This is a genomic window from Mucilaginibacter sp. P1_A3, assembly GCF_056406855.1.
In genome coordinates this window covers 345,363-403,033 of record NZ_JBFTZJ010000003.1, presented here as the reverse complement: position 1 = coordinate 403,033, position 57,671 = coordinate 345,363, and the positions used below count along the sequence as shown (strand labels likewise).

At 42.6% G+C, this 57,671-nt stretch carries 41 protein-coding genes and 1 tRNA gene (2 of these 42 cut by a window edge); 16 read left to right on the top strand and 26 right to left on the bottom strand.

The features are described 5' to 3' along the window. Positions 1–2,589: the 3' portion of a translocation/assembly module TamB domain-containing protein gene (locus tag AC1D0K_RS08345; protein ID WP_477393240.1), read on the top strand. 1,800 nt of this gene lie to the left of the window's left edge; 2,589 of the gene's 4,389 nt are visible here — the last part of the coding sequence; the start codon falls outside the window, past its left edge; it ends in the stop codon at positions 2,587–2,589. A gap of 188 nt (positions 2,590–2,777) precedes the next feature. Here AC1D0K_RS08345 and AC1D0K_RS08340 read toward each other — a convergent pair whose 3' ends face one another. The 3 genes from AC1D0K_RS08340 to AC1D0K_RS08330 all read right to left on the bottom strand — a co-directional run bounded on the left by AC1D0K_RS08340 (position 2,778) and on the right by AC1D0K_RS08330 (position 6,113). Further along, positions 2,778–3,983, bottom strand: a complete 1,206-nt coding sequence (locus AC1D0K_RS08340) for a bifunctional 3,4-dihydroxy-2-butanone-4-phosphate synthase/GTP cyclohydrolase II (protein ID WP_295720989.1) — start codon at positions 3,981–3,983, stop codon at positions 2,778–2,780. 214 nt (positions 3,984–4,197) lie between these two features. Continuing rightward, positions 4,198–5,622: an LptF/LptG family permease gene (locus AC1D0K_RS08335; RefSeq protein ID WP_295720990.1), complete on the bottom strand. Its 1,425-nt coding sequence runs from the start codon at positions 5,620–5,622 to the stop codon at positions 4,198–4,200. Between the two features lie 110 nt (positions 5,623–5,732). Continuing rightward, the gene (locus AC1D0K_RS08330) at positions 5,733–6,113 is read right to left on the bottom strand and encodes an START-like domain-containing protein (protein ID WP_295720991.1); all 381 of its coding nucleotides are present in this window, start codon (positions 6,111–6,113) and stop codon (positions 5,733–5,735) included. A 239-nt stretch (positions 6,114–6,352) separates the two neighbouring features. On the opposite strand from AC1D0K_RS08330, the gene AC1D0K_RS08325 reads away from it, so the two are divergent. Further along, positions 6,353–6,426 (top strand) — tRNA-Met (locus AC1D0K_RS08325). 688 nt (positions 6,427–7,114) lie between these two features. Beyond that, entirely contained in the window at positions 7,115–7,324 is a 210-nt protein-coding gene (locus tag AC1D0K_RS08320) for a hypothetical protein (RefSeq protein ID WP_477393237.1), read from the top strand. On the opposite strand, the gene AC1D0K_RS08315 is transcribed toward AC1D0K_RS08320, so the two are convergent. The 7 genes from AC1D0K_RS08315 to AC1D0K_RS08285 form a co-directional block, all read right to left on the bottom strand. Next, positions 7,301–10,108 carry a M16 family metallopeptidase gene (locus tag AC1D0K_RS08315; RefSeq protein WP_477393235.1) on the bottom strand — a complete coding sequence of 936 codons (2,808 nt, stop codon included), beginning with the start codon at positions 10,106–10,108 and terminating at the stop codon, positions 7,301–7,303. The genes AC1D0K_RS08320 and AC1D0K_RS08315 overlap by 24 nt on opposite strands. Positions 10,109–10,126: 18 nt before the next feature. Continuing rightward, entirely contained in the window at positions 10,127–10,639 is a 513-nt protein-coding gene (locus AC1D0K_RS08310) for a DUF1735 domain-containing protein (RefSeq protein ID WP_477393234.1), read from the bottom strand. Positions 10,640–10,655: 16 nt separating this feature from the next. Beyond that, positions 10,656–12,269 carry a SusD/RagB family nutrient-binding outer membrane lipoprotein gene (locus AC1D0K_RS08305; RefSeq protein WP_477393232.1) on the bottom strand — a complete coding sequence of 538 codons (1,614 nt, stop codon included), beginning with the start codon at positions 12,267–12,269 and terminating at the stop codon, positions 10,656–10,658. A gap of 8 nt (positions 12,270–12,277) precedes the next feature. Continuing rightward, positions 12,278–15,712, bottom strand: coding sequence for a SusC/RagA family TonB-linked outer membrane protein (locus AC1D0K_RS08300; protein ID WP_477393230.1), 3,435 nt, complete (start codon positions 15,710–15,712; stop codon positions 12,278–12,280). Between the two features lie 225 nt (positions 15,713–15,937). Further along, positions 15,938–17,083, bottom strand: a complete 1,146-nt coding sequence (locus AC1D0K_RS08295; protein ID WP_477393228.1) for a FecR family protein — start codon at positions 17,081–17,083, stop codon at positions 15,938–15,940. Between the two features lie 193 nt (positions 17,084–17,276). After that, positions 17,277–17,867 carry an RNA polymerase sigma factor gene (locus AC1D0K_RS08290; protein WP_477393225.1) on the bottom strand — a complete coding sequence of 197 codons (591 nt, stop codon included), beginning with the start codon at positions 17,865–17,867 and terminating at the stop codon, positions 17,277–17,279. 1,239 nt (positions 17,868–19,106) lie between these two features. Beyond that, positions 19,107–19,706: a hypothetical protein gene (locus tag AC1D0K_RS08285; protein ID WP_477393223.1), complete on the bottom strand. Its 600-nt coding sequence runs from the start codon at positions 19,704–19,706 to the stop codon at positions 19,107–19,109. Between the two features lie 304 nt (positions 19,707–20,010). Between AC1D0K_RS08285 and AC1D0K_RS08280 the strand changes: the two genes are divergently transcribed. The 4 genes from AC1D0K_RS08280 to AC1D0K_RS08265 all read left to right on the top strand — a co-directional run bounded on the left by AC1D0K_RS08280 (position 20,011) and on the right by AC1D0K_RS08265 (position 22,115). Beyond that, the gene (locus AC1D0K_RS08280; RefSeq protein ID WP_477393221.1) at positions 20,011–20,421 is read left to right on the top strand and encodes an alpha/beta fold hydrolase; all 411 of its coding nucleotides are present in this window, start codon (positions 20,011–20,013) and stop codon (positions 20,419–20,421) included. Further along, on the top strand, positions 20,422–20,808 hold the full coding sequence (locus tag AC1D0K_RS08275) for a hypothetical protein (protein ID WP_477393219.1): 387 nt from the start codon (positions 20,422–20,424) through the stop codon (positions 20,806–20,808). A 179-nt stretch (positions 20,809–20,987) separates the two neighbouring features. Next, a complete protein-coding gene (locus tag AC1D0K_RS08270; protein ID WP_477393217.1) occupies positions 20,988–21,419 on the top strand; it encodes a Crp/Fnr family transcriptional regulator in 432 nt (143 codons plus the stop codon). 222 nt (positions 21,420–21,641) lie between these two features. Then, positions 21,642–22,115 carry a hypothetical protein gene (locus AC1D0K_RS08265; protein ID WP_477393215.1) on the top strand — a complete coding sequence of 158 codons (474 nt, stop codon included), beginning with the start codon at positions 21,642–21,644 and terminating at the stop codon, positions 22,113–22,115. A 457-nt stretch (positions 22,116–22,572) separates the two neighbouring features. Here AC1D0K_RS08265 and AC1D0K_RS08260 read toward each other — a convergent pair whose 3' ends face one another. After that, positions 22,573–24,204, bottom strand: a complete 1,632-nt coding sequence (locus tag AC1D0K_RS08260) for a hypothetical protein (protein ID WP_477393213.1) — start codon at positions 24,202–24,204, stop codon at positions 22,573–22,575. Between the two features lie 447 nt (positions 24,205–24,651). Then, on the bottom strand, positions 24,652–25,224 hold the full coding sequence (locus AC1D0K_RS08255; RefSeq protein ID WP_477393211.1) for an RNA polymerase sigma-70 factor: 573 nt from the start codon (positions 25,222–25,224) through the stop codon (positions 24,652–24,654). Positions 25,225–25,512: 288 nt separating this feature from the next. On the opposite strand from AC1D0K_RS08255, the gene AC1D0K_RS08250 reads away from it, so the two are divergent. From AC1D0K_RS08250 to AC1D0K_RS08240, 3 genes are all read left to right on the top strand, one after another. Then, on the top strand, positions 25,513–26,712 hold the full coding sequence (locus AC1D0K_RS08250; RefSeq protein ID WP_477393209.1) for a FecR family protein: 1,200 nt from the start codon (positions 25,513–25,515) through the stop codon (positions 26,710–26,712). Between the two features lie 447 nt (positions 26,713–27,159). After that, entirely contained in the window at positions 27,160–30,252 is a 3,093-nt protein-coding gene (locus tag AC1D0K_RS08245; protein ID WP_477441301.1) for a SusC/RagA family TonB-linked outer membrane protein, read from the top strand. Positions 30,253–30,263: 11 nt separating this feature from the next. Continuing rightward, positions 30,264–31,715 carry a RagB/SusD family nutrient uptake outer membrane protein gene (locus AC1D0K_RS08240; RefSeq protein WP_477393205.1) on the top strand — a complete coding sequence of 484 codons (1,452 nt, stop codon included), beginning with the start codon at positions 30,264–30,266 and terminating at the stop codon, positions 31,713–31,715. A gap of 47 nt (positions 31,716–31,762) precedes the next feature. Here the strand turns inward: AC1D0K_RS08240 and AC1D0K_RS08235 are convergent, their stop codons facing one another. Further along, the gene (locus AC1D0K_RS08235; protein WP_477393203.1) at positions 31,763–32,173 is read right to left on the bottom strand and encodes a response regulator; all 411 of its coding nucleotides are present in this window, start codon (positions 32,171–32,173) and stop codon (positions 31,763–31,765) included. Between the two features lie 387 nt (positions 32,174–32,560). Here AC1D0K_RS08235 and AC1D0K_RS08230 point away from each other — a divergent pair, with 387 nt between their 5' ends. Both AC1D0K_RS08230 and AC1D0K_RS08225 read left to right on the top strand, forming a co-directional pair. Next, positions 32,561–33,307, top strand: coding sequence for an SDR family NAD(P)-dependent oxidoreductase (locus AC1D0K_RS08230; RefSeq protein WP_477393201.1), 747 nt, complete (start codon positions 32,561–32,563; stop codon positions 33,305–33,307). Between the two features lie 20 nt (positions 33,308–33,327). Further along, positions 33,328–34,203, top strand: a complete 876-nt coding sequence (locus tag AC1D0K_RS08225; protein WP_477393199.1) for an NmrA family NAD(P)-binding protein — start codon at positions 33,328–33,330, stop codon at positions 34,201–34,203. A gap of 180 nt (positions 34,204–34,383) precedes the next feature. Here AC1D0K_RS08225 and AC1D0K_RS08220 read toward each other — a convergent pair whose 3' ends face one another. Beyond that, positions 34,384–35,763: an aldehyde dehydrogenase family protein gene (locus tag AC1D0K_RS08220; RefSeq protein WP_477393197.1), complete on the bottom strand. Its 1,380-nt coding sequence runs from the start codon at positions 35,761–35,763 to the stop codon at positions 34,384–34,386. 200 nt (positions 35,764–35,963) lie between these two features. Then, the gene (locus AC1D0K_RS08215; RefSeq protein ID WP_477393195.1) at positions 35,964–36,821 is read right to left on the bottom strand and encodes an oxidoreductase; all 858 of its coding nucleotides are present in this window, start codon (positions 36,819–36,821) and stop codon (positions 35,964–35,966) included. Between the two features lie 189 nt (positions 36,822–37,010). Between AC1D0K_RS08215 and AC1D0K_RS08210 the strand changes: the two genes are divergently transcribed. Further along, positions 37,011–37,379 carry a sensor histidine kinase gene (locus tag AC1D0K_RS08210; protein ID WP_477393193.1) on the top strand — a complete coding sequence of 123 codons (369 nt, stop codon included), beginning with the start codon at positions 37,011–37,013 and terminating at the stop codon, positions 37,377–37,379. A gap of 611 nt (positions 37,380–37,990) precedes the next feature. On the opposite strand, the gene AC1D0K_RS08205 is transcribed toward AC1D0K_RS08210, so the two are convergent. Next, positions 37,991–38,914 (bottom strand): peroxiredoxin family protein, encoded by a 924-nt coding sequence (locus AC1D0K_RS08205; RefSeq protein ID WP_477393191.1) that lies wholly within the window; start codon positions 38,912–38,914, stop codon positions 37,991–37,993. A 317-nt stretch (positions 38,915–39,231) separates the two neighbouring features. On the opposite strand from AC1D0K_RS08205, the gene AC1D0K_RS08200 reads away from it, so the two are divergent. After that, entirely contained in the window at positions 39,232–39,414 is a 183-nt protein-coding gene (locus AC1D0K_RS08200) for a histone H1 (RefSeq protein ID WP_477393189.1), read from the top strand. A 145-nt stretch (positions 39,415–39,559) separates the two neighbouring features. Here AC1D0K_RS08200 and AC1D0K_RS08195 read toward each other — a convergent pair whose 3' ends face one another. The 10 genes from AC1D0K_RS08195 to AC1D0K_RS08150 all read right to left on the bottom strand — a co-directional run bounded on the left by AC1D0K_RS08195 (position 39,560) and on the right by AC1D0K_RS08150 (position 54,516). After that, positions 39,560–40,978, bottom strand: a complete 1,419-nt coding sequence (locus AC1D0K_RS08195) for an efflux transporter outer membrane subunit (RefSeq protein ID WP_477393187.1) — start codon at positions 40,976–40,978, stop codon at positions 39,560–39,562. Positions 40,979–40,980: 2 nt separating this feature from the next. Further along, a complete protein-coding gene (locus tag AC1D0K_RS08190) occupies positions 40,981–44,151 on the bottom strand; it encodes an efflux RND transporter permease subunit (RefSeq protein ID WP_477441303.1) in 3,171 nt (1,056 codons plus the stop codon). Between the two features lie 12 nt (positions 44,152–44,163). Next, positions 44,164–45,294, bottom strand: a complete 1,131-nt coding sequence (locus AC1D0K_RS08185) for an efflux RND transporter periplasmic adaptor subunit (protein ID WP_477394599.1) — start codon at positions 45,292–45,294, stop codon at positions 44,164–44,166. Positions 45,295–46,568: 1,274 nt separating this feature from the next. After that, positions 46,569–47,642 carry a sensor histidine kinase gene (locus tag AC1D0K_RS08180; protein WP_477394601.1) on the bottom strand — a complete coding sequence of 358 codons (1,074 nt, stop codon included), beginning with the start codon at positions 47,640–47,642 and terminating at the stop codon, positions 46,569–46,571. Positions 47,643–47,792: 150 nt separating this feature from the next. Beyond that, the gene (locus AC1D0K_RS08175; protein ID WP_477394603.1) at positions 47,793–50,204 is read right to left on the bottom strand and encodes a histidine kinase dimerization/phosphoacceptor domain -containing protein; all 2,412 of its coding nucleotides are present in this window, start codon (positions 50,202–50,204) and stop codon (positions 47,793–47,795) included. Between the two features lie 8 nt (positions 50,205–50,212). Further along, complete coding sequence (locus AC1D0K_RS08170) at positions 50,213–51,775, bottom strand: sensor histidine kinase (protein WP_477394605.1); 1,563 nt, start codon at positions 51,773–51,775, stop codon at positions 50,213–50,215. A gap of 251 nt (positions 51,776–52,026) precedes the next feature. After that, positions 52,027–52,773: an SDR family oxidoreductase gene (locus AC1D0K_RS08165; RefSeq protein ID WP_477394607.1), complete on the bottom strand. Its 747-nt coding sequence runs from the start codon at positions 52,771–52,773 to the stop codon at positions 52,027–52,029. Positions 52,774–53,035: 262 nt separating this feature from the next. Next, the gene (locus AC1D0K_RS08160) at positions 53,036–53,509 is read right to left on the bottom strand and encodes a DinB family protein (protein ID WP_477463036.1); all 474 of its coding nucleotides are present in this window, start codon (positions 53,507–53,509) and stop codon (positions 53,036–53,038) included. 77 nt (positions 53,510–53,586) lie between these two features. After that, positions 53,587–53,970, bottom strand: a complete 384-nt coding sequence (locus AC1D0K_RS08155) for a tautomerase family protein (protein ID WP_477394611.1) — start codon at positions 53,968–53,970, stop codon at positions 53,587–53,589. A 48-nt stretch (positions 53,971–54,018) separates the two neighbouring features. Then, on the bottom strand, positions 54,019–54,516 hold the full coding sequence (locus tag AC1D0K_RS08150; protein WP_477394613.1) for a hypothetical protein: 498 nt from the start codon (positions 54,514–54,516) through the stop codon (positions 54,019–54,021). 723 nt (positions 54,517–55,239) lie between these two features. Between AC1D0K_RS08150 and AC1D0K_RS08145 the strand changes: the two genes are divergently transcribed. Continuing rightward, positions 55,240–56,979, top strand: coding sequence for a thiamine pyrophosphate-dependent enzyme (locus tag AC1D0K_RS08145; protein ID WP_477394615.1), 1,740 nt, complete (start codon positions 55,240–55,242; stop codon positions 56,977–56,979). A 34-nt stretch (positions 56,980–57,013) separates the two neighbouring features. After that, positions 57,014–57,671, top strand: partial view of an MFS transporter gene (locus AC1D0K_RS08140; protein WP_477394617.1) — the 5' portion only. The gene runs 611 nt beyond the window's last position; only the first 658 of its 1,269 coding nucleotides appear in the window; its start codon is at positions 57,014–57,016; its stop codon lies off the right edge, out of view.

Genomic DNA, 57,671 nt, shown 5'->3' with positions numbered 1-57,671 from the left:
TATATCCCATCTTTAAAAACCACTATTGTACCCCCAAAGCCCGAGCAATTTGATTTTAACCTCACCATTAAAAACCTCGATCCGCTTACGGCAATATTTGTACCCGATTTAAAAATACCAGACCGGGGAACAATTACCGGCAAGTTTGATTCAAGGAATAAAACAGCTACGCTATCGGGCTATATTAAAACCATAAAATACGGTAAAACAATTTTCCACGATTTTATTATTGACGAAAGCACATCAGATAATTTGCTTGGCCTCAACCTTTCCTTAAGCCGGATTGATCTTACAGACAGCCTGTTTATAAAAGACATCAACATTACCAACTTCCTTAAAAATGATAGCCTCAACTTTAACATTAAGCTATCTGACAAAAACGCGGTAAATCAGCTGGATCTTTATGGCCTTGTTGAATTTGGCCGCGATGCCACCGCCAAACTCAAACTGCTGCCATCAGATGTGATATTGGAGAAAGAAAAATGGAAGATACAGGAGCAGGTAAGCATTCGCATCCTTGATGGCAAAACACAGGTATCGGGTTTCGAGCTATCGAATGGCATACAAAAGGTACGTATAAACGGGTTTATATCAGATAACCCAGCGGATGAGCTTAAGCTATCGTTTGAGAAATTCAACATGCGTACGCTTAACCAGCTTACCAAAACCTCGGGGATATTTTTAAAAGGCGCACTTAATGGGGACGTTAAACTTACCGGCATCACCAAGTCGCCGGGGGTTGATGCGCATTTAACTATCGATTCGCTTACCATGAACAAAACCCTTATTGGTGATGTAAAACTGGTATCAACGCTGGGTAATGACCGCAAACAGGCGGATATGAAACTTAATATCGTAAATCGCGGACTTGAAACCATGAACCTGAGCGGAATTTACGCCTTTGGGAAGGACACGGAAGATAACCTTGATTTTGACGTAAAAATGAACCAAACAGAAGCCATCATTTTTGAGCCTTTTATCAAAGACCTGGTTTCAGATATTAAAGGAAACGTATCTACCAATTTAAAACTTACCGGAAGTCCCTTAAAACCACAACTAAATGGCGATGTAACTTTAATAAATACCGGGGTTAAGGTTAACTATTTAAAAACCGCGTACACCGTAAACACAAAATTAAACGTTGAAAACAGTGTTATTAAAATTGATAACATGGTATTAAAGGATAGGCGCGGCGGTACAGGTACAGCTAACGGAACTGTTGATTTAAACAATATATCAAACCCCGATATTGAAGTTGAACTTATTGCTAAAAACCTGATGGCGCTGAGCACTACTTTTAAAGATAATCACCTTTATTACGGTACTGCTTACGGTACGGGTAAATTTAGTTTCAGGGGGCCGGTGGATAATATGAAAATAGATATTACCGCCAGTACCGAAGCAGGCACGGTTTTCAACATCCCGCTTAATACATCATCAACAACAAGTGATTTTGACTTTATAAAATTTGTGAGCCATAGCGATACCGCGAAGGTTGTTGCTAAAGAGCGTGCCTTTAACGGCGTTACCCTTAATTTTGATTTAACCGTTGATGAAAAAACAGTTGTTAAGATAGCTACCGATTACGGACAGCTGGAAGGCAGCGGTGTGGCCCACAACCTAAAGCTGAACATTAACAGCCTTGGCGACTTTGAAATGTACGGCGACTTTTTGATAACCACGGGTAAGTTTGAGTTTACTGCAAAAAACTTTATCAGTAAAAACTTCACCGTGAGCCAGGGCGGTACCATACGGTGGACTGGCAACCCATCAAACGCCGAGATAAACCTGAAGGCCTTATATGAGGTACGTACAAGCCGGGCCCCACTTTATACGGCAGCTGGTCTGCAATCGGCAAATACCAACCAGGTACTTGTACAGGCCGAGTTGATTTTGACAAAATCTTTATTACAACCTACTATTGATTTTGACTTTAACTTCCCTACCGATCCATCAATTAAGGATGATGTGGCCACCTACCTTGCCGATGCCAATAACAGGAGCCAGCAGGCCATTAGTATTATTGTACGCCGCAGCTTTAACTCGGGTAATAACGGTAGCTTAACCAACCAGGTTTTTAGCACAGCCAGCGAAGCGGTAAGTGAGTTTGCATTTAACAAGCTAAATAGCCTGATAGCACAATCAAACGTAAAGAATTTCGATTTAAACATCAGGTCGATCAATGAAGCCAATGCATCGTTTAGGTTTTTTAATAACAGGCTATCATTTAGCGGGAGCTTGTACACCAATACAGGATCAAACGACATATTCAACAACAATAACACAACCCTGTTCAACTCCAAACTTACAAAGGATTTTGAAACGCTATACCAGATCAGGAAAGATGGCAACCTTACCGCCAGATACTCCTACAGGGTATTAAATAGTACTACCTTAAACAGTATCACCACAACCCTGCAGCCCGAATATGTGAGCGGTATTGGTTTGGTATACCAACGGGACTTTGACACATTTGGCGAGTTTATCCGTAACCTTTTCAGAAGCGGTAAACGCAACCAGGCTCCTGTAACCCCTGCACCGGTTAACAATTCAACGCCGATAGTTACAAAGCCGGATGAGGATGATTGATTTTAGATGTGCAAGTTTTAGATGTGCAGATTGATGAAGGATGTGCAGATGTGCAAATTTCAGATGTGCAGATTGATTGAACAATTTATCAATAAAAAAATGGAGGCCGATAAACATCAACCTCCATTTTTTATTTTATCTGCACATCTGAAATTTGAAATCTGCACATCTAAAACCTGCACATCCAATTAATGATCGCGCATTATAGCGTGATCCATTTTATCGCGTTTGGTGCGCAGGTATAATTCATTATGAGGATTTGAGGCAATCTCGATAGGCACATTTTCAACTATTTCTAATCCGTAGCCAATTAAGCCGGCCCGTTTTTTAGGGTTGTTGCTCATTAGCCGCATTTTTGAAATGCCAAGGCTCCGCAATATCTGCGCGCCGATACCATAATCGCGCTGATCCATTTTAAAACCAAGTTTTATATTGGCTTCAACAGTATCATAACCATTTTCCTGCAGGTGATAGGCTTTCAATTTATTGATAAGACCAATACCTCGTCCTTCCTGGTTCATATAAATAACCACGCCCTTACCCTCTTTGCTTATCATCTCCATCGCTTTGTGCAACTGAGGACCACAATCGCAGCGGCAAGAGCCAAAAATATCACCGGTAACACATGAGCTATGCACACGTGTTAAAACAGGCTCACCGGGTTCCCATGTGCCCTTTACAAGGGCAAGGTGATTTTCGCCGGTATCAAGCTGCGTATAAGCTATCATTTCAAAATCACCCCATTCGGTTGGCATTTGTACTGATACTTCTTTTTTTACCAGCGTTTCTGCACTTAAGCGGTAGGCAATAAGGTCTTTTATAGAAACAATTTTGAGGTTAAATTCTTTTGCCATCACCAACAGATCTGGCAAACGGGCCATATCACCATCCTCCTTCATAATTTCACAAATCACGCCGGCTGGTTCAAACCCTGCCAAAACAGCCAGGTCAATTGCAGCTTCGGTATGCCCGGTTCTGCGCAAAACGCCACCATCCTGGGCAATCAGCGGAAAAATATGTCCCGGCCTTCCCAGGTCCTCTGGTTTGGTTAAGGGATCAATTAAAGCTAACGTGGTTTTTGAACGGTCTGTAGCCGAAATACCCGTTGTGCAGCCGTGGCCAAGCAAATCAACAGATACGGTGAAGTTGGTTTCATGTGAGGTGGTATTATGACTCACCATAGGTTCAAGATCAAGCTCACGTGCACGATCTTTAGTAATAGGCGCGCATACCAGGCCGCGGCCATAGCGCACCATAAAATTTATAGCTTCGGGAGTTGCATTACGTGCTGCTGTTAAAAAATCACCTTCATTTTCGCGATCCTCATCATCAACTACAATGATCATTTTACCTGACCTTATATCTTCGATAGCTTCTTGTATTGTATTTAACATTGTATATGTATTACGTACGGCAAGCTTAAAAGGGTGCCATGGTATATTTAAAGTTTAAACAAATTTAAAGTTTATTAAAATGATTCTGGTCGGTGTTGTGTAAAATCATCCCCAATGTGTTTTCCCATAATCAAGAGGAAAAAACAACAAGGATGAACGATGAAAAGTGCAGAAGCAGGCTTTCTCATCTTTTACCCTTTATTCTTCCAGCTATTTAAGCCGTTTTACGTTTAAATAATCTATTGAAAAGCCGTTTATAAACGTCCATATCAAATAATGCCGAATCAGTAGCCGCCTTGTATGACAGGAACAAGCCTATGGGCGTTAACACGATGATGGCTATCCACATGCCAAAAAATGTAGAAACGTTACCGGCCCTAACAGATTTTTCGCCTATGGTTGATATGATATAATAGATCAGGAAAAACACTACCGAAATTACAACCGGCAAGCCCAGGCCCCCTTTGCGGATAATTGCACCAAGCGGCGCACCTATTAAAAACAGGGCGATACACGCAGCCGACAGCGTAAATTTCTTTTGCACCTCAGACGCATATCTGCGAATGGTCATGGAATCAAAATTATATTTATCGGTACGGTTTTTTAGCACATCCTTTATGGAACGCACCTCGGATGCGGCGCTTGAAAGTGTCATTACCTGGTTGCTTATGGTCATCCCTTTCAACAGATCCTTATCTGCAGGAATATATTTTATTTTTTTAGCAGACTTTGAAGGCATGCTAAAATATTTGATATAGGGGGTAATTAGCTTATAGTTCATAACAACTGCCGCAGTTACCGCATGCTGGCTTGAATCAATATACTTTCTTAGCTGACTGAGGTTCATCATTTGCGAGGCCGATTTAAACTCGTTCTCATCAGTACGCTTAAGTCTAAAGCCGGATAGATCAAACTTTTGTTCGCTCTCCGTAAATCTAAACCGGGTTAAGCGTTGGCGCATGTTATAGTTGGCGCCGTCGCTTTTTGATTCCACGTAGTTTACACCATCCTTTAATTTTAAAACAAGGTATTTATCGCCCATGGTACGAAACATAGTTCCTTCGCGGGCCAGGGTAACTTCTGTATTATTTTCCTCATCATTTTTTTTGTATATCATGATGTCATACAAACGCTGCCCATCAGGATCTTTCTTTTTTACCCGGATAGTATAGCCCGGAAAACTTGCACTAAAAACCCCCTCTGGCAATAAATCGGCTGATTTTTGTTGACGGGCATCATACAACAACGAAAAATATTTAAGATTTGCTACCGGCAGCATATAGTCAGAAAAAAAGAAGGCAGCAGCACTTAATATGGATATAATAACAACCATAGGATACATTGCCCTGCTTAACGAAATGCCTGCAGCTTTAATGGCTACCAGTTCATAATTTTCGCCAAGCGCGCCATAGGTCATAATGGTTGATAGCAATACTGATAAGGGCAAAGCCATAGCCACGTTGGTTGCCGAGTTATACATCATCAGCTCGAGGATGGTGTACCAGGCAAAGCCTTTGCCTATCAAATCGTCAATGTATTTAAACAAAAACAGCATCAGCAACACAAACATCACAATGAAAAGCGTAACTGCAAAAGGCCTTATAAATGATTTAAGCAGTAAAAGATGGATCTTCTTCATCGGGGCAATTTGTATTTTACAGGATTAAAACCGCACATTATTGCAGGTTAATTTTCATTAACGCAAAATTAACGTTTCACAATACAAAATTAGCTAAAATTAAGTTTGCCTTAGGCGCCTAATACACTTATGAGGTAATCAATCTGGTTATCCCAAATAAGTTTGCGTTCGGGAATCAGCTCTTCGGTAGCAAAATCAGTAATACCTAATGCAACATCATTGGTAAGTTCATCCTGCAAAATTTCCATCTCAAAATAGCATTGCGGTTCGTCATCAACCCATTTAAACCTTACCAGTTTATTTTCTTTCACGGTGATAAGCTTGGCTTTTTGAGGCTCATCATCCCATGTAAACGTATAAACCTGGTCGCGTACATTAACATCATCGGCAAACCATTGTGCTAACCCGTTAGGCTCATTCAAGAAGGTGAACAGTATTCTTGGAGATGATTTTATCTCATATTCTATAGTAAATTTCTTTTTTTCGGACATCTAAGTTTATACTTGAAAACGGGTTAAGCAGTAAATGTTAACATTTTTTCTAAAGAAAACGAATTTCTGCTATATTTGCAAACCTTTTTAAGGAAGACAATTGTTTTATAAACGTTGTCGCTCGGTTTAACAACCATAAAAACAGAGCTTTGAATTAAAAAGGATGCCACGAAGCTTAAGGCGACTTAAGCAGAAATAAGATGGCAAGCAGACTTTGGCAAGCAAAGTTCAATAAAAACGGCGGGGTAGCTCAGATGGTTAGAGCGTAGGATTCATAACCCTAAGGTCGGCAGTTCGATCCTGCTCCCCGCTACCTGAAGATGAGGCTGTTACAAGAAATTGTAGCAGCCTTCATTGTTTCTGGTCATACAATGTTCATACACACCAGCTGCTGCACGAAATGAATTAACAAGCGCCACCATCCCTTGTAGCGCTATATAAATATAAGAAATTGCTTGCTTTTTACCAACTTTTTATCAATTTCCAATAAAAAATAATGCCGATTAACAATTGATATAGCACGCAAAATCTCACTTCTTCTAATATCTAAAAGAAGAATGATTATCATTTTTCGGTCTGAAACTTTGAAGAAGAAGCGACTATTACAGATAAATTATCAATAATAGGTTTATAAAAAACAGAGAGGTATTTAATACTATGGTTGCTCCCAAATCGAATTCTACCAACTCGCCATTCAGTCGTAAACGACAATTAGTTGACTTATGGCTCCACCGCCCACGTTCGGCAAGATATTAGCTGCGCTCTTTATCTGTTTAGCCTAAAAACAGGCTGACTAATAAAAAAAATGCCGTTAGAGCCGAAGGCGATGTTGGCCCTAAAATAAATTGATATCGTGGCGGTACTTTATTTCATCACAGCTTTATAAATTTATGAAATATCGTCCCATCGCCTTGTATTGCATAAACGCATGGATTTAATTTTCAATTCGTTGAATTCTGGTAACATTGGTGGGTATGGTGGGAAATTGAATAGCAGAAAACATGAGAAAAATTGAAAGTGGTATCGTGACTATTGTTGAAAATTACGTTGCAGCCTGGAGCGGACATGAGATCCGTTTTGATAACATGGTCGATCGGGCCGGTTTTTGCTACTACCTCACAAAAAAAAAGCCCGTGACCGCAGTCACAGGCTTCACTTCGTTAAAACCAGCTTATGTTACAGCGTTTTTATCGGTCTTTCGGCAGTTTTAAAAGGCGGATATAATTCCTGTCTGTCAAATAACGGCGAGCGGCATCTTGGTAGGCGTCGCTTTTCAATGACTTAAGTAGTTCGCGGTGCTTTTCAATAGCGTCGATGTCTTCTTGATTTTGATACTGATTGGTCAAGTAGCTTAACCAGAACGGATTGCTTTCCATGCTACTTTCGATGACTGCATTTTCTTCGCTCTGGAATTTTTTCATGTCGTCTGCACTAGGTCCCTGACCTTTAATTGATTCAATTTCCTCCCAAGTCGCATTTATTAATTTGTCCACGTTTGTGGGTGCGCAAGTAAACGATATGGTAAAAGAATATTGTTGTAAATGGTTGGATATATCCAAATTTACCTTTGGCGAGTAAACTCCGCTTTCCTTTTCGCGAAGTCTCTCTAATAAATGAATCTCCAATATTTGTTTTATTCCTTCCAGTTTCAAATTTTCTTCTGTACTAAAATGATATTCGCCGCTGATTACCATAGATACTGTGGCTTTGTCCTCATCGCCGGCCTTTACAGTTTTCGTGAGCCGCCCGCGGGGGATTCTGATATTCAGATCGCGCCAGTTGTTGTGTCGATTCGAAGACGGCAATGCGCCAAGATATTTTTCAAATAAAGGCTTTGCTTTTTCAAGATTTATATTTCCAACGAATACAAAAGTAAAATTCGACGCATCACTAAATTGCTCACGATAAAGTTTAAGTACTTTGTCGAGATCTATTTCCTTAATCTCATCGAGACTAATCGGCTTCCTTCGGTAGGCGTTGTTTGTCAGAACGGCATTTACGGTATCCGCAAACTGGTTATCAGGGATATCAATCTTATTTTGAAGAGAGGCGGTCAGTCTGCCTATTTCGCTTTGAAATACGGCCGTGTCTTTCCTAGGACTGGTGAAATATAGGTAGGCCAGTTGAAGGGCGGTCTCTAAATCTGAAATGTTCGTGGTACCATACAATCCAGCAAAGCGTTCGTTGATAAATGGACTCGCACCAACAATTTTACCTGTTAACTTCAATCGTAGGGCTTCGCTGCCAAATGACCCGATACCGCTTTGTGAAACGATTGCAGCTGCAAAAGAGGCCGACCGGAAGTCCGCATCCGTAGTTGCGGAAGTACCCCCGGGACTAAATGCCGAGAAAGCAATTTCATTGTTTTTAAAGTTCGTCGGCTTCACAATGATCCGCAGGCCATTGCTCAGCACGAGTTCGCGACCATTAAAGGCTTTTATATCCTTACTCGACATAATTTTGCCGGGAGAAGATATCGTTTCGAGTAATGGTTTTGCCTCCGTGTCTGATTGTCCGGAATTTGCATTGACCGTTGGCGCGGTGCTCGTATCGGCTTCATCAAGCCAGGCTGCCAGTCCTGCTTCAACTGGTAACTTGTCTTTTGCAGACACGGGTCCGAAGGCGATTACATCACGATCGGGCATGGCCAAATACCGCTTCATCATTTGTTTTAAGTGACTGGGGCTGATGGTTGGAAGATAGGCGGTAGTTAATTCGGCCTCTTTTAGTGCTCCGGGACTGGCCTCTCCTTGGAGAAACAACCTGGTGTATTCGCCTGCCAACTGGCCACTTGGTACTTTATCCACCTCGTCAGCCTGCGCCTGAACTCGCGAAAGATAAAAAGTTTTCGCAGTCTCTAATTCAACATCGGTAAATCCGTTGTCTCTGATTTTTGTCAATTCGCGCCAAAGCGCTTGAAAACCGGGTTTCAACAATCCGTTCTTAGTTGATACGGTTATTGTTAGGGCGTCAACATTCGATAAAATTGGCTGCACAGAGGCTCCGGCGCCCAGATAAAACGCGGCATTTTTCTCATAAACAGATTGAAGCCTGTTAGCCAGCACCAGGTTAAAAAGATTGCGTTTCACATAGTCTAGATAATCAGCATTGGTTCTGAGTTTCCGGTGCGGAAATTTATAGATTATTTGTAGTGACGATCCCTGCATTTCCTTATCAGTAATCACGGCATACTGTTTTATTCCGTTCAACTGAATTTGATAATCTGGTCTGGTTTTGGGGACGGCAGGCGCTTTCAAATCATCAAACAAACCTTTAACCTTTTGTTCAATGGCCTTTGGATCTATATCCCCTACCACAATAATACCTTCCAAGTCGGGACGGTACCAATCTTTATAGAAAGAACGAATCGTTTCCTGATCGAAATTTTTAAGAACACTATCTACGCCTATCGGCAAACGGGAGGCATATTTCGATCTATTGTAAAGGATGGGCAGAATACGCTCACTTATCCTCGACTGTATGCCGGAACGCATACGCTCTTCCTCCAAAACCACACCTCTTTCTTTATCGAGCTCCGCCTGATCAAGTGTAGCATCCTGCGCCCAGTCACGTATCACCTGCAGCGCCTGATCGACTAAAGCCATATTATCTGCTGCTATCGGGAGCTGATAAACTGTCTCATCAAATGATGTGTAAGCGTTTAAATCGGCGCCAAAACGTACACCAGTTTTTTGCAAAAATTCCACCAGGCTGTTGGCTGGGAAATGCTTTGTGCCATTAAAACTCATGTGTTCCATAAAATGTGCAAGACCTCGCTGGTTGTCATTTTCCAGCACTGACCCAGCCTTGATCACCAGATATACGGTTACTTTTTTTTTCGGTACTGCATTTTTGCGGATAATATAAGTAAAGCCGTTTTTTAACTGGCCTTTTAGGATGCCAGGGTCCTGTGGCAACTCTTGTGAAGAAGCCCGGTTGGTAAATAAAGCGCCGGTTAATAGCACCCCGATTTTGAGTATTTTAAATAGTTTCATTTAATATTTTTTAGTTTCTTATTTGCCTTTTAATGTGTATACCATATCCCGATAGTTTGAAGCGACCTTTATTCCATCGGCGTTCACAATTGTAAAGGCGATGATATAATCATTTGAGCCAGCTATTTTTGTTGGATCCACAATAATCGGTAGCTGGGCCTGGTTCGCTCCCTTGGCAATAGTCACATGCAAATCACCAACCGAATAGGCGTTAGCAGGCAATTTGATATAGTTTTTCCCAAAAGTATTGTTATAAGCTATTGAAAGAGAATCATTTACCTTTAAAGTCACAGTAATGTTCTTTGGTGCCGCATCTACAAATGAGTAGGTCACCCTGAGATTCAGCTTTTTTGTTCCGAGTGCGCTATCTGTCAACATTATCGGGAAAAAGGATCTGCCTGGATAATTCGACAATGGGTTGATAATAATCGGTTCTATGCCTGAGTAGTCAGGCTTGATATCATCTTTCAAACAGCCCGGCAATATTGTAAGCGAGCAAAGGACGATAATATATAATGATATTTTTTTCATGTTGATAAATTTTAAATTAGGGCATCCACCAGATTTTGCTGCTAAAAACATTTACTGGACCATAGGCGTTAAGATTAGCTGAATTTGTTAAATATTCATTGAACCCATAATCGAGTCGGATGGGCAGTGTATTACTCACCCTCCCCGGATCGACAGAGAGTGGAACAACAGGGAAACTTCCATTACGCCTGTAATCCGTCCACGACTCAACAGGATCTATACCATTGAGGGCAATGTATTTTTGACTCATCAGCAGCTTGTATTTATCTGGCGCCGCACTCCAGCTGACTCTAGCATTTGCTCCCGTCACCTGGGTATTGTACCATGTTGAAAAAATAGCATCCGATAAAGCAGGAGCAGACCGGGACTTACCTACGTTCAGCCAGCGGAACGATTCCTTAACAGCATCGATGTAGGCTTGCTGTGAATCACCCGGTAACCATCCTCTTTGTATAGCCTCAGCTTGCAGAAATTTGCTTTCAATGCTGGTAATCGCCCATCCATCCATGTTATTTCCTTTGATAATTCCCGCAGATGCATCATTGACAACATCCGTATTGTTATTGCCACCTACGGCCGAAATATAGGAGCGAGTTTGAAAAGGGTAGCGAAATACGTTAACTGCAAGACCGAATTGTGCTCCCCTGAAGTCAGCAGGTCCTGGTTGGGGAAATGGCTCAGCACCACCCGCCGGAAAGGGTACATCAATCGGGGAATAGATGAAAGCCAGGCGAGGATCATCATCAGCTTTTAAAAGGTTCATGCCAAAAACATTGGCGTGTGCGTAATCGAGCGAAAGTCCGAACTCATCAGCACGGCCACCAAATACCCGGTTCTTATTGGAGTATAAGCCATAATATTTCGATACACCTTTAACCAGATTATAACCGGGGTTGACGGCAGCATCTGTTCCGCTTGGCAAGAAACCCGACCCTTGATTTATAATTTTGGTCATCTCTGCTTTTATATAACTCTCCCGGCCGGGGAGATTTGCCTGATGGATCAATAGTCTTAACTTAAGCGTATTTATAAACTGCTGCCATTTTTGCTTATCTCCGTGAAACATAATGTCTGAGGCGGCGATCTTGGGATTTTTAGCCATATCTGCATTTTTGATCAGGGAGGATGCCTGCGTCAGCTCGTTCATCACATTTTCATAGATAGATTGACCACTGTCATATTTAGGACGAAGAATGTCAGGGTTGAAAGCTTCCGTATAAGGAGCATTATTTACCTCGTCAACTACACGGGCCCACATTAATGATTTGACCGTTTTTGCTACGCCAACATAAAAATCTTCATGGAGCGAGGATGCTTTCTGTTCCATCAAAATGATTTCCGTGACTGGATAGCTCTTCTGCGTCGGTTGCTTGTAGGTAGTAATTGGCGTACCATTGCCTAAAGCAGGCGGACACCAATAGCCCATCCACATCGCTGTTAAGTCAAAATCTGACGGAAAACTAGCCGTTTGTTCTAAAACTGTCGCGATGACTAAATCCGGTGTAATTTGGGTATCCGTAAGCTCTCTCGGGTTGTAATTGACATCCAGCCAATTTTTCTTGCAGGAGCCGAGTAAAATAAGCGCGCTGGTCATGCAGGCGCTTAGTAATAATCTAAATGACTTTTTCATATTCGTAATTAAAAGGTAAGTCCAAGTGTAAATCCATACATAAATGTTCCCGGGAGTGTATTGGGTGTGCTGGAACCGCCAACTAAATTGTTGGTTTGGCTTTGCGTGCGCTGCCCGAGTGACTGAATAAAACCGTTATTGAGCCCTGGACCGTATGAACCTACGGGATCACCAAAAATGTTCGATTTGGGATAGAAAGCGAAAAGGTCCCTGACATATAAGCCAGCTGTCATTGATTTTATGAACTTTTTATTGGGGGCCGCGTCATATTGCAAAGCAACTTCCCGTATTTTCCAGAAACTGGCGCTGCGTATCGAATTGATATTTGCGTAGGAAGCCTGTGAGAAAAAGTTCTGTCCAGCATCTGACATGGCAATTTCAGTGTTTTTGATGTAATGACCAGGGATATCTTCTATCACGGAGTTCGGATATATAAAAGGTTGCCTGTTGGTGAGCAGTGTAAAAGAACTCGTTCCATTCAGAATTGAACGTGAACTAAATTGGTGGTCGTTACCTGCCGAATAATCAGCTTGGGTACTTAGCGTAAAATGCTTATAGGCGACATTTAAGGTTAGCCCCCCTTGATAAACCGGCAGTGTTTTTCCTTTGATCTGTGGATTTAGATAATCGTAAGTAGGTATGCCTGAAACTTTGTCAACAATTACCGAACCTCCGGGAGAACGTTTGAAATCGTAGACGCCATATTGAAAAGCCGTCTCCCCTTCTTTAGCGTAATAGATCAACCCGGTGGATGGATCTTGTGCAATAAAAACGCCGTTGTAAACGTCGGAAACCTTTAAAACCTTGTTATTATTATAAGAAAGCCTGCCGGAAAGTGAAATCCTCGGTCCACCTGAAAAATCAACTAACGGATCGAGCGTCAGGTCGAACTCTAACCCCTTGTTTCTTATTTTCCCCGCATTGTCATAATCCGGGAAGCCGGAATATGGCGGCACGCGTACCTTCAATATAACACCGTCGTTAACTTGTGTATAATAAGTTGCATCAAATCTGACCCGATTTTTCAGAATTCCGATCTCGACGCCGTATTCCTGCGACCAGATCTTTTCCGGCTTAATATTCGGGTTTGGATTGGTCTGTACGCCATAGGCCAGTGTCGACACGCCGGTGGAAGAGGTATAAGGATAAGGAAACACGACATAAAAACGCCGCTCACTTTGCTGGGGCTCGATATTAAGGTTGGCTGTCCTGACTAGAGAAACGCGTAACCTGAATGCAGACAACCAGTCCTGTTTCTTCAAAAATGGAACTACTTCTTTCAACACGATCGATGAATTACCGCCGAAATAGAAGTCTTTTCCCCTGGCTACTTTTGCCTCTTTAGAATCCCACTCATTTCTTGCGGTCAACTCCAGAAAAAAGCGGTCCTTATAGCCCATCGAGGCTGTTCCAAAAGCCGAAATATTGCGTTGCTGCATGGTTGTTTCATCCGCTCCTATACCATAATCGGAACGCGCATAAATGTCATTATAGATAGGAATGACCAGGGAGGCATTCGTTTTCAGTATTTTACTGTAAATATCCCTGATCGAATTTCCAACGCTACCACGGAAAACGAAATCATCCGTCTGTGTCAGGGCCGAAATAATGAAATCGTTATTCAAGGTGAGCGCAGTTCCTACATAATCCGCGGTGGTGGGGTCTGTATCCGATCGTTTAGCCGGATCCACCCTTGCGTAATCTGAGAAAGTAAACGGCTCTGCATTGGTTTTTTGCCGTCGGGAATTGTATATAGCGCCAAGCTGATCTTTTACTGATAACCACGGCAGAATTTTGACGTTTGCAAACATATTGCCGTTAAATACATTATCCGTCTGTTTTTGACGGGCGGATGCAAGCTTCGCATAGGGATTTATGCCGTTCCAATAGTTGTCAGCACTTCCCCAGTACGAGTTGCGGTAATCTTTATAATTCAGTAGGGGAATGAAACTAGGCGTTTCTAGTATATCCTGGGTAACATCTGCCCCTCTGTCTGAATTAGTTTGAGCGAAATTTATGGTAAGACCTAGGTCTAATGCCTGGCCAACTTTATTGGAAGCATTGTATAATACCGAAGTTTGGTTTTGTTTATCTCCCGGCAACAGTCCTGTTTGGTCTAAATGACCTATACCGAGGTATAGATTGGAGTTTGCGCCGCCATTGGCTAAAGATACATTGGTTCGGTTTGTAGAAGCAACATTGAAAAACTTATGCCGGTCATTGTTGTAGGAATACGGTACCATTTGGTACTTGCCATTGGCATCGGGATAGCCAATTGGTACAAGTTGACCATTATAAGCAGGACCCCAGCTGGATATATCCTGTCCTCCAAAAATACTCGTGGCATTTCCCTTACCGTATTGCTTTTGTTCGTCCTGGTAGCGCCAGTCGATCCGGTTAAAGCTTTGATTGGTTTTGACGTTAACTGCAACTACGCCAATTTTGACCTTTTTTGTAGTAATGACGATCACGCCGTTTACACCCTCAGGTCCATATAACGCCGTGCCGTTGGCACCCTTTAAAACTGTTACGTCTTCGATGTCTGCAGGGTTAAGGTTGTTGATAAAGTCAACCGCTTGCTGTCCTGAATCACCATCTGATCCAAAAGAAAGGGGCGAGCCATTGAAAATGAAAAGCGGTTGATTGTTGCTGGACTCACCAAAGGAGCGGATTCCCCGTATCAGGATATGCATCTGCGGAGACATGGAAGAACTCTCTGACATAATATTTAAGCCGGAGACCTTACCTGTCAGCCCCATTAGGAGTGAGCCGCTATTAGCCTTGGTTAAGTCGTCACCGCTTACTTTTGCGACCGAATAACCTAATTCGCGTTTATTGCGTTCGATACCGTAAGCCGTGGTTACCTTGACTTCATCCAAACTTGTAATTTCAGGGGTCATAATTACTTTACTGTTGACTTTTCCAGCTGCAATTTCAATTTTCCTATAGCCTAAGAAACTGAATAACAATAAAGCATCTTGGTCCACGTTATTTAGTGTGAATTTCCCGTTTGAGTCTGTAAGGGTAGATTTATCTATTCCCTTGACCTTTACCGTGGTTCCTGGCATGGGAGCGCCTTTTTCATTGACGACAATTCCTGACACGTTGATAGACTCTAGGTAATCAACAATGCTCTTAATGATCCGGCTTCGCCCCCGAGTGATCAAAATTGTTTTGTCTTTGATTTCGTAAGTGAGTCCTGAGCCTGCCAGGCAGCTTTTTAAAACTTGGTCGAGCGCCGCGTTTTCAAAGCTGACATCAATATTTTGACCTGGATCCAGGTCATTTTCGTTCCAAAGAAGATTATAGCCGGTTTGGATACGGATTTGTCTTAATACGGTTGAGAGCGGAATTGATCTTCCGGAAAGGGTCACCTTCTGGGCAAAAGTGGAAGCGCTGACCTGGAGAATCGTCGCAATGAGGAAAACTGTCGTTAACTTCATTAATAGAATGATTTTGTAGGCACAGGAATTTCCTGTGCACCGGATTCTTGTAGAAATTCGATACATTTGAATGTTTGGGTTTAAACTTTATAGGAATGAATGAACTCTAGGGTATACCCGAACATTTTAGCCGGAAATGTTTGCTGCATTTCCGGTTTTTTATTCAGGGTATCCCAGTACTAAGGGCTGGAGTTAGTTGAAATAGTCATGCTGTGATTCAGTTATTTAATGATTTGAAATTACTTTTACTTCGTTTTCCTGGATTTCGAAACGTACATGCCCTACGACACTTACTTTTTCTAATATCTTTTCTATACTGGAAAATCGGGAAATCGATCCGCCGATTCGGATCTGCTCATCGGCTGGGTTTTCAAAGATTATTTTACACCCATACCATCGCGCCAGTTTGCGTGTTACACTACCCAATTGTTCACTGTCAAATACAAAAAGGCCCCTTTGCCAATCTATTGCGTCAGATGCTTCCACATTTTTTATTCTAATATTTCCGTTGGAAATAACCGATTGCGTGCCCGGGGTCAGGTATTGGTATTGATGACTGATCGTATCCATCACCTTTACCGAACCGGAAAGCAGCGTACTTTTAATTGTTTTATCTTCTAAATAGGCACTAATGTTAAAATGCGTTCCCAGCACCTGTAGTCTTTGGGAGCCTGAATTGACAATGAAAGGTTTATTAACGTCACGTTTTACTTCAAAATAAGCCTCTCCCTTAAGTTCAACTATTCGTTCTTTATTGCGAAATACCGTAGGGTAACTGATTTTCGAAGCAGCATTGAGCCAAACTTTGGTGCCATCCGATAAAACCAATTGCCATTGTCCGCCTTTGGGTGTCTCTACAGAATTGAACGAATATGGTTCAACATCTCTACCATGGGGCAGGTAAATCACATTTCCGTTTGAAGAAACATTCAAGCTGGCACCTGGCTGCGAGATACGCCTCATATTTACTTGAGCGGAAAGGTCAAGCTGCTCTCCATTAGCCAGTGTAAGTAGAGCTTTGTTCCCCCCGGCCTTGATCGTTGTTTTGCTTGTTATAGCAACTGCCGGCAATGTGTTGTTTCTGAAAATTAAAATGGAAACGGAACAAACGAGCAATATTGAGGCCGCTGCGACAACCACCCGGTGATAGGCCCACCAAATTTGTCTTATGGTGCCGGCCTTCAAATTAACACCGGTCACTTCCCGAATATTTGCCCTGATCCGGCGATCTATGCGGGTTTGTGATTTTTTTTTCAGCAATGGTCTCAACATTGCCTGTTCTAATAAAAACTGCTCAACAACAATCCGCTCTTCTTTTGTGCACCCGCCGTCACAATAACGAATTATTAGCTGTTCTATATTTTCTTCCATAGCGTGTTAAAAGGATAACCTTTCAATATACACTGCATCATAATACCCTTTGGTAGTAGATTTATTTTAAAATAATTTAACAGTAAATTGATATGACTGATATAATAGCTCACGACGCACAGAGTAACAATGATTTCATCAACATCTGCGACATGGTCACTGCGGCAGGCGTTGAAAAATGGTTCATGGTTGGTTAAAGCAATTTTCGAAAAAGAGCGGCTATGAGAAGGAAATATATTCTGGTATTAAGCCGCAACGCGATAATTTTTAGTGCATTATTAATCTGCTTTTTGACGGTAGTTTCAGCGATGCCAAGCTCGGCAGCAATCTCTTTGTGAGAAAGGTGTTCATCGCGACTTAACAGGTATATGCGTTGCATTTTACGCGGAAGGGACGCAACAGCCTTATCAATACTTTGCGCCAGTTTTTTGACATCGATGTGCTCGGGATCCAAATGAAATTGCTCCATCCTTTGAGCCAGACGTTCAATAAATACCGATCTGTTTGCATCTTTAATTAAGGTCCGTAATGAGAGGTATCTGGCACTTCTAATCAGATAGGCAGACAGCGCGCCCTGTAATGAAAGAGTTAGCCGCCTGTTCCAGATAGAAATAAAAATCTCCTGAACGATATCAGCAGCATCATCTTCAGACCTGGTGAGCCCAAAGGCATAATTAACGAGCATATTCCAATATCTGTCATATATAGCCGTAAATGCCTGCTCGTCTTCATTATTTAAAAGGTAAATCAATTCGCTGTCGCTACAGTGGTGATAGTCCGGCATTTTCTAAAGGTCACTCATTCGTTAAATTATTAAACATTCATTTCCCGGCCGAAAGGTATATAAGCCTGAGGGGATCTAATATTCGTTTTCCCGTTTTGTATTCTTAAACCTTTCAACCGCTTCACCACGGCTAGACCACTCATTGATTTAAGCGTTAAATGTAAGAATCATACTTCGGTTTTGCAATTGGCTTGTATATTGAAAGGCTTCAATTGAAGAAATTTAACATCATTACGTATCGTAGTACTTTATAACAGATTGAAGATGGTATACTGCGTTGATTAGGTGTATCGGTTTGGTGGCGGCTTAGTCCCAATTTGAGATACTCCAGATCGTTAAGTGTAACTTGAAGGAACATAACTGCCCCAGGGTTTCGCCTGAAAAGCAATCTTGATATTCCTAAATGAATCTTACCACAGGCTGTTATATTTCTAAAAACCTGTAGGCCGGTTATAGCCCACAGGTATCAATTAAAACAAAAAACAATTACTCCTAAATTATTCTTAATTCCATCCCCCAAGTGAACGGTAAAGGTCGACGATACCGTCTTGCCTTATTTAGGGTAGGCATTCCCATCTGACTTTGCAATACATCGCTTTCGGCAACGATCACTTCGAGGTAAGTTGCCTTTCCATTCCTAACAATAAATGGGAGTTTTAAGCAACTTGTTGGAGGGTGTCGGTCCTTTTGCTGCCAATTGCTATTGTTGTTTTTACCTATCAGTTTATAAGGGCATCAGATACTTCGCCATAAGCCCTAAGCACTGATTGACGAAAGCGAATATCGGTAATTTCCTATTACACCTCATTTTGAAGCCTTACTTAAGCAACAGGTAGTTAAAAATCAATAATAGCCAGAAACTCCACTCCTCATAAAAGGCAATAAAAGAACCGGGGACATTTGAAATCATTGACCTAATAAATAAGTACAAAAAGGGACTGGTGCAGGAAGCACCGATCTGACAATGTTGATGGCGACTTCATTTTGAGTTTGCGGCTAATGAAATAGTAATACGAAGAGTTTTCGCAATAGGTTATCTTCATGTGGTTAATAGCTTTTGCGTTATTCGCATATCTGGTAGCAACCCACATTGTAGTTGATGAAAAAGCGACCAATTAATTTATGAATAGCAACCTATTTTATCCCAATAAAGGTTGTCACCCCTACCTAGATGCGATAGAGGCTCATCTTGATGATCCTGTCAGCAAGTAACCCGATTAGGGATTAGCTATATTTAATTTAGGGAAATTGATCAAGTTGCCGCTGCAACAATTCAACATTTAACATTTTAGTGCTTTCCCAGGCTTTGGCAGCCTGAGCGGTAAAATAGCAATGCGTTTTCATTTGTTCCAGAGTCTTCTTTATAGCATCTTGTGGGCTTATTGAAATTTTGGTCAAAGCTTCTCTTTCCATAATCAGTACCTTATACCCTGCCGAAAAAGCTGGGTCACCGTAATCGGAAGACAAGGCATCATAAGCCATTTCTTCTAAAAACCCACGCTTCTTTTTGTTGTCTAACACAGATATCAGGTCACCAATTTCTTGCTTTACATCCTGCGTAACAAATTGGCTCGTAAGGAAAGTTTCAGCTAAGATTAATGCGGTCGATTTATCATGATTGATTTCTAAGAGAAAACCGGAACCGTAAAACCAAATTGCTGTTTCAAGAATAAACATCCCAAGTTCATTCAACCGGCCATGGTTTGCAAGCATTTTTGCAGCTTCAATGGTGCGATTAACCCAATTTATATCGTGATACAGGAATTTATCAACTTGCTGTATTTTAAACAAAGAGGTAACATGTACTGCGACCGTCTCCCGTAATTGTGAAATATTCATTTAATGATAATCTTTTATTTAATTATTCATTATTTCACAATAAAAGTGCCTTTAGTTAATTCATTGATAGTATGCACATTGACCCCAAATGGGTTCTTTTTTTCTTTGATATATCGTAAATCATCGAAAGTTGTAGTGATAAAAATCTTCGTGAATGCATATTAGCTAATAATCTGCCTAAGCCTTTGAAATTTAATATCAAACGCTATTTTTTATACATGGGTGCGATATTTACCTGGGTTAATATTATCCAAGCCAAGGCGTAGTACGTTTGCAGTGTCAAAATTACTTGGCACTAAAAAAAATGAAAACTATTATTTTAACATTGGCCATAGCCCTGATGGGTATCACCGCCTTTGCACAAAACAAAACTAAAATCAACTCACAACATACTATCGTTATTGTACCGGGGGCTTGGACTGATCCATCAGCATGGGCATATGTAAAACCTACGCTTAAAGCCAAAGGCTTTAACGTCATTGCGGTTACACTTCCTGGACATGGTCAGGACACTACTTCCTTTGCCCATATCACGCTGCAATCTTATGTTGACGCCGGTGAAAAAGCCATCGGCAACAAGACTGACGTTATTCTCGTAGGTCACAGCATGGCCGGTATAGTAATCAGCCAGGTAGCTGAAAACATTCCGGCTCAAATCAAAAAGCTGGTTTATGTAGCGGCTTACCTTCCTCAGAATGGAGAAAGCTTGTTATAATTGGCACAGACCGATGCCGATGCCCATGTTGGTAAATATTTGCAGATCAGCGAAGCAACGGGTTCGGCTAATATTGCTAAAGAAGGAATCGTTGATGCATTCGTAGAAGATTCGCCGAAACCGGTTCAGGATCAGGTTGTCACAGGCTTTAAAGCGGATCCTTTGGCTCCTCTGGCAGGCAAAGTTAATTTAACTGAGATCAGCTTCGGCTCTATATCAAAAACGTATATCCACACATTAAATGACCACTCCGTTAGTTATAAATTACAACAGGCTATGGTCGGTAAGTCTAATGTAAAAAAAGAATATTCTCTACCCAGCAGCCACACGCCTTTCCTTTCTATGCCTGATAAATTAGCAGCGATTATCATCAGCGAAGCGAAATAACAATCAGCAAGTTTCTATTATCATATAACTCACCGGAATTTCCCCGGTGAGTTTCTTTTTTTAAATTTACATCTGTGAGTTTAAATGATATGACGGAATTCGACTAACTACAGCAAGCATTATTCACCACAGCCGGACTCAACCTTGAAGACTTTCAACTTTCCCGCTCTTACTGGAAGTTGAAATCATACAAGAAGGGTGAATTTTATAATGAATACCAAAATGTCTACAAACATCTCGGCTTCATCGTGAACGGCGTTTTCAGAATTTACCGGGCAGATGAAAAAACCGGCGAAGAAAAGAATATGTTATTTTATCCCAACGGCCAGTTCATCGCTTCCTATAAAAGTTTTATCAACCAAACTGCATGCGATTATTATACGTCGTCTATGAATGACTCGGTAATCCTTTACATCCACATTGACAACCTAAAAAAGCTATACCAACAATCGCACAGCTGGGAGCGCTTCGGCCGAATGATCGCGGAGTTGGCCTATCACCAGGTGATCAGTAATACTGAAGGTTTTTTGTTCAAAAGCACTGAAGAGCGGTACCTGGAAATGCTTGAGTTACATCCGTACATACGAAATAAAAAAGTATGGCTAAATTAAGGAGTACGGCTATTTTATGTAATTGTTATTTTAATTATCTTTAACAAAAGCAATTATCATTTTAAAAACAAGAATACAAAACAGTTAATAAATAATTAATTGAGCAACAAAATACTACCTAAATACTTGATAAATTGCGATATAACACCAAAAAAAATATGTAGACAGTCAAAATTATAGATCGCAGGCTGTTTAGCCTCAATAAATTAAGCAATCTAGCGTATGGAAGTCACTGTTAATCACGTAAAAAGAAAAATTGAATCTAGTTTTGAAAGTTTTACAGCCCGGTTCGAACACGAAGCGGATCATTTTTTGGAGTCAGTTTCTCCTGAAACCGAAGTAGAGCGAGCTGCCCGCGAAAATGGAGAGGATCGGGTTGGGCGTATCAAATTAACCATACGCCAATTTTCAGGTACTGGCCTCCGTTTTAAGCTTTATGGTTTGCAAATTAAAATTCGGGATGCGACAGATAACCCAGTTCCGAAAAGCTTAAAATCCCTTAAAAACCCCGGCGCTGCACTATATGCGCCGATGGACTTTCTTGTTTATGAAAATGATAACCGGGAAGTTATCATAGAATACTATCAACCGTCTGTATTCTACGACACATTTGTAGATAAATCGGGAGAAACTGGAAAAAAATTTGACATGAAGTTTCAAAGCCTAATCGATTTCGCCGACTTATCTTTGAATTAAGGATCGTCTACAGCTTTGCTTAATTCACCTAATAATAAGTGTTTTTTGTTGCTTTAATAATTTTAAAATAACGTTCCTGATTTTTTGATCTGGTGGTAAATTCAAAGTAGGCCTCCCGGTTAATAATTTGCTCATGATTTGCAAAGGTGATATTCCGGTTGCTCAATCCGGTATACTAATCGAGTAGACGGAAGTTTAGTATTATAAAGCTGCTAAAACGAAGTATGAGTTGCGGAGGTTGGGCATAAATATTCAGCAGAAATCTATCCTCATTGATGATCGCATCGTTACATGCTCTGCTATTGAAGTAGTATTTCAATTACTGAAACACCTTACTTCTATCTAAAATGGTGATTACGTCCGATCATTGTTCGGATTCACAAAGTAAGTGGACGGCAATTAAAACGCCGTCCACCTTAAATAGTTTATCGCATATACTTATAACTATAAATCCGGGTTAATTAACCATAAATTTCTCCCACTGCCCCACGGTTGTGCGGTCACAAATCATCGGATTAGTTCCATCCTCAGCAGTAACATATTTTCCATTGTTACCGCGCAGAGAGACCGAGCCATCAGAATTAATAATATAATCAAATACTTCCCACTCGCCGACAGCATTTCTGTTACAGGTAATCGGTCCATTCCCATTTTCAGATGACACGAACTTTCCCATACTTTGCAGCGCAACTTTGCCCTGACCTGCATTCACCATTGTGAAAGTTTCCCACGCATCTCCATGAGGCACATTGCAATACATAGGGCCGTTACCGTTTTCACCACCAACCCAAAGATTATTATATCCTATAATTTTGATCTGTTTATTATACGGCGGCAGGTGCATTGCACCACCACCTTTTATGGGTTCCGTAGGTCTAAGTGTGGTTAATGGAATCAGGTGTTTAAACATTTTGGTGCCATCGTTGGTCAGTCTTAAATAATAGTCTGAAGAGCATTTTACCCCATCTTCATCGAGCGCCAGCAAACCGAGACCGGCTGGCTGCATGGATTCATTCTCGGCGGTCTTCGCAATCTGATTAGCTTCGTTGTATTCGTCAAACATGGAAATATAGAGCCCTTGGGCTCCTAAACGTGTCATATTATAAAACTGGTGCCACATGAAATCGCCGTGTACGCGATGTCTTGCCGAAAGATCTCCCGGTAATACACATGCCTGATAGGCTATGTTGTTTGCTTTACAATAAACCATATCCGGCTGGTTATAATTTGTATAATAAAAGTCGGATGTCTGGCTATCTCCTATCGCTCCGACCATCCACGGCGAAATCATATCCAATGCTTTATAAACCGGTTCAAAGTTTTTCGCCCCAGGCTGGATGTAATCACGCCATTCATGCGGAACACCACCGATCACGTAACAGCCTTTACTCTTAAACCAATTGACCACATCCAGTTCGGCTGCAGGCGTCTGGTCACGGTCTGCAAATCCAATGCCCCAGATGCAAACTACCGGCTTGCCTCCCTGCATACCGTAGGCCTTGGAGGCCGTGTACTGCGCCATTTTATTCGTCCAGTCGGACTTGATCTCATTTTGAAAACTATCCCAGCCGCTAATGTCGTACATGATATAGAATTTTACATCATGTGCCTCTGCCGCCGTTTTTACTTTCGCAGTAATAGCATTACGCATATCACGATAATCCTGGAAACGTTGCAAGGCTGCCACTTCAATTCCGTTCTCCTGCATCCATCGAAAATGAGTATCTACGGTCTGATCGGTAAACGACGAGAATAATTTCGTCGTCTGGCCGTCGCCTTGTTTGGGTAAGCCGGTGGTAAACAATGTGGTGTACTCCCTAACATCAGGCCATGATTTCACCATATTACCAACTTTTGGGGGAGTATTGTCTCCGGTCCAATGCCACCAAATAGCTTCATTCGCGCCATCGTTGGGAATACTGAACCAGCCCTGGTATCCAACCACCACTTTGCCCACTACGTCCCCGGTAATGGCAATATTGCTAACGGAAGTTTTTGCTAATGCCAGCTTGCCGTCAATACCGGCCGGTAGGTCCGACTTTTTACATCCGGCCATTACAATAAGTAATACGATAAAATATTTTTTCACAGGTTAAATTTTGATTAACCTACACGAAAGCAATGCCGCTTTTAAACAACTTCATTTCTAGCCGATTATCCGTTCTCCAAATCAAAAATGATACTTTATATCGTGTATGAACGGCGATCTAATGACATTTCGTAAATAAGAGTCCCTTTGAATATTTGTTTTAGCCTGAGGCGAAGTCGTCAAAAGATGGCAGCGATTACCAGATAAGAAGATCATCAAGCATCCTAAGCAGTTATTGGCGTTCAGAATATAAATGTGGTAAAGTTGTCTCAAAGGCTATTGACCTGCCAGTTGATGAAAGAGCGGGTTGGATTAATTTTAAGCTGCTTCTTAGTTAAATTTTGTCATTTAGTGTTGATTGAAAAGAAATTTGAGCAGATCGGATCTTTACTTGACAGTACACTTAACTGAAATTTATTTTAGAGTTTACAAGAATAGTACGCGGAATCAAATAAATAAGAAAGCATATATCCCCAATTTATTCCGCAGTACTTTTAACGCGTTATTGACTTGTTTTTTTACCGTTTTTTCGGAGATATCCAGTTGCTCCGCAATTTCACGATGTGTCAGGTGTGCTTTACGACTCAATTCAAACACTTCCCTCATTTTAGGCGGCAATTCGGATATTTCGCGTTCGATCATTTCCGTAAGCTGACGTTCCCTGACCAGGTGGTCCGTTTCATATTTATCTGCCTGGATAAAGTCAGAGAGCGATGTCAAATATCTTTGCGCCACCTTCCTGTGAGCGATGATATCAAAAACGCCGTTTCTGACAGATGCGTATAAGTAAGCAGATAAACCATAAGTAAAGTTTATGAATTCCCGTTTGGTCCATAACTTCGAAAAAATCTCCTGCAAAACATCTTTCGCTTCCTCTTTGTCCTGCAGTATTCGAAAAGCGTGTATGTATAGCACCCCTTTAAAGCGGTCGTAGATAGTTTCAAAGGCTAACTGGTCACCAAGCTTTAACAGTGATGATAACTGGTCGTCACTACACGAAGCGTAATTAATTTCATTCATACGGCCGGGCGAAGATATTGTTATTTCTTAAAAACCCTATTTAGGGGACCAAATTTCATATCATTTGTATGTTTAATCTTATGATTGTTTATGCTGTTTTTTATATTAGTACTAATATACTGATTTAAGCGTAAATTGTCGGTGTATTGTCCGGCCCTGCTTACACGAACTTTAGCAGAATAAGTTACGTACCGGCCTGAAATTTTACAGCAAAAAAAATAAAAGAAATATCTACGCCCAAGCCCCTTGTTAACCGTCACATGTGGGATAAAGGCTTATACCATCACTATGTCAGACGACGAAGCAAAAGAACTTCTTCTAAAATACCAAAGCGGTAAGTGCAGTGCCCGGGAAAAGGCGATACTGGAGAGCTGGTATAGCGAACTTGGACAGGGAAAAAGAGCTGAAATACACGAAGCGGAGTTAGAAAATATTTTTTTGGAAATTTGGGCCAGGCTTCCCTTAGATGATAAAGGCCCACATATAGAAGAACACCAAGTGAAGCAAGCCAAGGTTACACGGCTTTGGATCAGCTGGGCTGCCGCAGCAGTGCTGCTTTTTGGCATAGTCGGTTTAGGGCAATTTATCCTGCAGCAACGAACCAATCACGAAACGCTAACCGTTGATGGAAATATTATCGTTCCGGGTGAAAACAAGGCAACACTTTTCCTAGCCGATCATTCCAAGATTGAACTATCAAGTCACCAACTAGGAGTTGTAAACCGACAAAATTCTTTCACTATAGAAAAGGTCAGTAATGAACGCATAGCTTACCAGATGTCAAATACTAATAATCAGGCCGGAGGAACAAACACGCTTGAAACGCCCGCAGGCGGACAATTTCAGGCGGTTTTACCGGACGGAACTAAGGTTTGGCTGAATGCGGCTTCCAGTATCACCTATCCTGTGAGTTTCGCCCGATTCAAAGAGCGTCGGATCAAACTTTCGGGTGAGGCTTACTTTGAAGTAAGACATGATGCAGAAAAACCATTCATTGTAGAAACTAAGGGACAAATTACCGAAGATATCGGGACAGCGTTCAATATAAATGGCTATCCGGATGAAAGTGCGGCAAGGACAACACTTATCGAAGGTTCAGTTCGCGTGTCAAGCTTGAACCAGGATACCAGCCGGGGAAAACCAATCAACAACGGAAAAATACTACGTCCGGGCCAGCAGGCAGTCATTCAACCGGGCATTAAAACTATAAAGGTCCAGCCCGCCGGCGCCGACCAGGTGCTGGATTGGAAAAACCAGGAATTTGTTTTTGACCATCAAACCCTGGAAGAGATCATGCGCAAGATATCCAGGTGGTATAACGTAAAAATTATTTATAATAAAAACGTGAACACAAGACAAACGTTTGGCGGACAGGTCCCAAGGTCCACTCCGATCCGCCAGGTGCTAAGGGGACTGGAAGCAACAGGCGATATAAAATTTGAGATAAAGGGAAGAACGATATTTGTCAGCAACCCGGACAAAAAATAAATGGTTTAACTAGAAGGTCAAACGATGAATGCAACTTGATAAATAAAAAAAAGGATAAGGAAAAAAAACCGGAAGTGCTGGCACACTCCCGGCGTAATCAAGGGCTTATTCTAATTTGCAGATCCCATTTGCATGGCAAAGAAATGATGAATACGTACGTGCGCCCTACCGTTGCAAGTAATGCACTGTACTACCTTAAACACTTCCAAATGTATCAATTTTCATTAATAAAGCCGTCGAAGGTTATTCACGGACTAAGAGAAATCGTATCACGCCATGAAGTTGCTTTTCATATTTTTTTTTCTGGTGGTTATGCTAATGGGCGGAAAAGCTTATGCACAGCAAGTAACGATAAGGCAAAAGAACATAGCTTTAACGGATGTTTTTAGAGAAATACATAAACAAACGGGGTACGGGTTCATCTATTCCGATAAATTATTAGCTAAGATGGCCCCAGTTAATTTAGATCTCGAAGCGGTGACTATAGAAGCAGCTCTGCAAAAGTGCTTCGAAAATCACCCTTTAGCGTTCTTTATTGAAAACAAGATTGTAACAATAGTTGAAAAAGCAACGAATGACCGGGCTCCTATCGATAACAGCACTTCGCTAACTGCCCGGGTTGTAAGCAGGTCAGGCATCCCGATCAGTGCCGCAACTGTCAGGATCCGGGCTCAGAAAGCCATGACTATGACGAATTACCTGGGTGTATTTTCTGTAAAGAGTGTTTATATGAATGACATTTTAGAGGTTTCATGTATCGGTTTTGAAACAAAGCGCATAGCAGTTAATTCAATAGCCGAAACGATCATGCTGGAAACCAGCGAATCAAAAATGGATGAGGTGCAGGTTATAGCCTACGGACAGACGAACAACAGGTTAAATACCGGAAGTGTTACAACCATATCTTCCAAGGAACTTACCAAAACGTCCGGCCCGAATGTATTGGAATCGCTGGCCGGGCTTGTACCAGGCTTGTCAATCACTCCTATAGGTTCCGGCGCAAGCGCGAATTATCGGATTAGCCTGCGGGGTATGAACACCTTGGGTACAGATCCTAATCTTCCGATAAACGCGATCAATTCGCCTTTAATATTATTGGACGGCCTGCCACTCTCTGTAGGTATCACGGCATTAAATGAAGGCGGTTTAGTACAAAGTGGCTTAGCCTCTACTGACAAAGGTCAAAGCGCGATATTTAACATTAATCCTGATGACATCGAAAGCATCTCGGTATTGAAAGATGCGGATGCTACCTCAATTTATGGATCAATGGGTGCCAATGGCGTTATTTTGATCACTTCCAAGAAACCTCAACCCGGAAAGACGCAGGCACATGCTATGGTCAGGCGTGGCATAAGCCTGCAGGGAAAAAAAATAGAGCTGTTAAACACAACTGATTACCTGGCGATGCGAAAGGAGGCATTCGCAAATGATAAAGTGCTGCCAACGGCCTTAAATGCATATGATCTTTTAATCTGGAACAAGGACCGGTCCATCGACTGGCAGAAAAAACTCCTTGAATCCCGGCCCTACACAGCTGCCCAGCTGAGCTTGAGCGGCGGCAAAAATACGTTCTCTTACCGGTTAAATTCAAGTTATTACTATAACGACCTGAACCCGGGACTGTCGAACCCGGTTACAAATCTCTATAAAGAACAAAGGGCAACAACGGACCTGACATTAAGCAAGCAAAGCAACGACGGGCGTTTGAAAATCAATTTCCGCGGCGCATATGCAGCTGTCCATAATAACCAGCCCAGTAGTAATCCTGAGTCATTCATTTACCTGGCACCGAATGCACCGGATTTGCTGACCGGATCCGGTGACCTTAATTGGCCGGGCTGGCGAGCGGCCAAAGGATTTCCACTAAGTGTGCTCGGCTTCTTCAGGCCGTATGAAGCGACAACACACGACAAAGACCTAAACGGCGCGGTGTCTTATCAGCTTACCGATGCTTTAGAAATTAATGCGATAGGTTCCTACAGACAAACCAGCGTAGATCAATTACAAATAGACCAATCCCTTGCGACGACAGACCCGCTGCTGGCATCGCCGGTTATCAGTTCAAGATTTGGGAAAAGCAAATTTAAGATCTGGAGTTCGGAAACTAATTTAAAGTACAGCCTGCAGTTGCAGCAAAGCAATCTGCAATTCCTGGCCGGAGTACAATATAATCGTAACAATCAAGACAACAATTACATTGTTGCATCCGGCTGGCCTTCAGGCGTTTCGCAAGAAAGCATTTCCGGTGCGACGGATATAACAACCCTTTCTAATGAAGCAGAGATAAGGATGGCCTCTTTCTACGGACGGGCCACTTATAATTACCTGGACAAATATATTGTTAATTTAACCGGGCGACGGGATGGGTCAAGTAACTTTGGAGATAATAAAAAATACGGAAATTTCGGTTCCGTTGGCACAGCGTGGATCATCAGCCGCGAACCCTGGCTGCAGTCGTTGATTCAAAATGGTATATTTAGCTTTGCCAAATTAAGGGCGAGTCTGGGCACGACCGGGCTTGCGGTATCCAGACCTTATACTTATACTGCTACCGTCACTGGCAACGTTCCCTACCAGGGACTTCCGGCGAATTCATTTATCCAGCCGGATAATCCCAATGTGAAATGGGCCCAATCCAGGAAATTCGATATGGCACTCGATCTTGGCTTTTTTAAAGACAGGTTACTCCTATCATTTAATTACTATCATAACCGAACAAGTGATATAATCACTTTAAATCCCGTTACTACAGTTACAGGATTTAAAAATCTCCTCTATAACCAATCGGGGGCTGTCGATAATGTCGGAAAGGAGGCCACGTTAAGCTTTCGCTCAGACCCTGGTAGAAAATTAAAATGGGCTGCCGGGGCCAATATCAGTTTTAACAAAAACAAGTTAACGGCATTCCCCAACTTGGACCAATCCCTTTATTTTAACTTTGGGTACCGGATTGACCAGTCTGTTAATCGCTTTTATATTACTCCCAAGGGCACTGTTGATCCCCAAACAGGCTTTTATATAAGTAAGCAACAAGATTTAAATTACTACACTGCTGATCCTGATTTTACCGGTGGTGTACAGGCCCTGGTTAATTACCAGGGATTTGAAATCAGCTTTAATTTTACGTTTTCGCGTCAAAAAGGCTTAAACACCATAATCCCGGTGGTTGTCCCGGGAGCGAGTGTTAACGGCTTGGGAAATCAGCCGGCCTTAGTCTTACAAGACCGCTGGCGTTTCCCAGGCGACCTTGCAGCACAACCCAGGCTTTCCGCTTTCGGTTCTGGCAGTGTAACATCTTACGAAAATGCCGGATACTTGGGCGACGCCTCTTTTATCAGCTTAAAAAATGCACGTTTCAGATACAGCGTTGACGAAAAGCTAGCCAAGCTACTAAAATTGTCTGCGTTATCCGCATCCATTACTGGCCATAATCTTTTATACATAACGAAGTTTAAGGGCATCAATCCTGAACTCCCATTTGACGGCACTTACCTGATCCGAAGGCTTTTTGATTTGTCCATAGATGTTACCTTCTAGCTAAATTAAATATGAATAACCGATCAATTCACCATTTCGCCGGCATTTTTTTTCTGCAAGTGCTTTTCTTACTCAATTCCGGCTGCAAAAAAATCCTCGAGGTTCCACAACCAAACAACGGAAATTCACTCACATCGGCTTTTAGAGATAGCGTTTCTGCGAATGGTACGGTTCGCGGGATCTACGTCCGAATGGCATTTAACCAAAACTTCGAATGGGGCGGTATTACTGCCAACGCCGGAAAGTCGGCAGATGAACTACATCTGGCAAAAGGAGCCGACATGTTTGAGTTGAATACCTTAAGCGGCATGAGTCACACTTTGCTGGATCCGGTGAGAAGCGTGTGGACAGAAGCGTATGTTACCATTGACCAGATCAATGCCTGCATCGAGGGTATAAGTACTTCCGCAGGATTGAGCTCGGGTCAAAAACAGGCTTTACTTGGTGAGTGTTATTTTGACCGGGCTTTTATATATTTCAACCTCGTCAACCTATATGGAAGCGCTACCGCACTGGTATTAACCACTAATATCAAAGCTAACCTGGAAGCTGCCAGCACATCCCAGGCAGCTGTTTATCAGCAGATCATTATGGATCTTCAACAAGCCCAAAAGCTAATGAATGCCAGTTATCCCACAACGGACAGGGCCCGTCCCAATTCGTTGGCGGCTACTGCGTTACTGGCCAGGGTCTATTTATATGTTGACCGATTTGCAGATGCCGTTAATCAATCAAGTGTGGTCATAAATTCCGGTTTGTACAGCCCACTTCCTAACCTGGAAACTGATTTTTTGAAAGAAAGCAAAGAAATTATCTGGGCGCTCGCAGCTATTACCTCACCCTATCCCAGTACCGCTGACGGCGGTAACTTTCTACCTTTATACAGTAACAGCGCGCCTACCTACCAATTAACATCAGCACTATTAAATGCCTTCGAAAAGGGCGACCGGCGCTCTACTGTCTGGGTTGGTTCTGTTGCAACCTTTAGCGGGCAGCATTATTCTTACCCCCAGAAATACAGGAATAATTTTTTTGATCAATCCGGCACAGAAAACTATGTGGTCCTGAGGGCTGCCGAGCAATATCTGATACGGGCGGAAGCCAATTGCAGGATGAACAATACTGCTGCTGCCGTCGCGGACCTAAATATAGTTCGTGCACGTGCCTTTATAGATCCCGGAACCGGGGTTGTCCCGGCCAACGCCATTTTAAGCACCGGGCTTAGCCCCATGGCGTGTATGGCAGCTGTAGAACATGAACGAAGAATAGAACTCTTTGCGGAATGGGGGAACCGGTGGTTTGATCTGAAAAGGTGGCCGGCATTAACCATGAACGGTCAGACCCGCGCAGACGAAGTGCTTTCTCTACTAAAAACTGACTGGCAACCAACGAGTAAATTTTACCCGCTTTCTGTGATCGAACTGCAGTTGGACCCTAACTTAAAGCAAAACCCGGGGTATTAGAACACCCTCACATTTGACAACGCCAGGGTCGCTTTTTAAAGATGACCTTAGCGCTTATCTATCGGGAAAGATGAATATCGCTTAGATGCGACCAAACCAGGCGTAAAAGGTTTAGCGAGCGCTATCAATACATCACTTTCTCTAAAGGGTTTTTCGACAAATCCACTTGGTTTGGTCTTCAACGCTTCTTCCAGGGTTTTGTGGGCTATGTTACAGGATACATATATGAAAGGGATATTGATCTCATTAAGTTTGGCCGCCAGGTCGATACCACTCATTTTACCATTTAGCCTAATCTCCATTAGCACGAGGGCCGGCGCGTGAACACTCATTAACCTGAGCGCACATTCGGCTGATGAAACAATTCCTGCCACTTGAAATCCTGCCCTCCTCAGGATCATCTCCAGGTCGACAGCAATAATGAATTCGGGCTCTACGATCAATATCTTCCCTTTCATGTACAGATCCGGTTAACGTTTAAATTTTAGATATCTTAACAAAACCCACCCAAGATGCGATTCAAGGCATATGGAGATGCTAATTTCTTTATAAGACGAGTGAGTACCCTGCTGGGCGTAGCTTAAATGATTTTTTTTGCTCATGATGGAAATAACTTGATATTATTTCCTTACAAGGCAATGATGCAGCGTACCTGGATCCGGTAATTAATTTCCCTTCTGCCACGTTTTATCGTAAACCCTACGTTGAAATTCGAAATATCGTAAGATAAACTCAAACACTTTTAAATAACAATGTGATTAACAAATACTTGCGATATGGCATTATAAATGAACAATTAGGATATACCAGATTATAAACCATTTTAATTCATTCAATCAAAAAATATGTCAGCATTAAGAGGAAAGGTCGCGCTTGTTACCGGCGGTAGCAGAGGAATCGGAGCAGCCATCGTCAGGCGTCTGGCGGCTGAAGGTGCAGCCGTTGCTTTTACATATATAAGTTCCAAAGAGAAGGCCGATGTTATTGTTCAAGAGCTTAAAGATAGTGGTTCCACGTCCCTAGCTATCCGCGCAGATAGCGGCATCAAAGCCGAACTCGAAGCAGCGGTGGATCAAACGGTGAAAGACTTTGGCCGACTGGATATTGTTGTCAACAGTGCCGGAATAATTGTTATCGGTGGTATGGAAGAATCTGAAAAACTAGCAGATCAGTATCAAAAACAAATCGACATCAATATGCATGCGGTAGCAACGCTAATTAGAAAATCGGCTGTTTATATGGAAGCCGGAGGCCGGATCATCAATATCGGATCAGTTGCCGGGACAGCCGTAGGGATCCAGACCTTAACAGAATATGGCGCTACAAAAGCAGCCGCAGCTGCTTACACGAGAGGTTTTGCCTGGGATCTGGGTAGTAAAGGCATTACGGTCAATATAGTTCAACCTGGCCCAATAGCTACAGATATGAATCCCGAAGACTCGACCCTGGCTGAGCACTTGCGTAACAAGAACGCATTGAAGCGATTTGGTCAACCCGAAGAAGTTGCAGCCTTAGTGAATTTTTTGGCGGGGCCGGAAGCTGGCTTTATTACAGGTGCTATTTTTAATATAGATGGAGGCAGCCTGGCTTAGCCGGGGTAATATTACATATCATGAAAAAGAAAATTTTGATCACCGGTGCTACCGGGAAAACAGGTAAAGAGACGGTTTCGCAATTGATAAGCAAAAATATCCCGGTCAGGGCGATGGTTCGAAAGCTTGATGACAGATCTGACGAGTTGGAAAAAATGGGAGCAGAGATCGTAATCGGCGACCTGCTGGACCTGAACAGTATGAGTGTCGCAATGGAAACTATAACCGGTGCTTATTTTGTGTATCCGGTCATCATCCCGGGGATTCTGGAAGCTACAGCCATATTTGCGCAGGCAGCCCTGGAGAATAAACTGGAACTGGTTGTAAACATGTCGCAGATATCCGCCCGGCGTTCCGCCAAAAGCAACGCGGCCAGAGATCATTGGGTCGGAGAAAGGCTTTTTGATCGCAGCGGGGTAGCGGTAACTCACTTGCGACCAACTTTTTTCGCTGAATGGCTGATGTATCGCGCTAAAGAAGTGAAGGCTAAAGATTCTCTTACACTACCATTTGGTGAAGGCATGTATGCCCCTATCGCCGCAGCTGATCAGGGCAGGGTGATCGCAGCTATCCTTGCAGATCCATCTAATCATGCAGGTAAAACCTATCCGCTCTTTGGGCCGAAGGAAATGAACCAGTTTGAGATCGCGGAGATCCTAACAGATGTCTTAGGCAGAAAGATCACTTACCACCCTGTTGAGATCGCCAATTACGGGGAGCACATGGAAAACGACCTTGGTCACGACCCATGGTTTGTCCAGCATGTTATTTCCGTTGCCCAGGATTGCAGGGACGGGATATTCGCCGGAACTAACAACCTGGTGAAAGCGATAACAGGCACATCTGCTATGTCAATGCGGGAATATATCGAATCAAACCGCGAACTCTTTGAATAATTATTACTGTTTACAGTGGAAAGTAATTGAATAATAAGGCTGCGGGCGACACGCAGCCTTATTATTTGAGCCAATAAAGCTAAGGACTTCTAATGAACAATCTGAACGTAAATTAAAAGGTACAGGAAAGCCCCATCAAGTAGGGCCTCCTGTAATAATGAAGGGCTTGTAAAAATCAAATTAATAATCAAACCACATTTGTTGAGCTTCAGCCGTTTCCTTGGTAAAGGGCGGAAATAAATGATCAATAGCTACATCTGCAGGAGAAATGAGAATTGATTTTGGATGCGTCAACGCTTCATAGCCATGTTTGCCGTAATAACTTCCTACGCCGGAATCACCTACTCCTCCATACGGCATAGATTCCACATATAAATTCACATTGCTCTGGTTAATAGCACCTCCCCCAAAGGATACTGAATTTAATATAAAGTCAATATTATCCTGATCGCGGCTAAAGATGAACGCAGCCAAAGGTTTTGCTTTACTTTTGATATTTTTGACTACCTCTTTAATATCTGAATAAGTTATCACCGGCAAGATCGGGCCAAAAATCTCATCATCCATAATTGGGTCTGACCATTCGATAGGATAAAGCAAGGTGGGGGCCAGATACTTTGATTCTTCGTCAAAATCTCCACCCGCAATCACTTTATCCTGATCGATCAGCGCAGCAAGCCTCCTGACTTCTTTAGCAGAGATGATCTGGTCATAATCGGGATTGGTTTTCGGATCAGGTCCGAACATTTCCAGAAGTGCTTTTCTTGCTTCCTCAACAAATTCTTCCACCACCGATTCATGCACGTAAGCGTATCCTGGAGAAGTGCACCATTGCCCGCCCCAAGCGGTGGCACCCCAGGCAAGTTTCTTTGCCGCATCCTTGACGTTGGCCGTTTGATCAACAATACCAGGATTTTGTCCGCCAAGCTCCAGCAACACCGGTGTAAGGTTTTCAGCAGCGGCGCGCATAACTATTTTGCCAACTTTTACACTGCCGGTAAAGAACATAAAATCGAAAGGCAGCGCAAGCAGTTGCGTCACTACTTCTCTGTCGCCCCTTACCATCGCTACGGCTTCAGGTTCAAAATATTCCGCAACAAGCCTTGCAAAAACTTCAGCGGATGCCGGCACCGCTTCGCTTGTTTTCAATATAACCGTGTTACCCGCTGATAGTGCTGCAATAGCAGGCAATAATAGTAATATGACTGGTCCGTTAAATGGACCAATAACAAGGGAGACGCCATAAGGTTCCCTGTAAGTAATGGCCGTATGTCCCGTTTTGACCAGTGCCTTAGGCATTGGTGCGGGTACGGGTTTCATCCATTCTTTTAATTGTGATTTAGTAAAGGCGATCGTGCCCAAAGGTGCCATGATCTCAAAAGCCTGCTCATTTGATGCAGTCTTAAAATCTTTTCCCAATGCTTCTTTTATTTCATCCTGCTTTTCCGTCAGGAGTCGTTCCAGGCGGTCCAACTGTTCAATACGCCATTCGTAGCTTTTTGTAATATCAGTATTGAAATAGTCCTTTTGTTTGTCGAATAATTCTTGAAATTGGTTCATAGCTTTACAGTAAATGTTTATTTTTTATTAATAATGTTAAGTCAGGAGGTTAACGGATGTAATGCCGGAATCATTGAAGCAACCTTAGATACGCCTCTGCAGACACTAGCTGGTTTACCAAGTTTGCTTATCAGGCTCCTGACTGAAGGGTTTTCATTAGTCGATGATTATATCACATACAGGCGATGTCCGGCTACAAATTATAAAACATTGCGCGCGTCTAAAAAGTCGGTATTACCGGACACACTTTCCCATTCCTTTATGATAGCGGTCGTTTTTCCAGCACTTTTCCTAAACATACTGATCGAATCTTTACCAATTGGTAACTGGACCGGAGGGTTTTCGGAATGTGCCAGATCTACTACTACGCGTGCAAGTTTTTCCGGATCACCCGGCTGCCTGCCGTGTAAGGTGTCGCCGGCACTACGCATTGGGCCGACTGTATCCTGATAGTCATCAATTACATTTTTGGAAACACCGAAGGAACCAGCACTTAGAAAAGCGGTACGGAAAAGTCCGGGTTCAACTGCAGTGACTTTAATACCCAAAGGTTCCAATTCCACAGCGAGACCTTTTGACAGGCCTTCTACTGCGTACTTAGTAGAACCGTAAAGCGCCCAGCCTGGAATGGCATCAAAACCAAAAAGCGATGAAAAGTTAATAATATGACCGGCACGATTTCCACGCATATGGGGTAGCACAGCCCGGGTGACGTTCAGCAATCCGAATACATTGGTTTCGTATTGTTGCTTCACTTCTGCATCCGTCGCTTCCTCAATGGCAGTAATAATACCAAACCCAGCGTTATTGATTAAAACGTCAATTTTTCCGAACGCCAGTAGCCCTTCAGCTACTGCCTCTTGAACCTGCTCTTCATTACCTACCTCCATAATGGTGATCAATAGGTTAGGATTTTTGTTAAGTTTGATCGCCAGGTCTTCGGGCTTGCTTCTGACTGTGGCAATTACCTTGTCCCCGTTTTCCAAAGCTGCTTTAGCGATTTCGAATCCGAAGCCGCTCGAGGCTCCGGTGATGAACAGAACTTTTTGTGTTTTCATAAATTTTACCGATTTGATCCTGATGTTTATTGCTATCAGTAGATGCCAAATCCAAGCCATCAGCTAGTTCTTTATCTATCTGATATTTAAGCTAAAACACATTAAAAGTTTATCACTGTATTTCGTAATACAACTATTGAGAGTGCGAGATTTCGTAAAGTCGATATCGCCTCGAGAAGTCATCACCGGGTGAAGAATAATTTTCAAACTTCTATGAGCCTGTTAATCCTACAGTCCGGACATCTTTCCAACCATGAGGCACAACAAGCTCTCCTGAACAGCCAAAGAAGAATGCAGACCATGGCACTCGTCCATCAAAGCCTTTATCAATCAGACGATTTTAAGCTGGTCAATTTAAGATCCTATAAAGATGACCTACTCGTTTACCTAGAACAAGGCTTTGAAAATTTCGGAATGATTCGCTGTGAAGTCAATACACCCTTCGTAAGACTTAGCATCGATCGGGCAGTACTGCTTGGATTGATACTTAATGAAGCGATAACGAATGCTTTCAAATATGCTTTCCAAAATTGTCCGGCAAGATCACCATTGCTCTAACTTTGACCGCTGACAAAACCTATTGTCTAAAAATCTCAGGCGATGGTATTGGCTTCCCGCCTTTCTTCGATCCTGAACGTTCAGCTTCCCTTGGGATCAAACTTATGCGTGGATTAGCCTCACGGTTGAACAGAGAGTTCGCTGTTTACAATAACGCTGGTACAGTGATCTCCATAACCATTGAAAAATCGACGAACCATAGATCCTAAGATAAATCAGCCTGACAGGCCAGCAACTATCGAATTTTCAAAAAGAATCTAATTCGCCTTCCAACTGGCAATTATGGTTCCGCTTATAAAATGACCTGACAAAAGTCAGGTGCCGGGAACTCGATCAAGGAATGTGCTATTGGACTTTATGAATTTAAGTGCAGTCTAAAGAAACCAGTCTTAATCCGTGAAGAACAAATTGCGGTTCAACTCCTTTCTTACGCCGGCCGCAGTCAACAATATAGCTTCTGATCAACAGCAATCAAACTTGCTGATGTGCCTATGCGTCAAGCTTTCAACCGGTGACGGTAAAACGGGATATGATGCCAGGCTATGGATTTGCGCGAAAAGAAAACGGCAAAATGCGGTATCCACCAAGCCGTTCTCAATCCTTAATTAAAGTTAGCGTACCAAAGCCTGATCGATTGCCATGGGCAGGAACTTATCGACGTCAGTAAAACTCTGATGAATATAAGTGATCAAACCGTTTTTACCAATCACTATAGAGGTTGGGTAGGCAAATACTTTATAATTCCGGCTTGCCTGGCTGGCGGCCGGCACCAGCGTGTAAGAGAAGTCTTGGCGCCTAAGAAATTCCCGGACTTTTCCGGGCTTGTCAAGTGCTAAAGCCAGAAAAATAACACCGGAAGAATTGTATCTGGATTTTATTTTGTTCAGTTCAGGCATTTCTGTAATACATGCGCCACAGGTCGTGAACCAAAAGTTAAGCACTACCACTTTGCCGTGCAATTTGGCTAATTGGATTATTCTTCCGTTCAGTTCTCTAAGGGTAAAGTCTGGGGCTGGCCTATTCAACAGAGATTCGATTTTGTTTTTATTTTCTGCGAGACTTTTATAGTAGGTAGAATCCATTGGGCGGACGTGCATGATTTCCGGATCGGATCTGTCGGGATGAAACATAATCGATGCATGATTCCATGATTTGATAACGCTGTCAAGTTTATCTATTGCGATCGTATCACCATTTGGAATAATGTATTTTTTTGCTGTCAGCGCCATGTTGAATACCTTGACTTCCTTTGGACCGGCAGAAGTTGTTTGTGCTCCTGCAGGTTGAATGATGGTCATTGCGGCGGTCATGACCAATGAAATGTACAGAACACGTTTTAGGGAAAACCTTTTAAAAAGCTTCATCCCGCCATTATCTTTTTCCGACCACTTGGGCAGAAAACGCTCGATATTGTAACCAGACAGCTTGTCCAAAGCAGCTGATTCTAAATATTTGTAACAGTCATTTAAAGCTGCTGTAGCCTGAGGCCCAAAGAAAAAAACGCCTGTGGCAATAAATAATGAATTGATTCTCATGGTGAATAGTTTAATTTTTTTTATAATCCAAATGTACCCGCATCAGGAGTTAGCAATGTTAACTCCCTGGTAATTAGTGTAATAAATATTAGCCATCCCGTTGTAACAAAAAGTGTAAAACTGATTCTCGCCAATGGAGATATTCTTTACAGGTGATTTCTGAGGAATAGCAGAAATCCAGTACTATACTTTTCGGTACTAGCTGATTTATTAGCGGTTGCGGGCGGGAGTAATTGGTATATAGCATTTTTCATCCAATTTTTTATTTTTGTCCGCCCCATCAAAGAGATGCGTATATTTAACTCAAGAATTTGATTATGGAAAAATTAGCAGAATTAAAAGCGCTTTTAGAGACAGCCGAAAAAGACGGACAACTATTTTACGAGAAAAATAACAATGCGGCAGGTACACGCCTGCGTAACGCATTGCAGCAAATTAAGGTAGTTGCGACTGACTTGCGTAAAGACGTTACAGACAAGAAAAACGCAGCAAAGAAATAATTTGGAATAATATTTTAGGGAAGCCTTGTCGTTCGACAGGGCTTTATTTTTGGCCCATATGAAGTGCATGCGGGGATAAAAAACCTGTGTCCCGTATCACGGTCCACAGGCATCATCAAAACAACAACACTTCAAACAAAATATTTTAATTCCATCCGCCGCCGAGTGAGCGATAGAGGTCAACGGTAGCATCAAGCCTGGCTTTTTTAATAGTTGCCAGTTCCAGTTGACTTTGCAAAACATTACTTTCAGCTAGGATCACCTCCAGGTAAGTCGCCATGCCGTTCTTAAACAGGAGTTCTGAGTTCCGAGTCGCTTCCTGCAGTGTGCCGGTGCGCTGAGCAGCCAGGCCCTGCTGTTGTTTCAGCTTATCAAGTTTTACGAGTGCATCGGAAACCTCACCGTAAGCAGTCACAACGGATTGGCGAAAGCGGATCACAGTCACTTCCCGGTCGACCTTTGCAACATGGTAGTTGGTGCTCAACCTTTTTTTATCGAATAATGGCTGAGTTATCCCGCCGACCACCGTTCCAAACAATGACGCTGGTATATTGAACCAGTTACTGGCTTTAATAGCGTCCAACCCACCCTGCGCGCTGATGGTTAGCGAGGGGTAGAGGCTTGATTTCGCTACGCCGACATCGGCATTGGCTTTTGCAAGCGCTAATTCTGCTTGCCGAACATCCGGTCTCCTGCGGAGCAATTCAGCTGGCATTCCTGTAGTAAGTTTTTCTGCGATGGCAAGTGAATCCAGCCTGATATTCCGGCCTACAGAGCGGGGTAATCTGCCTGACAAAACGCTGATCGCATTTTCCTGAACTGCGATCTGCTGTTCAAATCTGGGAACTAGTGCCTCAGCCGTCAACTTTTGCGCTTCAACCTGCTGAATGGCTAAGCTGCTTACCCGGCCGGACTTAAATTGTAACCTAATTAACGTCAAGGTGCTATCGTTAAGTAATACGTTATTCTGGGCGATCCTGAGTTGGGCGTCGAGCATAAGCAGATTATAATAACCTTTAGAAATGTCGCTTACGATCCTGGTCTGTATTGCTTTATGGGCTTCCTGTGTTGATAAGTAACCGGCCAGTGACGCTTCTTTCCGGCCGCGTATTTTACCCCAGATATCCGCCTCCCATGAAAGAGATGCCGCTATGGTATAATCCTCTAGGTGTTGCTGTCCCAAGAATTGACTTAACTGCATTCCGCTCAGGCTGTTATCAGAAGGACGGCTTGAACTGGCAGACACCCCGATGCCTAAAGATGGAATATCGCCAAGTTTGGCTTGTTTTAAAACCAATTCGGCAGATTGGATGTTCTTTACTGCGACCTGCAGATCGAAATTATGTTCGAGCGCATCTGCGATCAGCGACTTTAGTTCGGGGTCTTCAAAATAGGTTCTCCATGGCAATGCGCCTACTGAAACAGAGTCCTGCAGGTTATCGCGATAAGCCGCAGGCAGGTTCATATCCGGGGCAGTGACATCACGCGATACCTTACAGCCTGCTATGATCTGTATAGCCAGCAAAACGATGGCAGCTACACTATACTTAGTTAATGTTTTCATGATCAGTTTAGAATTAATTCATCAGCATTTTGAGTGATCTCGACGATCTTTTTGCGGTTCACCCTTTCCTGAAGCCCTTGAAATACAACAAATAGCACAGGGATAAAAGATAATCCCAGTATTACGCCTACCAGCATACCGCCAGCAGCGGCAATACTGATCGAATGGTTACCGTTCGCAGATGGCCCGGTTGCGCTCATCATGGGAATCATCCCGGCAACAAATGCCAGAGAGGTCATGATGATCGGTCTGATACGGAGCGCTGCTGCTTCCAAAGCTGATTGGACAAGGGAATGACCTGCCCTGCGGCGAAGTACAGCGAATTCGACTATTAGAATCGCATTTTTTGAAAGTAATCCGATAAGCATGATCAGTGCAACCTGCACATAAATATTGTTCTCGATACCGGTAATTCCGATGGCCAGGAACACGCCTAAAATGCCGTTTGGTATAGAAAGGATGACCGCCAGGGGAAGTATGTAACTTTCGTATTGTGCTGCAAGTAACAGGTAAACAAAGATCAGACACATGCCGAATACGATGACGGCAAGCCCGTTCGAACTTATCTGCTCTTTGGTCAGTCCGGAAAATTCCTGAGTATAACCGTCCGGCAATTTCTTGGTCACTTCATTGACCACGTTGATGGCGTCACCGGAACTGAACCCTTTCTGAGGCATGACTGTTACTGAAATAGAATTGTAAAGATTATAGCGTTTCGCTGTTTCCGGTCCGTAGACTCTTTTCAGTTGCACCAGGGTATTGAGAGGCAACATTTCGCCCTTGTTATTTTTAACATAGATGCCATCGATCTTGGATGGATCCGTACGATCTTTTACATCTGCCTGTGCAACCACACGATAGAATTTCCCAAACCGATTAAAATCGGAAGCCTGGACGCTGCCAAAATAGGTTTGCATTGTCTGCAGGATATCTTTGATGCTTACGCCTAATTGTTTGGCCTTATATTTATCAATTTCGAGTTTAAATTGAGGATAGTTTGCTTTAAAAGTTGTAAAAGCAAATCCAACTTCCTTATGCTTCATCAGTTCAGCAATGAAATTATCCGAAACCGAGCCAAATTTATCCAGTTTAGCATCACCTGTGCGATCCTGCAGCACAACATCAAGCCCGTCCACATTACTGTATCCCCTGATAGAAGGCAACTCGAATGCGAATGCATTAAGGCCCTTGATCTTAGCCAGTTTCTGCTGAACAATATTCTTGATTTCAGGGATGGAATGTACAGATCCACGCTCTGCAACAGGTTTAAGAATAACGAATATCTGGGTGGCCGAAGGGCTATTTGAAAAAGTCAGAAAGTCGAAACCAGCCAGGTTATTTACCTTTTTGATCTGCGGCATGCTTTCCAGCTCTTTTACTGCCTCTTCATCCAGCTGTTTCATTCTTTCAAGTGATGACCCGGGTTGCATATTGATCGCAATGCCGATAAAGCCGATATCTTCGGTTGGAATAAATCCAGTTTGGGTTTTCTTGATCATATAACCCGTTGTAACCGCGATCAATACCAGGGCACCGAGTGTTAACCATTTTTGATGGATCAGAAAGCGAAGGCTATTGATATAACGGTCGGTCAGCATTTTGAAGGTCACGTTAAAAAAGATGAAGAAACGATCCTTAAAATTTTTCGGGCCGTCTGATTCCTCCCCATTATGCACATCTTTTAATAGCAGGGCGCAAAGTGCCGGGCTTAACGTTAAGGCATTGACAGCAGAGATGACAATAGCGATGGCAAGCGTAAAAGCAAACTGGCGATAAAATAAACCGGTTGCCCCCTTCATCAGGCCGATCGGTAAGAACACTGCGGCCATGATCAAGGTGATCGAAATGATCGCACCTGTTATTTCGTGCATGGCCTCCAGGGTTGCCGGCGCAGGCGCCAGCTTTTTATGCTCCATTTTGGAATGGACTGCTTCAACAACTACGATCGCATCATCCACTACGATACCGATGGCCAGTACGAGCGCAAACAATGTCAAAAGGTTAATGGTAAAACCAAAAACATACATGAAGAAGAAGGTGCCGATAATGGCTACCGGAACAGCGATAGCCGGGATTAGCGTAGACCGGAAATCCTGCAAGAAAATAAAAACGACAATGAAAACCAGGATAAATGCTTCTATCAACGTATGCTTAACCTGGTCGATCGAAGCATCCAGTGCTTCTTTGGTATTATAAAATGTTGCATTTACGATTCCTTTCGGATAGCTTTTTTCGGCTTTTGCAAATAGTTCATTAGCCTGAGTTTGTATGGCATCAGCGTTGGTACCCGGTAACTGGAAGATTACGACAGTTATGGCAGGCTTCCCATTCACCGTGTTGGAACTGTTATAAGTATAAGAACCCAGCTCTACGCGTGCAATATCTTTCAGCTTCAGAAACGACCCATCTGGGTTAGCGCGGATAACAATATCTTCGTAACCTGCGGGTTTAGTCATTTTGCCGTCGTACTTAACGACATATTCAAACGACTCTTCACTTCCCTCCCCGAATTTGCCCGGCGCTGCTTCCAGATTTTGGTCGTTTATCGCAGCAAGTACTTCGGATGACGATATTTTATAAGTAGCCATCTGGCTTGGTTTTAACCAAATACGCATAGCATATTCCTTATTGCCGCCTAAAATAAATGCGCTGCCAACGCCCTGGATCCGCTTGAGGTCAGGTATAATATTAATATTTGCATAGTTGGCAATAAATTGCTGATCATATTTTTTAGGGTTTTCGCTTAGAATCGCCTGAACCATCATCAAACTATTCTGGGCCTTAGCAGTGACAATACCCCGTTGAACAACTTCTGGCGGTAACTGGCTGGTAGCTTGTGCTACCCTGTTTTGAACGTTTACAGCGGCCTGATCAGGATCTGTGCCTTTGGTGAAAAATACAGAAATAACAAGTGAGCCGTCGTTACTGGCTACTGAACTGATATAGGTCATGTTATCTACGCCATTGATTGCCTCTTCCAGGGAAGGCGCAACAGATCGAAGAATAGTTTCAGCGTTAGCACCCGGGTAAATAGCTGTCACCTGAACTGAGGGCGGCGCGATATCAGGGAAGCGTTCCAAAGGAAGACTGGCCATACCCCAAATGCCCAGGATCACGAGTATAGACGATATGACTGTGGCCAGTACCGGTCTATCGATAAATTTCTTTAACATGGTTGATAAGGATTAATTGTTTGCAGCTAATGCTGAGTTGAGGTTGGTTTGCTGAGGTTGGATGAGGTCTCCTTCGTGAAGATGGTCATATCCGCGGTAAACGATTCTATCGCCTGCCTTGAGGCCTTCCTTGACCAAATAATTGTTACCGCTTTTGCCCGATATGCCGATTTCCTGTTTAATTACTTTATTTTGCTTGTCCACTAAAAAAACAAATGTCTTGTCCTGCATTTCCAGGGTGGCCGATTGGGGAACGATAATCTGGTTGGTTAATCTGAGAGAGAGCCTAATCTTACCGGTATTTCCGGAACGCAGCAGGCCGTTCTCATTTTTAAATGTGGCACGTACGGTGATCGCACCAGTATTGCTATCAAATTGTCCATTGATCATGTCCACTTTACCTTTGTTAACGTAGGCACTGTCGTCAGCCAGAATGAGTTCTACAGGAGGAAGACTTTTAATCTTTTCGTCGAGTGTGTTACCGGCATAAAGCGATTTGAACCGAATAAAATCATACTCGCCAAGGGCAAAAAAGGCGTGAACCTCGTGAATATCTGAAAGATCGGTGAGCGGTGATGGATCAGCAGGGCTAACCACGCTTCCTTCCTTGCGAAGTACACGCCCAAGATATCCACTGACCGGTGCCCTGACTATCGTATACCCAAGATTGATTTTCGCCGTGCCGATATCCGCTTTTGACTGTTCCATGTTTCCCATGGCGGTTTCCCGAACCGATTGAGCAGTTTTTAGTTGAATATCCGAAATAACTTTTCCGGATACCAGGGGCGTAAGTTTGTCAACTTCAAGCTGAGCGTTTTTAAGGGTTCCTGTCGAAGCACGGTAACTGGCCTTAGCGTTGTTAAGCTTTTCAATAAATGGCGCCTGATCGATCTGAAAAAGCGGTTGTCCTTTTTTCACAAATGCACCGTCGTCAACAAAAATATGGCTTAAGATACCCGATATTTGCGGGCGGACTTCGACATTGGTAATACCTTCAACAGAAGCAGGATAGTCCTGAAAGGTCGAGGCGTCACCGGAGGTTAATTGAATTACCGGGAGCTCTTGTGGTGGCGTTGCTACCTGAGCGGGTTTACCGGCACAGCTGGCCAGGAATGCGAGGATTAATAGATATGGAGCTTTCATTGTTTTGAATTTAAATGTTTAAAATGTTTTTTACTTAATAAATACAACCAGTTGCAAATCGCAAGCAAATATAAATAACAACTGGTTGCATTTTAAAACTATAATTTTTTACTTGACACCAAGATTACAATAGGGCAGTTCCGACGTGGACAATAGTTGTGATCACCTTTTTCTCATTCCTCCGTTGTAACAACCTTGCATACTTTAAGAACTCTTTAGAACGAATACCCAACAAAATACCTGGTCAGGTAAGTTGTAGTAATCCAATAAGATGCCATTAGACAACCACCTGATATACAATAACATATACTATAACCTACAGAAGAAACGCTTCTTTATATCGTAAATCGGTAAAAAGATGCACCAAAAAATCATTATAAAAAACTGTATCAGATCAGTTGCGTGAGGACAGGATACAAAAGGTGACTTAAATGAGAGAGGCTAAAGGCCATTACTTCAAGACTTTTCATGCGCAAAGAAGAAAAGAATCAGTCCCTGCTCATAAAAAACTGAAAAACCTGGTGTATTGTTAGTAAAACACTTCCAGAATCATTAAATGAACCTCGTTGGGCGAGCGAATTCGGCGTGCTTCATTTGAAAGTTAAACGAATTTTTACTTTATCAGCTGTCGATTTACGACAATACGTAACATTTTTTTTGACTTTTTAATATAACTAATTATAATTCAGCGCATTAAAATAAGGCACGAATATTTGATATATTCATGCACCTCATAATCAAGCGCATGAAAACGAAACTCAAACCTTCAAGGAGATTAAATTTTCTGATTACAAAATCGGTCATAAAACTTCAGGACAGAGGATATCATTTTGACTATCTGATGCTAAATAAAAACGAGCTGTTTTGTATCCAAAGCAATCAATTGATCCCCGCGGATAGCGCCATGATAAAATTAATTGAATTGGGATACGATCACCTGCAGCACTGTTTTAAATATGTACATACAGTGGAGGCCTACAACGGCGAAAACGGCCTGCTGGTAACGGAAGGGATTTTTTGCAATCAGTGTTAGTTCGCTTAGAAAGCCCGCCGGAAGGCAATGATGTCGCCGCGTATATCAGTAAGTCCCTTGGTATTGATGGTCTGCCTTGGCATTTCAAAAACTGCATAGCCCGTACAGGACAGTTGTCTGCCTGATTTAATCGCCGATATTGTCCATGATTAACCGCGAGGTGGCTTCGCTGGACCACCTAAAACAATACTTTGGATTCAATTTAGCTCTCCAGCCTAATCATTCCGCTGATTTCCGGAACTCAGGTGCCAGTCGTCTGCAATGGTAAAGTAAAGCTAAAAACAGAACCTTCAAGACCAGTGCGCTTTGCCCATACCTTCCCGCCATGGGCAATAACGATTTTCTTAACAAGGTATAATCCCAGCCCTTTACTCTTCTTGTTCGGTGTAGTCTGCTGTTCTGCCTGGTAGTACTTATCAAATATTTGATCCTCGCGTCCCTCCGGGATCCCAACACCTTTGTCCGCGATACTTATTTCAACATGACAGTCAAAACGGGAAACGGCGATATCGATCAGCGGATTGGTGGGAGAAAACTTTACCGCGTTTGACATTAAATTGATGAGTATCTGCATAATTTTCAGTTTATCTGCTTTTACGTACAGGTCGTCCGTTTGCGGAAAGTTAAAATAATAATGCTGATGGATGAACTTCATCTCAAAAGTGATCGTTCGGATCAGTTCAGTAATATTGAATACACTAAAGTCATACTGCATTTCACGCTGATCATTGACTGATCTTGTAAGATATTCGGCGATAACCCCGGTTATGGAATCGACATGCACATTAACACTTTTCAATAAACCTAACTGTTGCTGACTGATGTTTCTGCTAAGCATTTTGATGAGTAACTGTACGTTTAGTTTAATAATAGTCAGCGGAGTACTCAACTCGTGATTGATAATTGACAAGCCAAGTGATTCTTCCGACACGGCCTGACCTATATCCTCAATTGTACCGATCATTTCGTTTACTGTCCCCCAGCGTCCGTGATAGGCAATGCCTGTTAAGCGTAACCATTTGCGCTTTCCCCCAGTCGTCTCAATATTAATTTCCGTAGTAAATCCGGTTTGATCATTTACTGCCGCCTTAAATGAGCGCAGGATTTCAGACCAGAAAGACTGATCAATGTTTTTGAAAATATCGATCAAGGAATACTCCTCCAAAACAGGCAAATCCAGAATTTCACCGGATTTTGAACAAATGCTAATTTTATGCTTGTCAAATACAAATTTCCAGCTTCCTTTGACAGGGGTGTTAAGCGCCGGTAGCGCAGTATTGACCGGGCTAACAGATAGTCTATTGTAGTTATCCATATCTTATCTTGAAATCTTTATAACTGGTATAACCCAATAAAAAAGCCAATCAATATAACCCTGATTTTCTGCTGATTAACTATTACGGCGTAATATTAAGCTACTTTATTTCGAAATACAACCTGGTCTGCAATTAAATAGCGTGCAGAGCTAAAGAAATGCTTCGCTATCAGCCTTCAGTTCAAAAACAAGATCCACCGCCAGACCATGGTGATTTCGAAAAACAGGTATCACATCGATTTGCCCCGATAGCCCCAGGATTAGATTAAACCCAAGCGTTCGACTTGAAGCCGCATCGAGGTCATCAGGCAGACCGGATCCATTATCCTCCATGCTCAATTTAACGCGGCCACCGGAAAGCTCAACCAGCTCTACATATATTTGGGGGTCCTCCTGAAACAGGAATGCGTGTTTAATACTATTAGAAAGCGTTTCATTAATGATCAGTGCTAAAGGAACAGCCTGCGAAAAACTGACATTCAACTTGCCCAATTTGAGATTGAACTTGATGTGCCCGGCCTTTTTAGGATAATGTTCTTTTAAATAGATCACCATTTTCGAAATGAACGCTGCCAAGTCAGCTCCTGCTGCATTCGCCCCAAAATCCAGTTCCTGATGAATAAGAGACATCGCCATCATCCGGCTTTGACTTTGTTCGATTGCTTCAAGTGCATCATTGTCTGTAATAAAAGTTGACTGCCGGCTCAATAGATCGATCACTATTTTCAAATTGTTCTGAACGCGGTAATGTATTTCTTTAATCAGTTTTTCCCTCGACATCCGAAGTTCTTTATTATCAAGAACAGCCTTTGCTAACAGGCGCTTTTGCTGTTGACTTTCTGACAACTTTCGTATGCGAAATGGAAAGTGATATATAAATATTGCGCCTATCCCGACCAAAAATAAAGCTAAAAATAAAAATACAATGATCGTGCGGTTTACGCTATTGCTGCCGGACAATGCGTCATTTTCAGACACAGCAACAGGAACTTTACTATGGGTTTTAATCCTGGCGAGTTGTGAGCCATCGGTAATATGTCGCAGTGAATCTATTAAACTATTGTATCTTTTCAGGAAAAGCATAGAACTCGCATATCGTCTGCGGTGTGAATCGATCTGGTGAAGCAGCCAGTAAGTTTCTACAAGGTTACCAACGGTGTGTTTCCCAGCCTCGGGACCCTTAATCAGTTTAACCAGATAGTTCCTACTCTTTTCATAATTCCCTGCGTAAAAATAAAACTGGCCCAGAATAAAAATCATTTCAGCATGATTAATATTCCCGCGTATTCGCTCGTTGACAGGCATAAGTGCTTCCGCTTGGAGAAAATACACCTCAGCTTTCTTGAACAGCTTTAATTTCCTACAGCATTCACCCAATGCGGTTAAGGCATCTTGCTTCTCAATAGAATTCTTGGGAGGATCTGATATCATCAAGCTGCTCAGCAAATGTAATAAGGAGTCATTCCCCGACCTCCCTAAATCTTCATTAATAAAATAGTACAGTAACTTATAGGCATGTGCGCCGTCATTACTACTCATGAACTCTGCAAACGCTTTCCTGTACCATTTAACGGCCTCATCTCTTTTAGTTGCGCCGGCGGCATATGCATTGCCCGCTCTGGTATCAAAAATGGCAATACCCATATGGTCGCCGGACCGGTCGGCAGCATCAATAGATTCCAATGCGTATTTTAATTGTCCAACATAATCGCCCTTAACCTCGTGAATGAGGCTGATCAAATCACTTGTATAATGCGAATAAGGGAATTTTGCATCCACTTGTAGCTGATAAGAGCGAAGGGCTGTACGTTCTGCCTCAATGATGTTCTGTTTCGAAAAATTGAGATATGCAATATTGGTAAGCACGTTAAATAAATTCGCGGAGTCGTGTAACTCAGAAAACAATACCGTTGCCCTTTCCAGGCAAGTAATTCTGCGAGCTGTCGTGGCCTGCAAAAAAGGAAGATACATGCCCTCATAATTCCATGCCTTGGCAACAACACCCGAATCGACTATACTAGGAGAATGTGTTACCTTATCAAGGTAATAGGACGCCTGCTTTAATTTTCCAGCTTTCAAATAACATTTACCCAATAAGCAATACACCTGAAAGATCCATCTGGTGTCTTTTAAATTGCTATTTGCCTTTTCCGCAAGATGAAGCCAATATTTACAACTGTCAATATCCCGCTGTTTGAATCCTGGCTCAAAAGCGTAGTAAGCACCGAGTAATACCATCAATCTGACTTTAGGACCGCCATTTAGTTTGGATAGCTCATACCGTGGTACCCCGGTTTGCCTGTCATCTATCCACCGGCAGGATTTTTCGGCATAACCATCATCAATGCCATCGGAAATTATCCTTGAGCGGCTCATGTGATGATATTTAGCGGTTAGCACTAGGGAACTGTCCAGATCAATGCTTGCTTCATTGGACACAGTTATGAAAGCTGCACTTAGCTGCATCAATCCCTTGTTGTTGCGCTGGGCTGTGCTTTCTTTTTGCGCAAATACGCACCATGGAAGTAAAACAAGGAGTAAGATTACAGTGATTTTTAACATGGTTTGAGTTAGTAATTTTCAATTTCTTTCTCGTAGGGGAACTCTACGCTTACAGTTACTCCGTCCCCCTGTTCAATTTGAAACAAGCCATGCAGCTGATCACTCAGCGCCTTCATCATGATCGCGCCGCTTAGATTATAGGAACAGCTTTTAATATTTGATGAAGTGACTTGTGAGGCAATGGACAGACGGATCATACCTGGTGATAATGCCGATAAACAAATTGAAACCGTACAGCTTAACGTTTTTTCATCAATGGTCTTTAAAGTGTTAGAAATGGCCTCGCCAATGAAAAGTCCTGCGAGTACTGCCTGTGTGTTTCCCATCAGGATTGAATCTACATCAAACTTAACCGATGGCAGAACCCCCTTTTCTGCAAGTTTTGCAGTTAGATAGGCGGCAATTTCTGCAATATAGGCCACCATGTTGATCTCTGTAGTTTCCTCATTTCCGTAAAGTTTCTGATGCATGATCATCATGGTCTGTAGGCGATCTTGGCTTTCATCTATTACATCGATGGCTGTGTCATTATTTAAATATTTTGCCTGTGTGCTCAACAGGCTCATAACCATTTGAAGATTGTTTTTTACTTTATGATGGGCCTCTTTTAATAATTCCTGAGTTTCGACTTTCAATCTTGCCTGATCATTCAGCAGCTCTTTGATTGCATTCTCGGTCAATAAAGATTCCCTGGTTATCCATACTATTAGTTCCTTTTGTTTTTTTCGCCTGTCCCATACTTTCCAAAAGCACAAAAAAAAGGCACAGATCGCCAAGATAATTCCGGCGAATTCAAGTAAATAAAAACCAACACCCGGGCGGCTGATGTTTGTCGATCCAGCCTTGGTCCGCTGCTTCGCTAACATAAACTTTTGCTGCATAGCTTTTAAACGCATAAGCTTGTCCTGCCAGAAAAGTGAGTCAGTGACGATTTTGTATTGTTGATAATACGCGAAGGATTGTTCGTAATTTTGGGCAGCAGAATCCAGTTTAAATAATCTTTGATAAAAATCAGCACGTACTGCTGGCTTTAAATACGGGCTATCAGCTATGATGATTTTATTGAGCAGGTCATGGGCTGCATCATTTTTACTATCCCCATTCGACTGCCACGATTTCAAATGCTTTTTCAACAAGAGGTCTACAAGCATTTGAGTATAAATGGCTTTTTTCAAACGTGCGAGCTTTAGCAACAGAACATATTGCTCTTTAGCTTTGTCTGCCTGGCCCAGAGCAGCAAATACGTCACCGGATATCTTGGCTTTCAACAGTTTACTTTTTAACGTTGTCGCAGGAAGAACTTTATATTTCCACTGAATAATTTGATAAGCGGCATTTGCCTGTCCACTAAATAACAACCCGTTGGTTTTCAAGAGCAGGGTGCTGTAAAAACGATCGGCATTTGTGCCGGCACAATCGGCCGGAAATTTCGCGACGGTCGGTACTATCAGCGATTTAGCCCCAGGTATGCTTGTGTTGAAGTGTTTCAGCTGTAATAAATCAGCTCTGCACTGATCAGCATCAGCGAGGAAACAAAAGGTACTTATTAAAACAAAGACTAATTCTGACATAATTAACCGGAACGTTCTATAAATAGACAATGCTTTTGCCAATTGAACAATGAACGCTCCGGTTATTGACTTACCAAAGATATACCATAACACAACAGTTTGAATATTAGCTATTTACTGGACAGCGGTTTTATTTTTGCTATGATATATCGTAATTCAACGAATTTAGAAATGCAAATTCTTAATTTGCCGATTAAGGCATTTACCGAAGACACCCTTATGGTTAGCAGTACTAATAGGCATCCGGCAAACTACGAAACGGTTTTTCCGTTAATTGCTAGAAATCCCTTGGTATTGTCGGCAAAATATAATTTGTGAAATTCTTCAGCCGCGCCAACATAGACTTCAAAGCGGTCATCAGCAAATGCTTTGTACATATCCTCTGCGACAACTTCGGGTAACAAACCTTTGCTACCGCCTGCATTTTTACTAAAATCAGTGTTTACTAATGGGGGCAAAAGTTCAAAAACCCGGATTGGCGAACCATCCAGCAGTAACCTTAGAGATTGTGTATATGAATGCAGGGCGGCCTTACTTGCACCGTAGGTAGCCCGCTTAATATTTGCGCCAAGGACAGCTACAGAAGTCACGTTGATGATCGCTGAGGCGGACTGCTTCTTCAGCGTGGGTATCAGTTTTTCATTCAGGCGAATTACCGACAGGTAATTAGTCAGCATTTCTTCCTGGGCCAGTGAAAATGCATTGATATTTTCAGCAAGAAGATCATATTGATTTCCCTTCCCTGCGTTATTAATAAGCACATTTAAAGCGGGAAAATCTCTGTTTGCCTGCGCGACTAAAAATTCCAGATCTGATTCATTGGTTATATCGCAGCGGATCCCAGTCGTATTATCCAACGCCGCTGACGCAGCATCTAACTTTTCCTGATCGCGGCCAGTAATAATAATTTTATTTTGCAGTGAAAAAACCTTTGCCATCGCAAAGCCGATCCCTGCACTTCCACCGTTAATAAGAATGGTATTACCTGATGTTTTCATATATAAATTGATTATTTAACAACGATGAATTAGTCAGGCACCGGCTCGTCTGGCCGAAAGGCCGGATCGTCGTTCCAGAGTATCCTGAGCAAGACTTTTTTTGGAGCGAAGATGATACCAAATAGCAAAGCATTGATATTTAGACAAATGCATGACTCGGGAAATAATAATAGAACGTTATTTCGTAAATCACCGAAACCTATACGAAATACCGAATCCATTGTGTGTTCATGCCTGCTGAACAAAAAACATGCTGCAGATGTTAATAAAGCAACCTTAGCTGGCCTAAATGATAACTCAGATGATTGGTCCTGTTCAATAAAACACTGTATTTGTTGCGAAGTGGATTTTTCAAGAAGTCCTCATTAGTCATTGCTTCATGACGTGCGAGCCAGGCATCCTCAGTTAGTGTGGTAAATTCTTCTTGTAAGCGATCGTGAACAAGAATGAAACAATTTCTCAGCAATCCTGTAAATGACTGGGTGAAGGCCGCCTGCTCACTGTTTTGAACGAATGGTGAATGGAGTTCCGGATAAGCCCGCTTACCCGTACCAAGTATTTCTGACATCGCATCGTTGACAGCGATCAAATGTCCTAAGATGTACCACCCGCTGTTCCTGCCTGGTGAAACGGGCTGGGCCAATTGCTCGTCCGTCAGTGTGTCAATAATATTTTTAAGTCTGGAAACTTGCAGCTTCCAGTTCGAATAGGAAAGATTTAAGAATTTATTCTCCATATTTTTGATGCAATTACATAAATACCAATCGGTATATTCAATCATTTTACCTTAATTTTTTATATTTTTCCCGGTACTCAAACATGTGGTTGTATGCCATTGGCAAACGCCCAATTTTCCCATGCGGTTTCCTGAAAACAGACCATTACATCGTTTGGTGATACGTTAATCCCATCGAGCCTGGCCATTAAATCTGCAAGTAGCATTTTTTTCACTTTAACACTTCGTCCCACGGAGAAAAGGATCTCGATGATCATAAAACTTTCCGTTCGTGATGCCTGTAGTTCCGGGTAGACCGGATCATATATAAAATCATCTTTATTCAATTCAATTACTCGTTGAAACCGGTCATGCTCAGGTGTGCCCGCTTTGGTAACGATGCATTCATGAATTTGGTTAAGAATAGCGTGCTTCTCTTCAGTGCTTCTGCCTTTCAGGAGGGTTAATGTTATTAATGGCATATTATTTTAATTTACACAGAAATTTTGGCGATATGAATACTATGAACCCTAATAATTAAGGCCATCTGATGACAGCCCCCCTTGGTGAGCGTATGTAACACCGGTAGCAAATACGTGCATGGACTCATCTCCGATCCTTATGCGCGCATCATCAACTATCAGTTCGCCTTTGATCGAAACGGTTGCATCAAGATGCATTGCTTCCAATTCCTTTGCGATATGAGTTCCGAATCCGGAATAAGTATCTTCATCCAGTTGTAAAATGTCCAGCACGGGCATTTCCGAATCTTTGCAGTGCACTGTTACGCGCCGGGATAAGATAGTGATAGAAACATTAGTCCCTTTTAATATCTGATTTTGACAAATGACTACTGCTGTTCCATCTTCATGGCCGAAATCCGCGTTCAACGTTAAAGGAGTTTTATCTTTTGCATGATAAAAAGATAAAATAGTCAGGAATTCAGTTCTTTGCTTTTCAAAAGCATAACTGATCGATCTTTGATTACTGAGGTAAAGATTCGTTCCCAAAATAAAGCCGTGTAACATATATATTGTTTAGTTTTCTTTTATGCAGTTAAAAAAACTACTGTCAAGCACGAATGGTTATTTCTTTTGAACGGAATTGCTTCCAAACACGCCGGCAAAGCCGGGAGATTAATAGCAGCCCTAAGAGTACTGCAAACAGTTCCGCGCCTGAAATGATAGACAGCAAAATATTTGAACTTCGCATGGACGTTCCTTCCCTGTTTGCCAGGCCGTATGAAAGGCCGGGGAATATTGCAAGAAGGCTGAGATTTAATAGTCTTTTTTTCATACCCTTATTTTTTGAATGGCTCCTGCAACAAAAAATCAATAAGATCCTTTGGCGTCAACTCTTTAACTCGAAATATGTACCAAACCATAAACACCTAACAAAGAACACCTTATAAAATTTTAGTTTTTTTTACCTGGACGTTATTTCGTAAAACAACAGCGTCCTCTATGAAATAACGTGGCGACTAATCCTGGAACCGTTTGAAATCACAGCAAATTAAGCTCCGGGCAACCCTTAATCAGGCGGGATAACCGCCGTAGTTTTTCGTTCCTGATTTTAAGTATTTACGATATAAAACAGCGAAAATCGGAGCATTATACCACAACGCCCTGAATAACAATAATTTACAGGGTGGCATTTTCATTGCAGACTCAGGACATACTGTACATTGTTTGCCAAACAAGGGTAGGCGCACAATCTCCAACCGTTTTAACATTTATCTAATTATTAAAATTATGTCAAAAAAAGCAGCCAAACAATTAGTCGACATGCTTGTCCAGGCCGGTATCAAGCGCATTTACGCAGTAACTGGAGATAGCCTCAACGAACTCAATGAGGCTGTAAGACTTACCCCGGAAATAAGCTGGATACACGTGCGTCATGAAGAAGCCGGGGCATTTGCCGCAGCTGCAGAAGCGGAACTAAACGGGTTAGCTTGCTGCGCCGGGAGTAGCGGCCCGGGACATGTCCATTTAATCAATGGCTTGTACGACGCGCATCGCTCAGGAGTGCCGGTACTTGCTATCGCATCTACCTGTGCAACTACAGAGTTTGGTAGCGATTATTTCCAGGAGACCAATGTGATCAAGTTATTTGATGACTGCAGTCATTATAATCAGATAGCGGCGACACCTGCGCAATTACCCCGAATGACGCAGGCAGCTATACAGCATGCCATACATAAAAAAGGCGTTGCCGTTATCGGTTTACCTGGCGACGTTGCCGCGATGGATGCGGTGGAAGTTCATTCAGCACAGGCAAATTATTTTAGTAAAGCGGTTATTACGCCTGCTGCCGAAGAGATTGCGGATCTGGCTGAACTGATCAACCGAAATCATAAAATCTGCATTTTCTGTGGAATTGGGGCTGCAGAGGCACATACTGAAATTGTTGAATTGGCTGCATTGTTAAAGGCGCCCGTTGGCTATTCATTTCGTGGAAAAATGAGCATACAACATGACAACCCAAATGAAGTAGGCATGACCGGGCTGCTTGGACTTCCTTCCGCTTATCATAGCATGCATGAAAGTGATCTTGTGCTGCTGTTAGGAACCGATTTCCCTTACGTTCCCTTTATACCTCAGGATAAAATTTTGATTCAGATCGATACAAAACCTGAACGTCTTGGACGCCGGGCAAAGCTTACGATGGGCCTCTTTGGTGATATTAAAAGCTCTGTTCGTGCGCTATTGCTCCTTCTCCAGGCTAAGCAGGATTCAAGCTTCCTGGATGCCCAGTTACATATCTACGGAAAAGTAAAAGAGCACTTGCAGACCTATGCGAAAGACAAGGGGCACATGGACGCCATTCACCCGGAAGCTGTCGCCCATACGCTGGACAACTTAGGTACAGCTGATGCGATTTTCACTGTTGATACCGGAATGTGCTGCGTATGGGGCGCTCGCTATATACATTCCACTGGTAAAAGGAGTATGCTGGGATCGTTCATCCATGGGTCGATGGCTAATGCTTTGCCCCAGGCCATCGGTGCAGCATTATCAAATCCATCACGACAGGTGATTGCGATGTGTGGTGATGGCGGTATTTCAATGCTACTTGGCGACCTGGCAACTATCAAACAATATGAACTTCCAATAAAGATTATCGTGTTCAATAACCGGTCATTAGGCATGGTTAAACTGGAAATGGAGGTAAATGGTCTGCCGGACTGGCAAACCGATATGCTCAATCCGGACTTTGAAATGGTTGCGCAAGCTATGGGAATAAAAGGCCTTTCAATTCATGACCCTTCGATGTTGGAAGCATCGCTGAAAGAAGCTTTCGATTACGCTGGCCCGGTGCTTGTAAACGTATTCACGGATCCGAATTCCCTGGCCATGCCGCCGAAAATCGAATTGAAAATGGTAAGCGGTATGGCCGTATCAATGACCAAACTAATGCTCAGCGGCAAATTTGATGAGGTGCTTGAAACAGTCAAATCCAACTATAAGCACCTGCAAGACCTCACCGACTAAATTAACAACTGACCGGTTTCTAAATAATATTTATATGACTGATTTAAACAATAATGCTGCGCAAAAGTCACAACGAAGGGCCTTCATCATCGCCTGGGTATTTGGATTGATTTTCTATTTTCTCGAATATGTGATCAGGTCGTCACCAGCGGTAATGCTTATTGAACTTTCAGTGATATTTAAAGTAAACGCCCTTGGTGTAAGCACTATCCTTGGCACCTATTATTATACTTATTCCGTAACCAGCCTGATCGCAGGCGTTGCACTTGACCGTGCAGGTGCAAAGTATTCCATATCCGTCGGGATTGGAATTCTGGCGATCGGGTGTTTCTTATTTACGATACCCAGTACAATCATGGGTGATACTGGCCGGTTATTACAGGGTGCGGGTTCCGCATTTGCATTTACAGGCTGTGTATACCTGGCTTCGCATGGTTTTGCCGCACGTTATATTGCTACGGCTATAGGTTTTACACAATGTGTGGGCATGCTGGGTGGTTCAGCGGGCCAATTTATTGTGGGCCCATTGATTCATAACGGACTTCCGGTAGCCACTTTTTGGACAGGAATCGGCATTCTCTGTGCTGTAGTTTGCCTTTTACTTTACTTTACGACCCCAGGTGAGGACAAAACAGCGGAGCACCAAAGCAGTTTACGGAATGTGGTGACACCTTACAAAATTGTTTTTTCCA

What these genes read in the sequence shown, in the direction of transcription:
- AC1D0K_RS08255 (WP_477393211.1), bottom strand. Translation starts at nt 25,224, where the DNA reads ATGAATGAAATTAATTACGCTTCGTGTAGTGACGACCAGTTATCATCA.
- AC1D0K_RS08295 (WP_477393228.1), bottom strand. Translation starts at nt 17,083, where the DNA reads ATGGAAGAAAATATAGAACAGCTAATAATTCGTTATTGTGACGGCGGG.
- AC1D0K_RS08315 (WP_477393235.1), bottom strand. Translation starts at nt 10,108, where the DNA reads ATGAAACTATTTAAAATACTCAAAATCGGGGTGCTATTAACCGGCGCT.
- AC1D0K_RS08170 (WP_477394605.1), bottom strand. Translation starts at nt 51,775, where the DNA reads ATGTCAGAATTAGTCTTTGTTTTAATAAGTACCTTTTGTTTCCTCGCT.
- AC1D0K_RS08145 (WP_477394615.1), top strand. Translation starts at nt 55,240, where the DNA reads ATGTCAAAAAAAGCAGCCAAACAATTAGTCGACATGCTTGTCCAGGCC.
- AC1D0K_RS08340 (WP_295720989.1), bottom strand. Translation starts at nt 3,983, where the DNA reads ATGTTAAATACAATACAAGAAGCTATCGAAGATATAAGGTCAGGTAAA.
- AC1D0K_RS08165 (WP_477394607.1), bottom strand. Translation starts at nt 52,773, where the DNA reads ATGAAAACATCAGGTAATACCATTCTTATTAACGGTGGAAGTGCAGGG.
- AC1D0K_RS08175 (WP_477394603.1), bottom strand. Translation starts at nt 50,204, where the DNA reads ATGTTAAAAATCACTGTAATCTTACTCCTTGTTTTACTTCCATGGTGC.
- AC1D0K_RS08185 (WP_477394599.1), bottom strand. Translation starts at nt 45,294, where the DNA reads ATGAAAGCTCCATATCTATTAATCCTCGCATTCCTGGCCAGCTGTGCC.
- AC1D0K_RS08300 (WP_477393230.1), bottom strand. Translation starts at nt 15,712, where the DNA reads ATGAAGTTAACGACAGTTTTCCTCATTGCGACGATTCTCCAGGTCAGC.
- AC1D0K_RS08215 (WP_477393195.1), bottom strand. Translation starts at nt 36,821, where the DNA reads ATGAAAACACAAAAAGTTCTGTTCATCACCGGAGCCTCGAGCGGCTTC.
- AC1D0K_RS08160 (WP_477463036.1), bottom strand. Translation starts at nt 53,509, where the DNA reads ATGGAGAATAAATTCTTAAATCTTTCCTATTCGAACTGGAAGCTGCAA.
- AC1D0K_RS08240 (WP_477393205.1), top strand. Translation starts at nt 30,264, where the DNA reads ATGAATAACCGATCAATTCACCATTTCGCCGGCATTTTTTTTCTGCAA.
- AC1D0K_RS08220 (WP_477393197.1), bottom strand. Translation starts at nt 35,763, where the DNA reads ATGAACCAATTTCAAGAATTATTCGACAAACAAAAGGACTATTTCAAT.
- AC1D0K_RS08155 (WP_477394611.1), bottom strand. Translation starts at nt 53,970, where the DNA reads ATGCCATTAATAACATTAACCCTCCTGAAAGGCAGAAGCACTGAAGAG.
- AC1D0K_RS08180 (WP_477394601.1), bottom strand. Translation starts at nt 47,642, where the DNA reads ATGGATAACTACAATAGACTATCTGTTAGCCCGGTCAATACTGCGCTA.
- AC1D0K_RS08205 (WP_477393191.1), bottom strand. Translation starts at nt 38,914, where the DNA reads ATGAGAATCAATTCATTATTTATTGCCACAGGCGTTTTTTTCTTTGGG.
- AC1D0K_RS08230 (WP_477393201.1), top strand. Translation starts at nt 32,561, where the DNA reads ATGTCAGCATTAAGAGGAAAGGTCGCGCTTGTTACCGGCGGTAGCAGA.
- AC1D0K_RS08250 (WP_477393209.1), top strand. Translation starts at nt 25,513, where the DNA reads ATGTCAGACGACGAAGCAAAAGAACTTCTTCTAAAATACCAAAGCGGT.
- AC1D0K_RS08200 (WP_477393189.1), top strand. Translation starts at nt 39,232, where the DNA reads ATGGAAAAATTAGCAGAATTAAAAGCGCTTTTAGAGACAGCCGAAAAA.
- AC1D0K_RS08245 (WP_477441301.1), top strand. Translation starts at nt 27,160, where the DNA reads ATGGCCCCAGTTAATTTAGATCTCGAAGCGGTGACTATAGAAGCAGCT.
- AC1D0K_RS08335 (WP_295720990.1), bottom strand. Translation starts at nt 5,622, where the DNA reads ATGAAGAAGATCCATCTTTTACTGCTTAAATCATTTATAAGGCCTTTT.
- AC1D0K_RS08285 (WP_477393223.1), bottom strand. Translation starts at nt 19,706, where the DNA reads ATGAATATTTCACAATTACGGGAGACGGTCGCAGTACATGTTACCTCT.
- AC1D0K_RS08225 (WP_477393199.1), top strand. Translation starts at nt 33,328, where the DNA reads ATGAAAAAGAAAATTTTGATCACCGGTGCTACCGGGAAAACAGGTAAA.
- AC1D0K_RS08235 (WP_477393203.1), bottom strand. Translation starts at nt 32,173, where the DNA reads ATGAAAGGGAAGATATTGATCGTAGAGCCCGAATTCATTATTGCTGTC.
- AC1D0K_RS08305 (WP_477393232.1), bottom strand. Translation starts at nt 12,269, where the DNA reads ATGAAAAAGTCATTTAGATTATTACTAAGCGCCTGCATGACCAGCGCG.
- AC1D0K_RS08190 (WP_477441303.1), bottom strand. Translation starts at nt 44,151, where the DNA reads ATGTTAAAGAAATTTATCGATAGACCGGTACTGGCCACAGTCATATCG.
- AC1D0K_RS08265 (WP_477393215.1), top strand. Translation starts at nt 21,642, where the DNA reads ATGGAAGTCACTGTTAATCACGTAAAAAGAAAAATTGAATCTAGTTTT.
- AC1D0K_RS08150 (WP_477394613.1), bottom strand. Translation starts at nt 54,516, where the DNA reads ATGTTACACGGCTTTATTTTGGGAACGAATCTTTACCTCAGTAATCAA.
- AC1D0K_RS08330 (WP_295720991.1), bottom strand. Translation starts at nt 6,113, where the DNA reads ATGTCCGAAAAAAAGAAATTTACTATAGAATATGAGATAAAATCATCT.
- AC1D0K_RS08290 (WP_477393225.1), bottom strand. Translation starts at nt 17,867, where the DNA reads ATGCCGGACTATCACCACTGTAGCGACAGCGAATTGATTTACCTTTTA.
- AC1D0K_RS08195 (WP_477393187.1), bottom strand. Translation starts at nt 40,978, where the DNA reads ATGAAAACATTAACTAAGTATAGTGTAGCTGCCATCGTTTTGCTGGCT.
- AC1D0K_RS08310 (WP_477393234.1), bottom strand. Translation starts at nt 10,639, where the DNA reads ATGAAAAAAATATCATTATATATTATCGTCCTTTGCTCGCTTACAATA.
- AC1D0K_RS08280 (WP_477393221.1), top strand. Translation starts at nt 20,011, where the DNA reads ATGAAAACTATTATTTTAACATTGGCCATAGCCCTGATGGGTATCACC.
- AC1D0K_RS08320 (WP_477393237.1), top strand. Translation starts at nt 7,115, where the DNA reads ATGAGAAAAATTGAAAGTGGTATCGTGACTATTGTTGAAAATTACGTT.